This is a genomic window from Tsukamurella sp. NPDC003166, from assembly GCF_040611135.1.
Lineage (GTDB): Bacteria > Actinomycetota > Actinomycetes > Mycobacteriales > Mycobacteriaceae > Tsukamurella.
Window position 1 is genome coordinate 55,356 of record NZ_JBEXNL010000009.1, and the last position, 56,268, is coordinate 111,623.

At 70.4% G+C, this 56,268-nt stretch carries 53 protein-coding genes (2 of these 53 running past the window's edge); 15 read left to right on the forward strand and 38 right to left on the reverse strand.

Going from position 1 to position 56,268, the window contains the following annotated elements:
• Positions 1-1,136 carry the 3' portion of an aldehyde dehydrogenase family protein gene (locus tag ABZX10_RS12320; protein WP_355539505.1) on the forward strand. It extends 337 nt beyond the left edge of the window, so only the last 1,136 of its 1,473 coding nucleotides appear in the window; its start codon lies off the left edge, out of view; its stop codon occupies positions 1,134-1,136.
• A gap of 118 nt (positions 1,137-1,254) precedes the next feature.
• Positions 1,255-1,782: a cupin domain-containing protein gene (locus ABZX10_RS12325; RefSeq protein ID WP_355539508.1), complete on the forward strand. Its 528-nt coding sequence runs from the start codon at positions 1,255-1,257 to the stop codon at positions 1,780-1,782.
• A 47-nt stretch (positions 1,783-1,829) separates the two neighbouring features.
• Here the strand turns inward: ABZX10_RS12325 and ABZX10_RS12330 are convergent, their stop codons facing one another.
• Entirely contained in the window at positions 1,830-2,552 is a 723-nt protein-coding gene (locus ABZX10_RS12330) for an SDR family NAD(P)-dependent oxidoreductase (RefSeq protein WP_355539511.1), read from the reverse strand.
• Positions 2,553-2,555: 3 nt separating this feature from the next.
• Positions 2,556-3,962 (reverse strand): MmgE/PrpD family protein, encoded by a 1,407-nt coding sequence (locus tag ABZX10_RS12335; protein ID WP_355539514.1) that lies wholly within the window; start codon positions 3,960-3,962, stop codon positions 2,556-2,558.
• 164 nt (positions 3,963-4,126) lie between these two features.
• Between ABZX10_RS12335 and ABZX10_RS12340 the strand changes: the two genes are divergently transcribed.
• Positions 4,127-5,470 carry an aromatic acid/H+ symport family MFS transporter gene (locus tag ABZX10_RS12340; protein WP_355539517.1) on the forward strand — a complete coding sequence of 448 codons (1,344 nt, stop codon included), beginning with the start codon at positions 4,127-4,129 and terminating at the stop codon, positions 5,468-5,470.
• Positions 5,471-5,534: 64 nt separating this feature from the next.
• Here the strand turns inward: ABZX10_RS12340 and ABZX10_RS12345 are convergent, their stop codons facing one another.
• The 11 genes from ABZX10_RS12345 to ABZX10_RS12395 form a co-directional block, all read right to left on the reverse strand.
• Positions 5,535-5,861, reverse strand: coding sequence for a carboxymuconolactone decarboxylase family protein (locus tag ABZX10_RS12345; protein ID WP_355539520.1), 327 nt, complete (start codon positions 5,859-5,861; stop codon positions 5,535-5,537).
• Positions 5,858-7,213, reverse strand: a complete 1,356-nt coding sequence (locus tag ABZX10_RS12350) for a phenylacetate--CoA ligase family protein (RefSeq protein ID WP_355539523.1) — start codon at positions 7,211-7,213, stop codon at positions 5,858-5,860. Before ABZX10_RS12350 ends, ABZX10_RS12345 begins: the two co-directional genes overlap by 4 nt.
• Before the next feature lie 54 nt (positions 7,214-7,267).
• Positions 7,268-8,497 (reverse strand): acetyl-CoA C-acetyltransferase, encoded by a 1,230-nt coding sequence (locus tag ABZX10_RS12355; protein WP_355539526.1) that lies wholly within the window; start codon positions 8,495-8,497, stop codon positions 7,268-7,270.
• Positions 8,497-9,654, reverse strand: a complete 1,158-nt coding sequence (locus ABZX10_RS12360) for an acyl-CoA dehydrogenase family protein (protein WP_355539529.1) — start codon at positions 9,652-9,654, stop codon at positions 8,497-8,499. Before ABZX10_RS12360 ends, ABZX10_RS12355 begins: the two co-directional genes overlap by 1 nt.
• A 77-nt stretch (positions 9,655-9,731) precedes the next feature.
• Positions 9,732-10,400, reverse strand: a complete 669-nt coding sequence (locus ABZX10_RS12365) for a GntR family transcriptional regulator (protein WP_355539532.1) — start codon at positions 10,398-10,400, stop codon at positions 9,732-9,734.
• Positions 10,397-11,566 carry a CaiB/BaiF CoA-transferase family protein gene (locus ABZX10_RS12370; RefSeq protein ID WP_355539536.1) on the reverse strand — a complete coding sequence of 390 codons (1,170 nt, stop codon included), beginning with the start codon at positions 11,564-11,566 and terminating at the stop codon, positions 10,397-10,399. Before ABZX10_RS12370 ends, ABZX10_RS12365 begins: the two co-directional genes overlap by 4 nt.
• Positions 11,563-12,354, reverse strand: coding sequence for an enoyl-CoA hydratase/isomerase family protein (locus ABZX10_RS12375; RefSeq protein ID WP_355539539.1), 792 nt, complete (start codon positions 12,352-12,354; stop codon positions 11,563-11,565). Before ABZX10_RS12375 ends, ABZX10_RS12370 begins: the two co-directional genes overlap by 4 nt.
• A 29-nt stretch (positions 12,355-12,383) precedes the next feature.
• Positions 12,384-13,496, reverse strand: a complete 1,113-nt coding sequence (locus ABZX10_RS12380; protein ID WP_355539542.1) for a CaiB/BaiF CoA-transferase family protein — start codon at positions 13,494-13,496, stop codon at positions 12,384-12,386.
• A gap of 43 nt (positions 13,497-13,539) precedes the next feature.
• Positions 13,540-14,703, reverse strand: coding sequence for an acyl-CoA dehydrogenase family protein (locus ABZX10_RS12385; RefSeq protein ID WP_355539545.1), 1,164 nt, complete (start codon positions 14,701-14,703; stop codon positions 13,540-13,542).
• A 1-nt stretch (position 14,704) separates the two neighbouring features.
• Complete coding sequence (locus ABZX10_RS12390) at positions 14,705-16,648, reverse strand: AMP-binding protein (protein ID WP_355539548.1); 1,944 nt, start codon at positions 16,646-16,648, stop codon at positions 14,705-14,707.
• A 58-nt stretch (positions 16,649-16,706) separates the two neighbouring features.
• The gene (locus tag ABZX10_RS12395) at positions 16,707-17,174 is read right to left on the reverse strand and encodes a MaoC family dehydratase (RefSeq protein ID WP_355539819.1); all 468 of its coding nucleotides are present in this window, start codon (positions 17,172-17,174) and stop codon (positions 16,707-16,709) included.
• 175 nt (positions 17,175-17,349) lie between these two features.
• Here ABZX10_RS12395 and ABZX10_RS12400 point away from each other — a divergent pair, with 175 nt between their 5' ends.
• The 9 genes from ABZX10_RS12400 to ABZX10_RS12440 all read left to right on the forward strand — a co-directional run bounded on the left by ABZX10_RS12400 (position 17,350) and on the right by ABZX10_RS12440 (position 25,066).
• Complete coding sequence (locus tag ABZX10_RS12400; RefSeq protein WP_355539551.1) at positions 17,350-18,516, forward strand: acyl-CoA dehydrogenase family protein; 1,167 nt, start codon at positions 17,350-17,352, stop codon at positions 18,514-18,516.
• Positions 18,513-19,349, forward strand: a complete 837-nt coding sequence (locus ABZX10_RS12405; protein ID WP_355539554.1) for a CoA ester lyase — start codon at positions 18,513-18,515, stop codon at positions 19,347-19,349. The genes ABZX10_RS12400 and ABZX10_RS12405 overlap by 4 nt, the downstream gene beginning before the upstream one ends.
• A gap of 11 nt (positions 19,350-19,360) precedes the next feature.
• Positions 19,361-20,107 carry a 3-oxoacyl-ACP reductase FabG gene (gene fabG / locus ABZX10_RS12410; RefSeq protein WP_355539557.1) on the forward strand — a complete coding sequence of 249 codons (747 nt, stop codon included), beginning with the start codon at positions 19,361-19,363 and terminating at the stop codon, positions 20,105-20,107.
• Entirely contained in the window at positions 20,104-20,976 is an 873-nt protein-coding gene (locus ABZX10_RS12415; RefSeq protein WP_355539560.1) for a MaoC family dehydratase N-terminal domain-containing protein, read from the forward strand. Before fabG ends, ABZX10_RS12415 begins: the two co-directional genes overlap by 4 nt.
• An 8-nt stretch (positions 20,977-20,984) precedes the next feature.
• Positions 20,985-21,437 (forward strand): MaoC family dehydratase, encoded by a 453-nt coding sequence (locus ABZX10_RS12420; RefSeq protein ID WP_355539563.1) that lies wholly within the window; start codon positions 20,985-20,987, stop codon positions 21,435-21,437.
• A gap of 32 nt (positions 21,438-21,469) precedes the next feature.
• Positions 21,470-22,147: a nitroreductase gene (locus ABZX10_RS12425; protein ID WP_355539566.1), complete on the forward strand. Its 678-nt coding sequence runs from the start codon at positions 21,470-21,472 to the stop codon at positions 22,145-22,147.
• 110 nt (positions 22,148-22,257) lie between these two features.
• On the forward strand, positions 22,258-23,121 hold the full coding sequence (locus tag ABZX10_RS12430; RefSeq protein ID WP_355539569.1) for a helix-turn-helix transcriptional regulator: 864 nt from the start codon (positions 22,258-22,260) through the stop codon (positions 23,119-23,121).
• Positions 23,122-23,130: 9 nt separating this feature from the next.
• Positions 23,131-23,505, forward strand: a complete 375-nt coding sequence (locus tag ABZX10_RS12435; protein WP_355539572.1) for a DUF2255 family protein — start codon at positions 23,131-23,133, stop codon at positions 23,503-23,505.
• A 181-nt stretch (positions 23,506-23,686) separates the two neighbouring features.
• Positions 23,687-25,066 carry an MFS transporter gene (locus ABZX10_RS12440; RefSeq protein WP_355539575.1) on the forward strand — a complete coding sequence of 460 codons (1,380 nt, stop codon included), beginning with the start codon at positions 23,687-23,689 and terminating at the stop codon, positions 25,064-25,066.
• Between the two features lie 50 nt (positions 25,067-25,116).
• Here the strand turns inward: ABZX10_RS12440 and ABZX10_RS12445 are convergent, their stop codons facing one another.
• From ABZX10_RS12445 to ABZX10_RS12485, 9 genes are all read right to left on the reverse strand, one after another.
• Positions 25,117-25,743, reverse strand: a complete 627-nt coding sequence (locus ABZX10_RS12445) for a TetR/AcrR family transcriptional regulator (protein WP_355539578.1) — start codon at positions 25,741-25,743, stop codon at positions 25,117-25,119.
• A 41-nt stretch (positions 25,744-25,784) separates the two neighbouring features.
• Positions 25,785-26,573, reverse strand: a complete 789-nt coding sequence (locus tag ABZX10_RS12450) for an N-acyl homoserine lactonase family protein (RefSeq protein ID WP_355539581.1) — start codon at positions 26,571-26,573, stop codon at positions 25,785-25,787.
• Positions 26,574-26,604: 31 nt separating this feature from the next.
• Positions 26,605-27,441: an alpha/beta fold hydrolase gene (locus ABZX10_RS12455; RefSeq protein WP_355539584.1), complete on the reverse strand. Its 837-nt coding sequence runs from the start codon at positions 27,439-27,441 to the stop codon at positions 26,605-26,607.
• Between the two features lie 13 nt (positions 27,442-27,454).
• Positions 27,455-28,552 (reverse strand): Zn-dependent alcohol dehydrogenase, encoded by a 1,098-nt coding sequence (locus tag ABZX10_RS12460; protein ID WP_355539587.1) that lies wholly within the window; start codon positions 28,550-28,552, stop codon positions 27,455-27,457.
• 32 nt (positions 28,553-28,584) lie between these two features.
• Positions 28,585-31,509 (reverse strand): AMP-binding protein, encoded by a 2,925-nt coding sequence (locus tag ABZX10_RS12465; protein ID WP_355539590.1) that lies wholly within the window; start codon positions 31,507-31,509, stop codon positions 28,585-28,587.
• A gap of 2 nt (positions 31,510-31,511) precedes the next feature.
• Entirely contained in the window at positions 31,512-33,077 is a 1,566-nt protein-coding gene (locus ABZX10_RS12470) for an AMP-binding protein (RefSeq protein WP_355539593.1), read from the reverse strand.
• A gap of 97 nt (positions 33,078-33,174) precedes the next feature.
• A complete protein-coding gene (locus tag ABZX10_RS12475; RefSeq protein ID WP_355539596.1) occupies positions 33,175-34,341 on the reverse strand; it encodes a CaiB/BaiF CoA-transferase family protein in 1,167 nt (388 codons plus the stop codon).
• A complete protein-coding gene (locus ABZX10_RS12480) occupies positions 34,334-35,212 on the reverse strand; it encodes an alpha/beta hydrolase (RefSeq protein WP_355539599.1) in 879 nt (292 codons plus the stop codon). Before ABZX10_RS12480 ends, ABZX10_RS12475 begins: the two co-directional genes overlap by 8 nt.
• On the reverse strand, positions 35,209-36,669 hold the full coding sequence (locus ABZX10_RS12485; protein WP_355539602.1) for an aldehyde dehydrogenase family protein: 1,461 nt from the start codon (positions 36,667-36,669) through the stop codon (positions 35,209-35,211). The genes ABZX10_RS12480 and ABZX10_RS12485 overlap by 4 nt, the downstream gene beginning before the upstream one ends.
• A gap of 174 nt (positions 36,670-36,843) precedes the next feature.
• Between ABZX10_RS12485 and ABZX10_RS12490 the strand changes: the two genes are divergently transcribed.
• Positions 36,844-37,770, forward strand: a complete 927-nt coding sequence (locus ABZX10_RS12490) for an alpha/beta hydrolase (RefSeq protein WP_355539605.1) — start codon at positions 36,844-36,846, stop codon at positions 37,768-37,770.
• Positions 37,771-37,773: 3 nt separating this feature from the next.
• Here the strand turns inward: ABZX10_RS12490 and mftG are convergent, their stop codons facing one another.
• From mftG to mftA, 7 genes are read right to left on the reverse strand one after another with little or no spacing between them, the layout of a single operon-like run.
• Positions 37,774-39,039 carry a mycofactocin system GMC family oxidoreductase MftG gene (gene mftG / locus ABZX10_RS12495; RefSeq protein WP_355539608.1) on the reverse strand — a complete coding sequence of 422 codons (1,266 nt, stop codon included), beginning with the start codon at positions 39,037-39,039 and terminating at the stop codon, positions 37,774-37,776.
• Positions 39,036-40,448 (reverse strand): mycofactocin biosynthesis glycosyltransferase MftF, encoded by a 1,413-nt coding sequence (mftF, locus tag ABZX10_RS12500; RefSeq protein WP_355539611.1) that lies wholly within the window; start codon positions 40,446-40,448, stop codon positions 39,036-39,038. The genes mftG and mftF overlap by 4 nt, the downstream gene beginning before the upstream one ends.
• A complete protein-coding gene (gene mftE, locus ABZX10_RS12505) occupies positions 40,445-41,164 on the reverse strand; it encodes a mycofactocin biosynthesis peptidyl-dipeptidase MftE (protein WP_355539613.1) in 720 nt (239 codons plus the stop codon). The genes mftF and mftE overlap by 4 nt, the downstream gene beginning before the upstream one ends.
• A gap of 5 nt (positions 41,165-41,169) precedes the next feature.
• Positions 41,170-42,387, reverse strand: a complete 1,218-nt coding sequence (mftD, locus tag ABZX10_RS12510; RefSeq protein ID WP_355539616.1) for a pre-mycofactocin synthase MftD — start codon at positions 42,385-42,387, stop codon at positions 41,170-41,172.
• A gap of 20 nt (positions 42,388-42,407) precedes the next feature.
• Positions 42,408-43,706: a mycofactocin radical SAM maturase gene (gene mftC, locus ABZX10_RS12515; RefSeq protein WP_355539619.1), complete on the reverse strand. Its 1,299-nt coding sequence runs from the start codon at positions 43,704-43,706 to the stop codon at positions 42,408-42,410.
• On the reverse strand, positions 43,703-44,062 hold the full coding sequence (gene mftB, locus ABZX10_RS12520) for a mycofactocin biosynthesis chaperone MftB (RefSeq protein WP_355539622.1): 360 nt from the start codon (positions 44,060-44,062) through the stop codon (positions 43,703-43,705). Before mftB ends, mftC begins: the two co-directional genes overlap by 4 nt.
• Complete coding sequence (gene mftA, locus ABZX10_RS12525; RefSeq protein WP_355539625.1) at positions 44,062-44,154, reverse strand: mycofactocin precursor MftA; 93 nt, start codon at positions 44,152-44,154, stop codon at positions 44,062-44,064. Before mftA ends, mftB begins: the two co-directional genes overlap by 1 nt.
• Before the next feature lie 153 nt (positions 44,155-44,307).
• Here mftA and mftR point away from each other — a divergent pair, with 153 nt between their 5' ends.
• Positions 44,308-44,907: a mycofactocin system transcriptional regulator gene (mftR, locus tag ABZX10_RS12530; RefSeq protein WP_355539628.1), complete on the forward strand. Its 600-nt coding sequence runs from the start codon at positions 44,308-44,310 to the stop codon at positions 44,905-44,907.
• Positions 44,908-44,960: 53 nt separating this feature from the next.
• Here mftR and ABZX10_RS12535 read toward each other — a convergent pair whose 3' ends face one another.
• The 8 genes from ABZX10_RS12535 to ABZX10_RS12570 all read right to left on the reverse strand — a co-directional run bounded on the left by ABZX10_RS12535 (position 44,961) and on the right by ABZX10_RS12570 (position 54,021).
• Positions 44,961-45,896 (reverse strand): LysR family transcriptional regulator, encoded by a 936-nt coding sequence (locus ABZX10_RS12535; RefSeq protein ID WP_355539631.1) that lies wholly within the window; start codon positions 45,894-45,896, stop codon positions 44,961-44,963.
• A 131-nt stretch (positions 45,897-46,027) separates the two neighbouring features.
• The gene (locus tag ABZX10_RS12540) at positions 46,028-47,593 is read right to left on the reverse strand and encodes a class I adenylate-forming enzyme family protein (protein ID WP_355539634.1); all 1,566 of its coding nucleotides are present in this window, start codon (positions 47,591-47,593) and stop codon (positions 46,028-46,030) included.
• A gap of 237 nt (positions 47,594-47,830) precedes the next feature.
• On the reverse strand, positions 47,831-49,024 hold the full coding sequence (locus ABZX10_RS12545; RefSeq protein WP_355539637.1) for a CoA transferase: 1,194 nt from the start codon (positions 49,022-49,024) through the stop codon (positions 47,831-47,833).
• A gap of 19 nt (positions 49,025-49,043) precedes the next feature.
• A complete protein-coding gene (locus tag ABZX10_RS12550) occupies positions 49,044-49,859 on the reverse strand; it encodes an SDR family oxidoreductase (protein ID WP_355539640.1) in 816 nt (271 codons plus the stop codon).
• On the reverse strand, positions 49,856-51,073 hold the full coding sequence (locus tag ABZX10_RS12555) for a CoA transferase (protein ID WP_355539643.1): 1,218 nt from the start codon (positions 51,071-51,073) through the stop codon (positions 49,856-49,858). The genes ABZX10_RS12550 and ABZX10_RS12555 overlap by 4 nt, the downstream gene beginning before the upstream one ends.
• A gap of 3 nt (positions 51,074-51,076) precedes the next feature.
• Positions 51,077-51,586: a MaoC/PaaZ C-terminal domain-containing protein gene (locus tag ABZX10_RS12560; RefSeq protein WP_355539646.1), complete on the reverse strand. Its 510-nt coding sequence runs from the start codon at positions 51,584-51,586 to the stop codon at positions 51,077-51,079.
• Between the two features lie 40 nt (positions 51,587-51,626).
• Positions 51,627-52,781, reverse strand: a complete 1,155-nt coding sequence (locus tag ABZX10_RS12565; protein ID WP_355539649.1) for an acyl-CoA dehydrogenase family protein — start codon at positions 52,779-52,781, stop codon at positions 51,627-51,629.
• 85 nt (positions 52,782-52,866) lie between these two features.
• Positions 52,867-54,021 (reverse strand): CaiB/BaiF CoA-transferase family protein, encoded by a 1,155-nt coding sequence (locus ABZX10_RS12570; RefSeq protein ID WP_355539652.1) that lies wholly within the window; start codon positions 54,019-54,021, stop codon positions 52,867-52,869.
• A 232-nt stretch (positions 54,022-54,253) separates the two neighbouring features.
• On the opposite strand from ABZX10_RS12570, the gene ABZX10_RS12575 reads away from it, so the two are divergent.
• Positions 54,254-55,372 carry an NDMA-dependent alcohol dehydrogenase gene (locus ABZX10_RS12575; protein WP_355539655.1) on the forward strand — a complete coding sequence of 373 codons (1,119 nt, stop codon included), beginning with the start codon at positions 54,254-54,256 and terminating at the stop codon, positions 55,370-55,372.
• Between the two features lie 72 nt (positions 55,373-55,444).
• Here the strand turns inward: ABZX10_RS12575 and ABZX10_RS12580 are convergent, their stop codons facing one another.
• Positions 55,445-56,268, reverse strand: the 3' portion of a protein-coding gene (locus ABZX10_RS12580) for a lipid-transfer protein (RefSeq protein ID WP_355539658.1). The gene runs 358 nt beyond the window's last position; only the last 824 of its 1,182 coding nucleotides appear in the window; its start codon lies off the right edge, out of view; its stop codon occupies positions 55,445-55,447.

The following is a 56,268-nucleotide window of genomic DNA, read 5'->3' on the forward strand; positions in this document are numbered from 1 at the left end:
AGGAGTGGACCTCGCAGGTGCTGCAGTTCTACGCCTCGCAGACCGGTGCCGCCGGCGTGGCCGCGCAGCCGAACTCGCTGCCGGGCGACTTCCTCACGCTGAAGTACCAGCGCCCCGTCGGCGTGGTGGGCGGCATCATCCCGTGGAACGGGCCGCTGATCGGCCTGTGGTGGATCTTCGGCCCCGCGCTGGCCACCGGCTGTACGGCGGTGCTCAAGCCGGCGGAGGACGCCTCGCTCTCCGTTCTGCGCGTCAGCGAGCTCCTGCAGGAGGCCGGCGTCCCCGACGGCGTCATCAATGTGGTCACCGGCTACGGGCGCGACGCGGGCAGCGCGCTCGCCGAGCACCACGGCGTCGACCGGATCGCCTTCACCGGCTCGGTCGGCACCGCGCAGACGATCGTCCGCGCCTCGGCCGGCAACCTCAAGCGGCTGCAGATGGAGCTGGGCGGCAAGTCCCCCGACATCGTCTTCGCCGACGCCGACCTGGACAAGGCCGTGCCCGGCGCCGCGATGGGCGTCTTCACCAACAGCGGCCAGGTCTGCGTCGCCGGCACCCGGATCTTCGTGCAGCGCCCGATCCACGACGAGTTCGTCGCGCGGATCGGCGAGTTCACCACGTCGGTCCGCGTGGGCGACGGCCTCGACCCCGCGACACAGCTGGGCCCGCTGATCTCGCTGCGGCAGCTCGAGCGGGTGCAGAAGTACATCGAGATCGGTTCCGGCGAGGCCGAACTCGTCGCGGGCGGCGGCCGCCTCGGCGGTGACTACGCGAACGGCTTCTACGTGGAGCCGACGGTCTTCGCGGGCGCGCACAACGAGATGACCATCGCCCAGGAGGAGATCTTCGGCCCCGTGGCCACCGTCATCCCGTTCGACACGATGGAGGAGGCGATCACCCTCGCCAACGCCACCCCGTACGGGCTGGCGGGCGGGCTGTGGACCGAGAACCTCGGTACGGCGCACAAGGTTTCGCAGGCGATCGACGCCGGCACGGTGTGGGTGAACTGCTACGGCGTGCTCGATCCCGCGATCGGCTTCGGCGGCACCAAGATGAGCGGCTACGGCTGGAAGGGCGCGAAGGAACACGTGGAGAGCTACCTCTACCCCAAGGCCGTGTACATGAACCTGGGCTGAGTCCTACAGACCGACCGGAAGGGGCGCGATCCGCACGCGGATCGCGCCCCCTGTCGGATTCCCGCCCGGACCGCGAACCTGCTCGCTATATTATATTTAATAGACCGAGGAGATCGTCATGCCTGAAGCCCTACACCCGATCGTGCGCCGCGTGGTCACCGGAACCGACGGCGAGGGGCGGTCCGTCGTCGCCCACGACGGGCCCTGCGATGCGGTCGCGCCCCGGCCCGACGGCTCCCAAGTGATGGACGTCTGGCGGATGCCGGCCGTTCCGCCCCGTCTGCTCGACGGTGACGGGCTCGTCGGCGGCGTCGCCGGCCCCGACCTCGGAGGCCTCGTCTACCGGCTGTGCTGGGTCGCCCCCAACGACGACATGGACGCCGCCGCGTACGCACGGGCGTTGGCCGACACCTACGGCGACGGTGCCGTCGCCGGTGCCGCCTCCGGCATGGTCGGCGGGCACGCCACCGAATCGGTCGACGTGGTCACCGTCGTCCGCGGCCGGCTCACGGCCGTCCTCGAGGCCGAGGAGGTCGAGCTCGGCCCCGGCGACAGCCTGGTGCAGCGCGGCACGGTGCACGCCTGGCGCAACCGCACCGACGAACCGGTCCTCATGGTCGCGCTCATGGTCGGTGCCGCCCGGTAGAACGCCCGACAGTTGGTCGGGGCCCGGTCACGCGGGCCCCGACCCGGCTACAGGATGAGATCGCCGCCGTTGATGTCGACGGTAGCGCCGGTGATGAAGTCGGACTTCGAGGACAGCAGGAACAGGACGAGATCGGCGATGTCCGACGGTGTTCCCACCTTCCGCAGCGGCGTCGCGAGGCGGAACTCCTCCACGCGCTCGTCTGCGACGGAGCCGCTGAGCATCGGCGTGCGCACGAGGCCGGGCGCGATCGCGTTGACGTACACGCCGTGCGGCGCGGCCTCGAGCGCTACCTGCCGGGTGAGCCCGAGGATCGCGGCCTTCGACGCCGCGTAGTGCGCGCCGGCGAAGTTGCCGAGCGTGCGCCCCGCGCGGGACGAGACGTTGACGATCTTGCCGAAGCCCTGCTCCTTCATCGTGGGCATCACCGCGCGCGTCCAGTAGAAGGCGCCGTCGAGATTGACGCCGAGCATCCGGGACCACTCGTCGTCCCCGATGGTCTCGACCGGGCGCGTGGTGCTGACGATCCCCGCCGCATTGACCAGGAAGTCGACCCGGCCCGCGTCCTGCAGGATCCGCTCCCCCGCCGCCCGCACAGCGCCGGGGTCGGTGATGTCGCACGCGACGCCGCTCACTCCGTCGGCGTCGTCGGCCCGCAGGTCGACGGCATACGCGCGGGCCCCTTCGGCCGCGAGGCGTGCCGCGACCTCCGACCCCATGCCGCCGGCACCGCCCGTGATCACGGCCACCCGGCCCTCGAAGTCGCTCATGCTTCAGGCCTCCACGGGCAGCAGCGGACGCAGGAGCGTCTCGACGACATCGGAAGACTTCTCGAGTGCGAGCACGTCCGCGATCATCGCGTCGATGGTCTCCTCGCCCAGAGGAAGGATCGAGTACGGCACGCACTGGCGGAACTTGGCCACGAAGTCCGCCTCGTCGAACGGGTTCTTCGGGTGTCCCTTGACATACACGTACTCATCGGTGAACTCGCGGCCATCCCGCAGAGTCGTCGTCATGCGGCAACCCCAGTCGGAAACCCGCGGATCCCGCTCGGACGAGATGCGGGTCATCAGCTCGCGCACCTCGGGCCGGCTCGACGCCGCGGGCTCGTAGGTCTGCAGGAAGACGGTGCGGTCGTACGCCGCGCTCGCGACGGCGAACGGCAGGCTGAACTGCAGCTCGGGCACCGTCACCGGGGCCCACTTCTTCTCGACGGGCTCGCACACGGCGTCCCACCCGGACGGCGAGACGGCGATGTGGATCGTCGCGATGTCCTCCGGCCCGAAGTCGCCCTTCGTCATCTGGTCGATGATGCCGTCGATGGAGCTGTGCGAGAAGTAGCAGGCGCTGTAGCCCTTGGTGGTGATGTTCTCCATCACCCACTGCGTGCCGAGGCCCTCGACCACGCCCGACGGGTCGATGTCCCAGCGGACGCTGGAGAAGAAGCCCTTGGGGCCGGTCAGCACCTGCTCCCGCGGTCCGGTGATCCCCTTGAGCGCCAGCTGAACACAGGTGATCGCGGCCTGCGAGACGAGTCCGTGGTGCACTCGCACCATGAGCGTCGCGGGCGCGTAGATGCCCATCGTGTGTGGCTGGGTCATGGTGCGCGCGATGCCCATCGCGTTCTCGAGCTGCTCGTGCGTCAGGCCTAGGAGCCGCCCGATGGACGCGACGGCGCCGAAGATGTAGTGCCCGCCGCAGTCCCCGTTCGGGATCGCGGTGCTGATCACCTTGTACGCGGAGCCCAGCCGGATCAGCACCTCCTGCCCGACGACGGTGGCCGCCAGGAACTCCTCGCCGGTCACCGGGGTATCGCGCAGGCCGGTGGCGGCGAGCAGGCTGGACACGATGTACTCGCTCACGTGCCCGGCCTCCTCGTGCAAGTCGCCGCAGTCCATGGCCCGCGGCATGGGGCCGAGCGCGAGTGCCACCTCCGACGCCGGGTAGGCGCCGCCGTAGAAGGGCAGCGGCGTCTGCGGGGCGCCGCCCTTCTCCTGCACGAGCTCCACGATCTCCGGGATACCGTCCATCCCGGAGCCGCCGATCATCACGCCCATGCCGTCGAGCAGGGTGTACCTGGCGTGCCGCAGAACGGATTCCGGCAGGTCCTCGTACCGCGTGTCGAGGATCATCCGCACCAGTGCGGGCATGGGTTCGGGGAAGGTGCGTGCGTCCGGCATTCACCCGTCCTTTCGATAGTGCGACGGTGCAGCCGGCCTCGGAATCGTGACCCGCACCACTTTCATATGTAATATATGATCCATCTCGCTCGACGGTCAACTCCGCTCCAGTGGGATTCCCCTCCCCCGGCTCGTCTGTCCGGGGACGACTCCAGGAGTACGACATGACCGATTCGAACACTTCGGGCGCGCCGCGCAACGGCCTCTGGGTAGTGGGGTTGTGCCTGTTGGCGATCGTCGCCGACGGCTACGACCTCATCGTCTACGGCGCCACCGTGCCCAGCCTGCTCAAGGAACCGGGGTGGGAGCTCTCGAAGACCACCGCGGGTGCCATCGGCAGCTGGACCCTGGTCGGCCTGATGGTCGGCTTCCTGACCGTCGGCCGCCTCGCCGACCTGGTCGGCCGCCGTCGGCTCATGCTGATCGGCGTCACATGGTTCTCGCTCGCCTCGGTGGCCTGCGGCTTCGCCACCTCTCCGCTGTTCATGGGCGTGGGCCGTTTCCTCGCGGGCATCGGCCTCGGCGGCGTGCTCCCGCTCGCACTGATGCTCGCCATGGAGTTCGCCCCGCGCGACCGCCGGCAGCTGTACAACGGCCTCACCATGTCGGGGTACGCGGTCGGCACGGTGATCTGCTCCCTCCTCGCGCTGCAGGTCATTCCCGCGCACGGCTGGCGTCCGATGTACTACGCGGCGGGCGCCTTCCTCCTGATCGTGCCGCTGATGTGGTTCCACCTCCCCGAGTCGGTCAGCTGGCTGGTCTCGAAGAACCGGATGGACGAGGCTCGCGTGGTCTCGCAGCGCTACGCCGTCGACCTCGACGCGATCGTGAGCGAGCTGCAGGCGCAGCGCGACCTCGCGCAGGGCGCCGAATCCGCGGGCGGGTACCGGGCGGTCTTCTCCCAGCGGTACTGGCTGGCGACCGTCATGTTCATCGTCGCCAGCATGCTGATCAACATCGTGATCTACGGGCTGAACACGTGGCTGCCCGAGATCATGCGCAGCGCGGGGTACTCGCTGGGCTCGGCGCTGCAGTTCATGCTGGTGATGCAGGTCGGCACGCTCATCGGCCTGGTCGGGTGGTCCGCGCTCGCGGATCGCTTCACCCCGCGCCGGGTGATCGCGCCCGCGTACTTCCTCGGCTTCCTCGCACTGGTCGTGATGAGCTTCAACCTCCCGGCCGGCCTCCTGATGCTGACGATCGGAATCGCAGGCATCGGCACCGTCGGCGCGAACGTGATGACCTACGGCTTCATCGGCGCGTTCTACCCGGTCGCGCTGCGCGGCACCGCCCTGGGCGTCGCCATCGGCCTCGGCCGGTTCGGCTCGATCCTCGGGCCGATGCTGGGCGCGTGGGTCTTGAACGCCGATCTCGGCACCGGATGGAGCTTCGCGAGCTTCGCGATTCCCACGCTCGTTCTCGTGGTGGTGACCCTGCTGATCCCCAAGTCCCCGGCGGAGAAGGCGAGTCGGGCCGCGGCGCCCGTCGCGGAGAAGGCCGCCGCGTAGTATTCGCGCACGACGACGAAGGGGGTGTCCGGATAACCGGACACCCCCTTCGTCACACCGGAGGTCAGGCCCTCGACCGCTCCTCGAGCACGGCCCTGAGGGTTCCCACGGCGGAGACCGCGGCGGGCCAGCCGGCGTAGAAGGCCACATGGGTGATCGCCTCGACGAGCTCGTCCTCCGTGACGCCGTTGTCGAGCGCGCGCCCCAGGTGCCCGTGGAGCTGTTCGGGCCGGCTCTGGGTGACAAGGGAGGTGACGGTGATCAGGCTCCGGTCCCGCGGCGACAGCCCCGGCCGCGCCCACACATCGCCGAAGAGCACGTCGTCGGTGAGCTGGGCGAGCTTCGGCGCAAGGTCGCCGATCAGCCGCTGTGCGCGGCTCTTCTCCGTCATCGGACCCGCTCGATCAGGTTGACCTTCACGTGATCCGGGCGCTTCAGCGTGAGCTCCGGCACCAGGTTCACGACGACCTTGACGTTCAGTGCGGACCGCACCCGCGATTCGATGTCCGCCGCGAGCTGCGCCCGTGCGGCCTCGCCCACGCCGTCGGCGTACTCGACGACCAGCTGCAAGGGCTTCTGGGTCGAGTGCCCCTCGAAGTCGGCGCGGATGCGCATCTCCCCGGTGGCGACGGGCTCGAACTCGGCAACGAGCTGCTTGACCGCCGACGGGAACAGGTTGATCCCACGGACGATCAACATGTCGTCGGTGCGGCCGACGCACCGCACCTTGTACCCCGTTCGGCCGCAGGAGCAGTCCGTGCCGGTGACGACGACGTGGTCGCGGGTGCGGAAGCGAACGAGCGGGGAGGCCTGCCGGCGCAGCGCCGTGTACACCAGTTCGCCGTGGGCGCCCTCCACCGCGGGCTTGACCTCGCCGGTATCGGGGTCGATCAGCTCGACCACGAGCAGGTCCGGAGAGTGGTAGTGCATGCCGTCCTGGGCCTCGCATTCGCCCCAGTAGACGCAGCCGAGGTCGGTGCCGCCCAGCATCTCCCGCGACGAGGCGCCCCACAGACCCTCGATCTTGTCGCGGGTGGCGGGCAGGCCGCCGCCGGGTTCGCCGCCGACGGAGATCGCCCGCACGCCCAGATCCCGAGCGTCCTGCCCCACGATCGACGGTGCCTGCTCCGCCAGGTAGGCGAGGAAGTTCGGCGTGCCGATCAGCAGGTTCGGCCGCTGGTCGGCCTGCACGCGCAACAGCCGATCGGCGCCCGCCTCGGCCCCGATCGGGATGTCGACGATGCCCATGTACTGGGCCATCTGCAGGATCGGGATGCCGCCGACGAAGCCCTTGCTCATGCCGAAGCCGTGCAGCAGCCGATCACCCGGGCGGAAGCCGTTCGCGTACAGGGCGCGGGCGCCGAGCTCGGACCACAGCGCCACGTCGGGGCGGGTCAGGCCCACGTACGACGGGCTGCCGGTGGTGCCCGACGAAGCCTGGATCTGCACGATATCGGCATCTGCCGCAGCTTGGTGCAGCCCGAGCGGCCGGCGCTCGGCGAGCGAGTCGCGCAGCTCCTGCTTCTCGGTGAAGGGCAGTGCGGCCAGATCTGCGGTGGTGCGCACGGCCAGCGGGTCGACGCCCGCCTCGGCGAACTTTCGCCGGTAGAACTCGCTGTGCGCGGCGACGTACGCGAGTTGCTCGCGCAGGGCCTCGTTCTGCACCTCCGCGGTCCGCGCGGGCGGTAGGGTCTCGATCTCGCTCCACACGTTCTCGGAGTGGGGCTGCACGGTCGGCGCCACAGCGTCGATCTCCTTCCGCCCGCGCGGTGCGGGCCTCATCTGTTCTGTTGTGCCCTAAGCGCTCTCGAAGGTCGCCGCCAGGCCCTGTCCGCCGCCGATGCACATCGTGGCGAGGCCGGAGCCGCCGCCGCGGCGCTTCAGCTCGTGCAGCATCGTCGTCACCATCCGGGCGCCGGTGGCGCCGATCGGGTGGCCGAGAGAGATGCCGGAGCCGTTGACGTTGATCCTGTCCGCGTCACGGAAGTCCCAACCCTCGAGCACGGCGAGGACCTGCGTCGCGAAGGCCTCGTTGAGCTCGACCAGGTCCTGCTTCTCCAGCAGGGCCTTCGCCGACTCGTAACCGCTGCGCGCGGCGAGCCGCTCCACGGCGGGCACGGGCCCGATGCCCATGCGCGACGGATCGCAGCCCGCAGCCGCCCAGCCGGTCAGATAGCCGATCGGCTCCAGGCCCAGCGCGTCGAGCTGGTCCTCGGCCACGATCAGCATGCCGGCGGCGGCGTCGTTCTGCTGGCTGGAATTGCCGGCGGTCACGGTGCCCGACGCGCCGATCGAGCGGAGCTTGCCCAGGGTCTCGACGGTGGATTCGCCGCGCACGCCCTGGTCGCGGTCGAAGACGATCGGATCGCCCTTGCGCTGCGGGACCTCGACCGGGATCACCTCGTCGGCGAACCGGCCCTCGTTCCACGCGGCGGCGGCGCGCTGCTGGCTCTGCGCGGCCCAGGCGTCGGCGGCCTCGCGGGTGATCGAGTAGTCCACGGCCAGGTTGTCGGCCGTCTCGATCATGCCGCTGATCTCGCCGAACCGCCAGACCGGCTGGCTGCGCTCGCGGCCGCGGTCGAGGCGGTCGTAGAGCTGGACGGTCCCAGCGCGGGCGCCCCAGCGGTTGGTGGTCGTGTAGTACTCGATCCGGCTCATCGACTCGACGCCGCCGGCGAGCACCGCGTCGGCGCCCCCGGTCTGGACCATCATGGCGCCGGTGATGAGGGCTTGGAGCCCGCCACCGCACCGTCGATCCAGCTGCATGCCGGGGACCTCGATGGGCAGGCCCGAGTTGAGCGCGAGCCAGCGGCCCACGCACGGGACCTCGGAGTTGGCGTAGGACTGGGCGAAGACGACGTCGTCGATGCGGGACGGGTCGATGCCGGAGCGCTCGACCACCGCCTTGATCACCGCGCCGCCCAGGTCCTCGACCGGCAGGTCCTTGAGCGCCCCGCCGAAGGTACCGACTGCCGTGCGGGTGGGCGCGACGATCGCGGCGCGACGCAGCCCGTTCCCGGCCGCCATCAGAGCGCAACCTTGTTGCGCGAGATCAGCTGCGCGGCGATCACGTTGCGCTGGATCTCGTTGGTGCCCTCGCCGACGATCATCAGCGGGGCGTCGCGGAAGTACCGCTCCACGTCGTACTCCTTGGAGTAGCCGTAGCCGCCGTGCACGCGGATGGCGTCGAGCGCGATCTGCATCGCGGCCTCGGAGGCGAACAGCTTCGCCATGCCCGCCTCCATGTCCGCCCGCTCGCCCCGGTCGAGCTTCTGTGCCGCATCGGCGGTGAGCAGGCGCGCGGCCTGCTGCTTGGTCGCCATGTCGGCGAGCAGGTTGCCCACGGACTGGTGCTTCCAGATCGGCTTGCCGAAGGACTCGCGCTCCTGCGCGTACTTCACGGCGGCGTTCAGCGACGCCTGGCCGACGCCGAGGGCGCGGGAGGCGACCTGGATTCGGCCGACCTCGAGGCCGCGCATCATGTGGCCCCAGCCCTGGTTCGGCACGCCGCCCAGGATCGCGTCGTCGCCCACCTTGCGGCCGGAGAAGACCAACTCGCACGCCTCGACGCCGCGGTAGCCCAGCTTGGGCAGCTTCTTGGAGATCAGGAAGCCCTCGCCCGGCTCGACCAGGATCACGCTCATGCCCTTGTGGGAGGGCTTCGCCTCGCGATCGGTGATGCACAGCAGGCCGAACAGCCCGGAGTGCGCGGCGTTCGAGATCCAGGTCTTGCTGCCGTTGATCGACCACTGGCCGTCCTCGCCCTTGGTGGCGTAGGTGCGCATGCCCTGCAGGTCGGAGCCGCCACTGGGCTCGGTCAGCGCCATCGTGGCGCGGATCTCGCCGGTCGCCATCTTCGGCAGATACTTCGCCTTCTGCTCGTCCGTGCCGAAGGTACGGATCAGGTAGGTGATCACCGAGTGACCCCCGACCGCGCCGGCCAGACTCATCCAGCCGCGCGCGAGCTCCTCGGTGACACGCGAGAAGCACTCGGTGCTCACGTCGACCCCGCCGAACTCGGCCGGGGCGAGGAGCCCGAAGAAGCCCAGCTCCTTCATCTCCTCGATGAACTCCTCGGGATAGATGTCGTCCTGCTCGAACTCGCGGACGCGCGGGGCCACCCGCTGGTCCACGAAATCAGCTACCAGGTCGACCATCTGCTGCTCATCGGCGGTGAGACTCACGGCTATACCTCCTCAGGTTGTATAAAATATATAGCATCAAGTGATCGGCGACACAACTGGTCGTCCGGTCAGGATGTTCAGCGCCAGAATCCACGGTCGGTGAGCATGGCGACGGCGCGGTCGCCGGCACGGACGAAATGCTCCTCGGTCGCCGCACGCGCGGCCTCCCCGTCGCCGCGCGAGATCGCGACGGCCATGGCGCCGTGGTCACGATTGGCGGTGTCGTGCCAGTGATCGTGCGACTCGTAGAAGCCGATCGGGGCGAACGCACCCAGCGACTTGATCTCCGACATCAGGCGTTTCGAGCCCGACGCCAGGTTGATCACCCGGTGGAACCGGAAGTTCAGCCGCTCGCGGGCGTCCGCATCCTCGGCCCACTCCATGCGGCCGACCGCGTCCGCCATCTGCCCCCGCTCGACGTCGGTCATCCGCGCCGCGGCGCGCGCGGCCGCCAGCCCGGACACGGAGCCGAGGATGCCGTAGTGATCGCGCACATCGTCCTGCGACAGGGCGGCCACGAACGCCCCCCGGCGCGGGGCGAGCTCGACGACGCCCTCCACGTCGAGCGCGATCACCGCCTCCCGCACCGGAAGCCGACTCACGCCCAGGCGTTCGGCGATACCGTCCTGATCGATCTTGTCACCCGGGCGGAGCTCCCCCGAGAAGATCATCTGCCGGATCTCCAGCATGGCGGCCGTCTTGAGCGAGGTCGGGAGCTTCACCGCGGACGCGGGTGCCGCGGTCATGGGGCGCCGAACTCGGCGCGGATCGCGGCCGTGTGCTCGCCGAGCGCCGGCACATCGCCGCTGCGTACCGACCAGGTGGTGGCCACCCCGGGCGGGAGCAGCGCCGGAACCGGGCCCGACGGGGTGCCGACCTCGCGCCACCGGCCGCGCTCACGCAACTGCGGGTGGTCGACCAGGTCGCGCACCGTGTTCAAGCGCGCATTGCCGATGCCCGTGACATCCGCGAGGTCCTGGATCTCGGCGAGGGTGCGCTGCGCGCACCAGGCCGCCAGCACCGCGTCGACCTCGGCGCGCGAGGCGACCCGGTCCACGTTGCGGGCGTATCGCGGATCGTCGGCCAGCTCGGGACGGCCGATCATCGCCGCGAGCTTGGCCCACTCGCGGTCGTTGGTGGTGCCGAGGACCGCGGTCTGCCCGTCGGAGGTCGCGTAGCCGCTGTAGGGCGCGACGATCGGCGCGCCCAGGCCCACGGGCTCGGGCTCGACACCCGCGTGGATCACGCCGTTGATGGCGAAGCCCATCATCTCGGCGACGGTGTCCAGCATGGCGATCGGGATCACGGCGCCGCGCCCGGTCCGCTCGCGGTCGTAGAGCGCGGCGAGCACCGTCGAATAGGTGTACAGAGCGGTGCCCACGTCGGCGACGGGGACGCCGGGCTTCGCCGGATGCCCCGGGGTGCCGGTCGACGCGCAGACGCCGCCCTCGGACTGGATCAACAGGTCGTACGCCCGCTTGTGGTCGTACGATCCGCCCGCGCCGTAGCCCGAGATGTCCACGATGATCAGCCGCGGATACCGTTCTGCGAGGTCCGCGGGACCGAGGCCGAGGCGGCCCAGGGCGCCGGGCGCCAGGTTGGAGACGAAGACGTCCGCGGTGGCCAGAATCCCGTGCAGGAGACTCAGATCCGCGTCGGATTTCAGGTCCAGCGCGGCGGATTCCTTGCCGTGGTTGAGCCACGTGAAGTGGGCCGAGAGTTGCCCCCCGACCACCGAATCGTAGTGGCGGGTCGAGTCGCCGGAACCGGGCGTCTCGACCTTGATGACGCGAGCACCCAGGTCGGCGAGGTGCCGGGTGGCGAGCGGAGCCGAGATCGCCTGCTCGATGGTCACAACGGTCACGCCCGCGAGCGGCGCGTGCTTGTCGGTGCGCTGCGCATCGGTACTCATGAGAACTTCGGCTCCCGCTTCTCCTTGTGACTGGTCACACCCTCGACGACGTCGGGGCCGCCGAAGTGGTAGAACTCCAGGCCGAGCGAGGCGTCGAAGATCGGCATCGCCTGGCGGTACCAGCCGTTGAGCGCCATCTTGGTCCCCTGGATCCCCGCGCGGGAACCGGCGGCGAGCTTCCGCGCGATCTCCATCGCGCGCTCCTGCACCTGGTCGTCGTCCACACACAGCGAGACCATGCCGATCCGCTCGGCCTCCTCGCCCGTGAGGATCTCGTTGGTGAGGAGGTGGTACTTCGCCTTGGCCATCGAGGTCAGCAGCGGCCAGCAGATCGCGGCGTGATCGCCGGCCGCGACACCGAGCCGCACGTGCCCGTCGACGATCTTCGCCCGCCGCCCGGCGACCGAGATGTCCGCGAGCAGCGCCGCGACCAGTCCCGCCCCGGCGGCCGGGCCGTTGATCGCGGAGATGATCGGCTGCGGCACCTCGATGATGTTGCGCACCAGGTCCCGCGCCTCCCGCATCACCCGGGTCCGCGAGGAGTAGTCCCCGATCATGTCCTCGACGAGGTCGAAGCTGCCGCCGGCGGAGAAGGCCCGCTCCCCCGCGCCCCGGATGAGGACCGCGCGGACGGACTCGTCCAGCCCGATCACCGGCCACACGTCCGCCAACTCGCGATGGGCCTGCGGGCCCACCGCGTTCAGGTTCGGTGCGTCCAGGGTGATCCGGAGGATGCCCTCCTCAGGGGTGTCGATCTTGAGCTCGGTGAACTCGGCGTAGCGGCTCACGGCGCCGTCCTCTCGGTCGAAGGGTGATGTCAGTTCCAGCGCGCCGCAACGGCCGCGGTGTCCAGAAGGTCGCCGGTGGGAGCCTGCGGATCGCGCGCCGGCGTGCCCGAGAAGCGGGGCGCGGGGAAGGGGTGCAGGACACCGGAGACGGTGCGGTACAGGCCGCGCTCCGCGTTGTGCGGGTCGAGCGCCGCCTCGTCGAAGGTGAGGACCGGTGTGACGCAGGCGTCGGTACCGTTGAAGACCGCCGCCCACTCGTCCCGGGTCCGCCTGCTCACGGCGTCACCGATGAGCTTGCGCAGGTTCGCCCATTCCGAGCGGTCCTCCTGGTCCGGCCACTGGTCGGTGTCCACGCCCAGGCGGGAGATGAACTCGCGGTAGAAGTCCGGCTCGAGCGCACCGACCGCGAGGTAGCGGCCGTCCGCGCACCGGTAGGTGTCGTAGAACGGGGCGCCGGAGTCCAGGAAGTTCGTCCCCGGATCGTCGGAGTACAACCCCGCCGCGCGCAGTCCCTGGAGCTTGGCGGTCAGCGCCGCGACCCCGTCGACCATCGCGGCGTCGATGACCTGCCCCCTGCCGGTACGGGCGGCGGAGACGAGGGCGCAGGCGATGCCGTACGCGCCCATCGCCCCGCCGGCGGCGTAGTCGCCGAGCAGGTTGATCGGCGGCCGCGGTCCCTCGCCCTCACGCGCCATCGCGTGGAGCGCGCCGGACTGGGCGACGTAGTTGATGTCGTGCCCGGCGTCGCGGGACCGCGGCCCGTCCTGGCCGTAGCCGGTCAGGCGCACGTACACCAGCTTCTCGTTGTGCGGGCGCAGGTCGTCCGGGCCCAGCCCGAGCCGCTCCGCGACGCCGGGGCGGTAACCCTCGATGAAGACATCGGCGTCGGCGGCCAAGCGGACCACCGCTGCCTTGCCCTCGGGATCCTTCAGGTCGACGGCCACCGCGGACACGGCGCGGTTGACCACGTCCTTCTCGTCCGTCAGACCCACCGTGGCCCCGAGAGCGCGCGCCGCGCGGTTGGGTGGGCGCACCACCCGCACCACGTCGGCGCCCATGTCCGCCAGCAGCATCGAGACATAGGGCACGGGGCCCATGCCGGCCAGCACCAGTACCTTCACACCGTCGAGCGGTCCGGTCATGTTCCCCGTCTCCCTTGTGTCCTTGGTCTCTGCGTGCGGGCGCTCAGTACGACCGCGGCAGGCCGAGGACCTGCTGCGAGACGAAGTTGCGCACCATCTCCTGGCTGAACGGCGCGTTCGGGAGCAGCCGCACCTCGCGCAGCAGCCGCTCGATGTGGTACTCCTTCGCGTACGCGTAGCCGCCCAGGGTGGAGAAGCCGCGGTTCGCGGTCTCGTAGCCCGCCTCGGCGCCGAGGTACTTCGCCGCCGCCGCCTCCGGGCCGCAGGGCTTGCCCTCGTCGAACAGCTTGGCCGCGCTCATGGCCACCTGACGCGCCGCGTGGATGCGGATCCAGGAGTCCGCGAGCGGGTGCGCCACGGCCTGGTTCTTGCCGATCGGGCGGTCGAAGACGACGCGCGTCTTGGCGTACTCGGTGGCGATCTCCAGTGCGGCACGGGCGATGCCGATGCCCTCGAGGCCCACCACGATGCGCTCGGGGTTGAGCCCGTCGATGATGTAGTTGAAGCCGCGGCCCACCTCGCCGACCACGTCCTCGTCGGCGACGAAGAGATTGTCGATGAACAGCTGGTTGGTGTCGATCGCGGCGCGGCCCATCTTGTCGATCTCGTGGGCCGTGACGTGGTTACGGTCCATCTCCGCGCAGAAGATGGTCATGCCGCGCAGCGGGTGCTCGTCGTCGCGCGGGCTGGTGCGGGCCAGCAGCAGGATGCGGTGGGCGTTCTGGGCATTGGTGATGAACACCTTCTCGCCGTTGATGACCCAGCCGCCGTCGACCTTCTCGGCCTTCGTCTTGATGCGGGAGGTGTCCACGCCGGCCGAGGGCTCGGTGATGCCGAACGCCAGCAGCATCTCACCGGAGGCGATTTGCGGCAGGTACTTCTTCTTCATCTCCTCCGAGCCGTACTTGACGATCGGCGCGGGCGGGAAGACGTAGAAGTGAATGGCGGAGCCACCGGACATGCCGGCACCGGAGGCCGCGATCTCCTCCATCATCGCGCCGGCCTCCTGCAGGCCCAGGCCGAGCCCGCCGTACTCCTCCGGGATCATCGCGCCGAGCCAGCCGCCCGCGGCGAAGGCCTTGACGAACTCCCACGGGTACTCGTGGTTGCGGTCCTTCTCCAGCCAGTAGTCGTTGTCGTACTTGCGGGCCAGGGCACGGGTCGCCTCGCGGACGACCTCGATGTTGGTACCGGTCTCTTCAGACATATCAGTTCTCCTTGTTGTCGTCCGCGTAGACGGGAATCGCTTCGAGAGGGGTGGCGGGATCGAGCGAGGACATGTCCCCCGCGTCCGCGCCGAGGAAGCGCGCGCGGATCGCGCGGCGCATGATCTTGCCGTTCTTCGTCTTCGGCAGGGAGTCCACGGCGTACACCGTGGGCGCGAAGGACCGACCGGCGTTCGTGGTCGCAGCGTCCTGGAGGTCCGACGGTGCCGCGCCCGCCTCGCGCAGGACGGCGAAGGCGACGGCGCGCTGGCCGCGCGCCTCGTCGGGCACGCCGATCACCGCGACCTCCGAGATGCGCGCATCGCGCAGGAGCGAGGTCTCGATCTCGGCCGGACCCACCCGCCGGCCCGACAGCTTGAGCGTGTCGTCCGAGCGGCCGTGGATCAGCCACATGCCCCGCTCGTCGACGGAGGCGAGATCGCCGTGCACCCAGATGTCGTCGAACCGGCTCCAGTAGGTGTCCAGATACCGTTCGCGGTCCTGCCAGAAGGCGTGCGTCTGGCCCGGGAAGGTGTTCAGGACGGCGAGCTCGCCGATCTGCCCGACGACCGGTCGGCCGTCGTCATCGACGACCGCGGCGTGCACGCCGGGTAGTGCGCCGTTGAAGGCCGCCGCGTCCGCGGGCAGGAACGGGTAGCCGACGATGATGCCGCCGCCGACCTCGGTGCCACCGCTGTAGTTGATGATCGGAACGCGCCCCTTGCCGATCTCCTCGAACAGCCACCACCAGGTGGGGATGTCCCAGGCCTCGCCGGTGGAGACGAAGGACCGCAGGGTGGGAACGTCCGCGAGCGCCTCGTCGCCGGCGGCGCGGAGGGCGCGGGCCGCCGTGGGGGCGATGCCCTGCACGGTGACGCCGTTGCGGTTGATGACGTCCCACATGCGTCCGGCGTTCGGGTACGTGGGCAGGCCCTCGATCATCACGATCGTGGCGCCGAGCTGCAGCGGCCCGGTCATCAGCATCGGGCCGACCAGCCAGCCGAGATCGGTGATCCAGCAGACCACGTCGTCGTCGTGGACGTCGAAGGCGTAGCCGAAGTCGACGGCCGTCTTGACGGCGAACCCGCCGTGGCTGTGCACGATCCCCTTCGGACGGCCCGTCGTGCCCGAGGTGTAGACGATCGCGAGCGCGTCGTTCGACTCGGTCGCCGCGACGGGGACCGGCGCGGAATCGGCGGGAAGCTCGTCGAAGTAGACGTCGCGCCCCGCCTGCATCGGCACGTCGGAGCCCAGGTGGCGCACGACCACGACGTGCTGCACCGATGGCGCCATCGCGACCGCGGCGTCGGCGACGGCCTTCATCTCGACGGGCTTGCCCCGACGGGTGGTGCCGTCGGCGGTGACGAGGACCTTGGCCTCGGAGTCCTGCAACCGGGTCGCGAGGGCCTCCGGCGCGTAGCCGCTGAACGTGGGGACCACGACGGCACCGAGGTGTGCCGCGGCCAGGTAGGCGACGACGGCCTCGGGCACGACGGGCATGAACAGCACGATGCGGTCACCGCGCTCGACGCCGAGTCCGGCGAGGTTCGCCGCGAAGGCGTTCACCTGCACCGAGAGCTCGGCGAAGGTGAGGGTGCGTCGCCCGCCCGCGTCTCCCTCGTAGACGACGGCGGTCTTGTCTGCGAACGGGCCGTTCGCGTGCCGGTGCGCGGCGAGCTGCGCCACGTTGATCACGCCACCGGTGAACCACTTCGGGAAGGGCTTCCCCTCCGAGTCGTCGAGCACCGCCTCGAACGGAGTACTGAACTCGATGCCGAGGTCGGCGACCGCGGCGCGCCAGAACCAGTCGGGGTCCGCGACGGCGCGTTCGTTCAGGGCGGCGACGGAGTCGACGTTCCAGCCGCGCATCGCGGCGAGTAGCCGGCTACGGCCGCGCACCTCGTCGGTGGGGACCCAGGCGAGTGTGTCGGATCTGTTCTCCGCCATCTCGTTTCCTTCCTGCGCGGCCCGCGGCCGCATCGTCGGATATCGGTTGCGCGAGCGATCAGGCGCTCTGGCCCGAGGCCTTCGTGAGCATGAGTCCCACGCGAGTGGCCTCGCAGACCACCTCGTCGCGCTGGTTGATGCCGCGGTGCTTGAAGGTGACGATGCCGGAGTCGTCGCGCTTCTTGGACAGTCGCTTGTCCACGATCTCGGTCTCGACCCGGATGGTGTCGCCGTGGAAACAGGGCTTGGCGAACTTGATGTCCGAGAAGCCGAGGTTGCCGAGCGTGGTGCCGTACGTGGTCTCATGCATCGAGATGCCGCAGACCAGGCCGAGCAGGAAGAGGCTGTTGACCAGGCGCTGCCCGTGGATGGAGTTCTTGCTGTACTCGGCGTCCAAGTGCAGCGGCGCCATGTTCAGGGTCATGGTGGAGAAGAGCACGTTGTCGGCCTCCGTGACGGTGCGCCGCACCGTGTGCTCGATGACCGAACCGACCTCGAACTCCTCGTAGTACAAACCCTGCATGATGTGGTCCTCTCTCGTTCGCCGGCGACGTCCGCTCGGGTGTGACCCAGAGCATATCCATAAATATATTATATGCGCAAGACCTGATCGGGCGGCCGGTTCCGTGAATCGAGGCCTTGTGTCCGGCGTCTCAATATATTATATCTAGTAGAGCCGTCCACGAAGGGAATCGAACGACATGTCCGAGGTCAGCCAGGAAGATTTCGAGCAGATCCAGGCGCAGGTGCGTCAGTGGATCCGGACCCGGGTCGTCCCCCGGGAGCGGGAGATCGCCGACACCGACGCGATTCCCGAGGACATCCGGCAGCAGGCCAAGGACATGGGCCTGTTCGGGTACGCCATCCCGCAGGAGTGGGGTGGCCTCGGCCTCGACCTCGCCCAGGACGTGGAACTCGCGATGGAGTTCGGCTACACGTCGCTCGCGGTGCGGTCGATGTTCGGCACCAACAACGGCATCGCCGGCCAGGTGCTGGTCAACTTCGGTACGGACGAGCAGAAGTCCACGTGGCTGGAGAAGATCGCCTCCGGCGAGGTGGTCGCCTCCTTCGCCCTCACCGAGCCCGGCGCCGGCTCCAACCCCGCGGGCCTGCGCACCAAGGCGGTGCGCGACGGTGACGAGTGGGTGATCGACGGCGAGAAGTGCTTCATCACCAATGCCCAGCTCGCGGACCTCTTCGTGACCTTCGCCCGCACCCGCCCGGCGGACGGGAACGGACCCGGCATCGCGGTCTTCCTGGTGCCCGCGGGCACGCCCGGGCTGGAGGTGGCGCACCACGACGAGAAGATGGGCCAGCAGGGGGCGTGGACCTCGAACGTCTCGTTCAGCGGTGTGCGGGTACCCGCGGCGGCGCTCGTCGGCGGCGACGAGGACACCGGCTACCGCGCCGCGATGACCTCGCTGGCCCGCGGTCGCGTGCACATCTCGGGCCTCGCGGTCGGTTCCGCACAGCGCGCCCTCGACGAGTCCGTGCGGCACGCCGCGGTGACCACCCAGGGCGGCACTCCGATCGGCGACTTCCAGCTGGTCCAGGCCCACCTCGCCGACATGCAGACCGGCATCATGGCCGGCCGGGCACTCGCCCGCGACGCTGCGGCCAAGTACGTCTCCGGCGAGGACCGGCGCATCTCGCCGTCCGTCGCGAAGGTCTTCTGCACCGAGATGGTCGGCCAGGTCGCCGACAAGGCGGTCCAGATCCACGGCGGCTCCGGATACATGCGCGAGATGACCGTCGAGCGGATCTACCGCGATGTCCGCCTGCTGCGCCTGTACGAGGGCACCAGCGAGATCCAGCGCCTGATCATCGGCGGCGCCCTGGTTCGCGAGGCCAAGAAGGCGCTGAAGTGACGAGCGCCGCCCTCGCCGGCGCGATCCGCACCGCGGGCACACTGCTGTTCGTGCCCGCGGACCGGCCGGAACGATTCGCGAAGGCCGCCGCCGCGGGCGCCGACCTGGTGATCCTCGACCTCGAGGACGCGGTCGCACCCGAGAACAAGGAGGCCGCCCGGGCGAACGCGGCGGCCTGGGCGGCGGAGCATGCCTGTGCGGTGCGCGTCAACGCCGCCGACACCCCCTGGTACGCCGCGGATGTCGCGGCCCTGGCCCCGACCGGCTGCGCGATCGTGCAGCCGAAGGCACAGGATCCGGTGCTGCTCGCCACGCTGGCCACCGCGCTCGGGCCCGACGCCGCGATCGTCGCACTCGTCGAGACCGCCCGGGGCGTGCTCGAGGCGCCGCGGCTGGCCGCCGTCACCGGCGTCGTCCGTCTCGCCCTCGGCAGCTTCGACTTGGGCGCGGAGCTCGACGTGGACCCCGTCGACCGCGAGGCGCTGCTGCCCACGCGGGGCGCGCTCGTCCTCGCCTCCGCGGCAGCGGGCCTGCCCGGCCCCGTCGACGGAGTGACCGCCGCGCTCGACGACCCGGCCCTGCTCACCGACGAGACCGCGTACGCGCGGCGGCTCGGCTTCGCCGGGAAGCTGTGCATCCACCCGAAGCAGCTCGGCCCCGTCGCCGCCGCGCTGCGTCCCTCCGACGCGGACGTCGCCTGGGCCGAGAGCGTCGTCGCCGCCGTCGCGGCCGCCGGGGACGGCGTCGCCAATGTCGACGGGAAGATGGTCGACAAGCCCGTCGTGGACCGCGCCCGCCGTATCCTCGCCCGCACCGCGAACCACCAGAACTGAAGGAGCACACCATGACCAAGCCCCTGCTCGAGGGCAAGACCGCCGTCATCACCGGAGCCGCTCAGGGCATCGGCTACTCCATCGCGGAGCAGTTCGTCGCCGAGGGCGCGCGCGTCGTGATCGCCGACGTGAATCTGGAGGCCGCGCAGGCAGCCGCCGAGAAGCTCGGCGGGTCCACCGTCGCCATCGGCAGCCAGTGCGATGTGACCTCCGCCGACGCCGTGCAGGCCACCCTCGACGCCGCCGCCGAGGCCTTCGGCCCGGTGAACGTGATGGTCAACAACGCCGGCATCACCCGCGACGCGACCATGCGCAAGATGACCGAGGAGATGTTCGACCAGGTCATCAACGTGCACCTCAAGGGCACCTGGAACGGCACCCGGCTCGCGGGCGCGGTCATGCGCGAGAACGGCGGCGGCACCATCGTCAACATGAGCTCGCTGTCCGGCAAGATCGGCCTCGCCGGCCAGACCAACTACTCCGCCGCCAAGGCCGGCATCGTCGGCCTCTCCAAGGCCGCGGCCAAGGAGCTCGCGCACCTCGGCGTGCGCGTCAACGCGATCCAGCCCGGCCTGATCCGCACCGCCATGACCGAGGCCATGCCGCAAAAGGTCTGGGACGCCAAGATGTCCGAGATCCCCATGGGCCGCGCCGGCGAGGTCTCCGAGATCGCCTCGGTCGCACTGTTCCTCGCCTCCGACCTCTCCTCCTACATGACCGGCACCGTGCTCGAGGTGACCGGCGGGCGGTTCATGTGAGCGCGCCCGTGTTCGACGGCTGGGAGCCGCACCTCGAGGTCACCGAGGAGCTCATCGACCCGAATCCCGTCGCCGCGCTGGCCGCACTGTTCGACGACGGGCTGCCGACGCCCGCCGACGGCGACGTCCTCCCCCCGCTGTGGCACTGGGTCGCGCTCCCCCGCTGGAACGCTTCCGGACTGCTGGGCGCCGACGGCCACCCGCGCAAGGGCGGCTTCCTGCCCCCGGTGGACCTACCGCGGCGGATGTTCGCCGGCGGACGCGCCACCTTCCACCGGCCGCTCACGGTGGGCGCGCTGGCCCGTCGCGAGGCGGAGGTCACGAACGTCGCCGACAAGACGGGCCGCTCGGGGCGCCTCGTGATCGTCGACGTCACGTACCGGCTGTTCGACGGTGCGGGTGACCTCGCCGTCGAGGAGGTGCAGAATCTCGTCTACCGTGAGGCGGCGGCACTGTCGGGCGAGCCTGCCGAGGTGCCCGCGGCACAGCCGGTCCCGGGGCTTCCGTTGCACCGGAACTCGGACACGGAGTGGGACTTCCGCACGGATCCGTCGCTGCTGGCGCGGTTCTCCGCCGCGACCGCCAACGCGCACCGGATCCACTACGACTGGCCCTACGCCACCCGCGAGGAGGGCTACCCGGGCCTCGTGGTGCACGGGCCGCTGCAGGCGCTCGCGCTGCTCGAGACGCACAGGCTCGCCGGCGGCGCACCCGTGGCATCGCTCGCGCACCGCGGCCGCGCACCGCTGTTCTGCGGCCAGGCCGCCACGCTCGTCACCACCCCGGCCGACGACGGTGCCGCGCTGGCCCTGTACGGCCCCGGCGGCGTGGACGCCGGTCCGAACGCCACCGTCGACCTGACCTTCTAGGAGAAGCCATGCCCCGCACCATCTCCAGTCTCGAGGAACTGCGCTCGCTGCTCGGCGAGACCATCGGCCCCAGCGAGCCGATCACCGTCGACCAGGCCCGCATCGACCTGTTCGCCGACGCGACCGGCGATCGCCAGTGGATCCACGTCGATCCCGAACGCGCGAAGGGCGGCCCGTACGGCGCCACCATCGCGCACGGCTACCTCACGCTCTCGCTGATCCCCGTGTTCAACGCGGATCTGGTGCAGCTCGCCTTCGGCACGGCACGGGTCAACTACGGCGTCAACAAGGTCCGGTTCCCGGCGCCCGTGCCGGTGGGCTCGCAGCTGCGGGCGTCGGTCACCTTCACCGACATCACCGAGGGCCCGGCAGGCGCGACGGTGACCGCCAAGTACGTCCTCGACGCGGGCTCGGGCAAGCCCGCGTGCGTGGCCGAGACCCTGGTCCTCGTCACCCCGTAGCCCGACCTCGACACCGTTCACAGGAGTTCACCATGACCGATTCCACCGAGGTCCTCGAAGACCTTCTCCGCTCCCGCTGGAGCTGCCGGGCCTACCAGGACCGGCAGGTCCCGCACGAGACCATCGAACGCCTGCTCACGCTCGCGCAGCGCTCCGCGTCGTGGTGCAACACCCAGCCCTGGCAGGTCATCGTCACCAGCGGCGAGGGCACCGAGAAGTTCCGGACCGCGCTCTCCGAGTGGGCCGCCACCCACGAGTCGAAGTTCGACTTCGACCCGCCCGCCGAATACCGCGGCGTGTACCGCGAGCGTCGCCGCGCTTCGGGCTGGCAGCTCTACGAGGCCGTCGGCGTCGCCAAGGGCGACCGGGCGGCATCGGCCAAGCAGGCCGCGCAGAACTTCCGGCTCTTCGGCGCCCCCCACGCCGTGATCGTGACCACCGACTCGGTGCACGACCTGTACGGCGCGGTCGACACCGGCCTGTACGTCGGCACGTTCCTGTTGGCCGCGCGGAGCCTCGGGCTCGGAGCGATCCCGCAAGCCGCGATCGCCGGGCATTCGCAGCTGGTCCGTGAGCACTTCGGCATCCCCGAGGATCGCAAGGTGCTGCTCGGCATCTCCTTCGGGTACCCCGACGAGGGTGCCCCGGCCAACAGCTACCGCACCGCGCGCGCGGAGCTCGACGAGGTCGTCACCTGGATCGATCGGTAGCGATCGCGCCCGGACGCGACGAGGGCCCCGCCGTCGGCGGGGCCCTCGTCGTATCCGGGGGGTACCGACGGCACCTGTCTCACCGTCCGAGTGATGCGTAACCTGCAGATATGGAGATCGCGCAGGAGATCAAGGACTTCCTCACCACGCGGCGCGCACGGATCACGCCGGACATGGTGGGCCTACCGTCGACCGGACGCCGACGGGTACCGGGCCTGCGTCGCGAGGAGGTCGCGATGCTCGCGGGCCTGTCCGCCGAGTACTACATCCAGATCGAGCGCGGCAGGGTGGCAGGAGTTTCCGAGGAGATCCTGCACGCGATCATCCGCGCGCTGCGCCTCGACGACGTGGAGTCCGAGCACTTCCTCACCCTCACTCGGGCCGCGGCTTCGAAGCCCTCACGCCGGGCGGCGCGCACCCGCGCCGTGGTCAGCCCAACGCTCCAGGCCGTGCTCGACTCGATGGTCACGGTCCCCGCGGTGGTCCTGGCCCCGAACCTGGACCTGGTGGCCGGCAATACGCTCGGTCTCGCGTTGTACGCGCCGGTGGCCGGCACCGTCGGGCAGGCGAACGTAGCGCGGTTCCTGTTCCTGGACCCGGATTCGGATCGGACCTTCCCGGACTGGAACACGGCGGCCGACGACGCCGTCGCCATGCTGCGTGCGGCCGCCGCCGCGGATCCGCAGGCGCGGGCGCTCACGGCGCTCGTGGGCGAGCTCTCGACCGCCAGCGCCGAGTTCCGCACGAAGTGGGCGGCGCACCGCGTGGTGGCGCATCGGCGGGGCGGCAAGCAGTTCCGGCACGAGGCGGTGGGCGAGATGGCACTGTCGTTCGAGGCCCTCGAGATCGCCGGGTCCGGCGGCCTGATCCTCTACGCGTTCGCACCCGAGCCCGCCTCGCCCGCGGCCGACGCCCTCCGACTGTTGTCCTCGCTGGTCGCCGATCGGCCCGCCGTCGTCCTCGAAAACCGATAGGAGATCACCATGCCCCTCGAGTCAGCCCTCACCGATGCCCTCGGCCACGCCCAGGAGATCGAGATCAGCAGCTACCGCAAGGACGGCACGCTTCGTCGCTGGGTGCCGATCTGGACCGTTCCCGTCGGCGATGCCGTGTACCTCCGCTCCGCGTTCGGAGTCGACGGTGGCTGGTACAAGTGGGCCAAGATCAAGGGAGTCGCCCGGGTCCGGGCCGGCGGCGTCGAAGCGGACGTGGCCCTGGTCCCCGACACCACCGACGACGTCCAGCAGCAGGTGGACGCCGGCTTCGAGAGCAAGTACCCGCGCGGCGGCGCGGCGACCCGCACCATGGTGACCGAGCCCGCGCGGTCGGCGACCGTGCGACTCGAGCCCGTCGCGTAAGCACCCAGCATCTGCCCCGGCGACGCCGGCACGATCGCCCTCACACGGGGACGTTCCGCCGGCATCGCCGGGGCCTTCGTCGTTCCGGACGATGTACGCATACCGCTTCCGCCGTGCGACCTGTCGAGCTATTCTCATCGCAGTTAGAAACATAATATATGTCACACTGCGAAGGATCGCCATGCCCACCTCACAGACCGCCGTACCGAACGGCGCCGCGACCGGCAAGCGAGGACTGGGTGTCGCCGTCCTCTGCATGTTCCTCAACCTCGTCGACGGATTCGACCTCCTGATCATTTCGTTCGTCCTGCCGAACCTGCCGACCCACTCCAAGAATCCGAACGATCCCCTCAACTTCGCGACGACCTCCGAAAAGGGCCTGATCGTGAGTTTCGGGCTGGTCGGCATGGCGGTCGGCGCCATCGGGTTGGCGCGCTTGGCCGACCGCTACGGACGTCGGCTGATCGCGCTGGTGGGCATCGTCGTCAACCTGATCGGCCTGGTGCTGTCGGCGCTCTCGCCGAACGCCGAGCTCATGATGGGCGCCCGATTCATCACGGGTGCCGGCATCGGCATGGTGAGCGTCGTGATCGTCGTCGCCGCGCAGGAGAGCGCAGCGCCGAAGTACCGCAACCTCGCCACCGGGCTGGTGATGATCGGCTACCCCCTCGGCAGCGTCCTCGCCGCGCTCAGCACCAACGTCATCACGTCCACCTTCGGTTCCAATTGGAAGGCTCTGTTCCTCACCGGTGCGGGCCTCGCCGCCGCGGCCTTCGTCCTGGCGTTCGTCGGTCTCCCGGAGTCCGTCAAAGCTGAGGAGCAGACGTTCGAGGCCACGGAACATCCGTCGGCGGAGGAGAAGAACCCCGCGCTGCTGGGCAAGAGTCTCATCGCCGCCACCCTGCTCCTGTGCGTCGGCTACATGACGGTTTCGGGTGTGTTCAACTTCGCCGCCGGGCTGACACCCGACTTCGTCAAGACGGCCATCGTCAACGGGATCGACCCCGCAGCGACCAAGGAGGCCGTCGCCGCGGCGACCTCGGCCGCACGCCAGACCGGTCAGGACGTCGGGTTGTGGCTGAGCCTCGGCTGCCTCGTCGGTGCGGTATCCCTCTCCTTGATCGGGCTCGTCGTCAGCGCGGTCCGCCTGACCTGGGTCTACTGCGTCATCGCCGTGGTCGCGATGGTCGGCTTCGCGAACGCCTTCCCCGGACCCGGACACAGCCCGTCGCTCGCGTTGTACTTCTTCGCGGTCGCCCTCGGCGTGGGCATCTTCGGCGGCATCTCGTCCTACAGCGCCCTGGTTCCGCTGGCCTATCCGCCGCTCGCCCGGGCGAAGGGCTACGGGGCCATGCTGGGGTTCGGCCGTGCCGGTGCTATCGCCGCGCCGTTGATCAGCGGGTTCATCGTGCGGGAGATCGGGCCCCAGAGCCTCTACAACTACATCAACATCCTGCTCGTCGTGGCGCTCGGCTGCGCGATCGGCGTCGTCGTGGTGATGCGTCGCCGGCCGCCTCTGTCGTCGAGCGCGCCGACGAAGGTCGGGGTGGAGGCCGGCTGATAGCCGCACGACGAAGCGCCGCGCCCTGAAACGGCGCGGCGCTTCGTCGTTCAGCGGGGAGCGCGGACCCCGTCGAAGATGAGTGTGCGCATCATGTCGACGGCCGACCGGCCGTCGCGCTCGCGAAGCGACTCCGGCCAATCGATCACACGCTCGAGCGAGTTGATGATGAACAGGCGCAGCACCGGGATTTCGATGTCGGAGCGCACGTCGCCCGACTCGACCGCCGCGGAGATCAAGCCGTCGAGATAGTGTCCGAAGTCGCGCCGACCGGGTCGCAATCGCTCCTGCATGTCCGGCGGCGCCTGATGGAAGGTACGCAGGTGCGCCGGCGAGAGGTCGCCGGTCGCGAGCAGCGCGTCGAGGAACGCCGCGACTGCTTCGTACAGCCGCTCCCCCGCGGTGAGACCGTCCGGCAGGTCCTCGACCGCCGCGCGCACGTACTCGTGTACGTACCGCACGCCGAACCCCAGGACCTCCTCGACCAGATCGTCCTTGGAGTCGAAATGGTAGTAGAGGCTGCCGGCCTGCATGCCGACCGTGGCGGCGATGTCCGACAGCCGCGTGGCCGCGTAGCCCTTTTCGACGAGCACCGCCGCCGCACCCAACACGATGCGGCGGCGGGTGTCCTCCGACTTGGACAGTCGCTGCCCGGACGGCAGATCGAACGTGGTCATGGACAGGTATTTTGTCACAGCCCCGAACAGACGTTAGAAAACTAGACGACCTGCCGGCCGGTCGGACGGTTCTTCGCCCAGTCCTCCGGGTCGTGGTTGACCCACACGGTCGTGTTCGGCTGGCTGCGCAGGAGCTTGAGCGACTTGAGCGACTCGATCGCACCGACGGTGTCCGCATCGGCGGGCATACCCGCGCAGAAGGTCACATTGTCGTGGTCGTGGGCCACGTCTCCGGTCAGCACGAGGTTGGTGTCATCCGGCATCCGGACCTTGAGCGCGAGCGAGCCCGGGGTGTGGCCCGGGAGCGAGAGCACGACGACGCTGCCGTCACCGTAGACATCGTGCTCGCCGTGCGTCGGGATCTCCAGCCAATCGATCTGCTTGGCCGCCTCCAGATCACGCGGATCGAAATGCATCGCCACGTGCTGGTCGGGGGTGTGCGCATAGCGGAGTTCGCCCGAACCGATGTAACCGGTGGCCCCGGCGAAGTGGTGCAGCCCACCGGTGTGGTCGAAGTGCGCGTGGGACAGGACCACCCGCGTGACATCCGCCGTCGTGAAGCCGAGGTCCGCGAGCTGGCGGTCCAGCGCGTACTCCGCAGGGAAGTCGATCTTGTACAGCTCCGCGGCGGGGCCGTAGACCGAGGCCGGGTCCCCCGCGCCGCCGATCCCCGTGTCGAAGATCAGCAGGCCGTGCTCGGGATGCTCGATGAGGAAGGCCGGCAACGGGAAGGTGATCTGTTCACCCCCCTTGAGAAGGCCCATGATCCCGTTGTCCATGGTGACGGTGGGTGCGTCGAGCGCCCAGAGGTGCTTGATGGTGGCGGACATGACGGGCTCCTTCAAGGGTGGTGGTGAACTGCTAGGGGGCGGTGAGGAAGTCGGAGATCAGGTGGCCGAGGCGTTCCGGCTCGTCGAAGAGCATCATGTGACCGGCACCGTCGAGCACCTCGAGGCGGGCGCCGCGGATCCGGCCGGCCAGGACGCGACCGTTGAGGGTGCGCACGACGGGGTCGTCGGAGCCCTGCAGCACCAGGGTGCGACAGCGCAGCGTGTGCAGCCACGGGTGGCTGGACCAACCCAGAATTGCGGCCTGCAGGTAGCGGTAGCCCGTCTTGCTGGGCGGATTCGCCTCGCGGTCGGCGAGGACGCTCGCCAGCACCTCGGGGTCGCGGGCCGTGCGACCGCCGGCCAGCAGCGGGATGTCGTGCGCCGCAGCGGCCTTGTCCCGGTACCGGCGGGTACCCGCGAGAGCGAGCGCGGACCGCGGGCGCGGAGGCAGCCACGGCACCCCGGCGACGGTGGCCGTCAGGACCAGGCGCCGTACCCGCCGGCCGTGCCGGTGCACGAACTCCTGGGCGACGGCGCCGCCGTGGGAGTAGCCGAGCACGTCGACCCGGTCGACGCCGAGTTCGGTGAGCGCGGCGGCGAGTACGTCGGCGAGGCCGTGCATCGGCAGCGGGCGCCCGGGCAACTCCGAGCGGCCCATGCCCGGCGTGTCGATCATGATGACCTCCCGGTCCGGGAGGTGCTCGAGCAGCGGCTGCCACGAGTCCATCGACCCGCCCAGTCCGTGGATGAGCAGCAGCGGCGGCTCGGCGCTGCCGGGGCGGCGCCGGGTGTACAGGGTCAGGCCGCGCGCCGTCACCGTCTTGTCGACGGGCGCGCCCGCCTCGTGCTGAGTACCGGTCTCGGTCATCGGTTGTCTCCTTCTAGGATTCGACCACCGCGCGGGCGCCCTGCTCGCCCGAGCAGTAGTCCACGGCAGCGTTGATCTCGGTGAACGGGAAGGTCTCGGTCACCAGCTGGTCGATCAGCAGCGATCCGCTGCGGTAGAGGTCCACCAGCATCGGGATGTCGTCCTTCACCCGCGCGGAACCGTAGAGGCAGCCGTGGATGTTCTTGCCCGCCATCACCACGTTGTTGAGCACGTCGTCGACGCCCACGCCGGGGCCCGCACCGACCAGGACGGCGTCGCCGCCGCGCCGGATCATGGCGACCGCCTGGTTCACGGTCTCCTGCCGGCCGACCACCTCGACCGCGACGTCCACGCCGCGCTTGCTGGTGAGCGCCCGGACCTGCTTGACCACGTCCGGGCCCGCCTTGACGGTGTCGGTGGCGCCGAGCTTGCGCGCCAGTTCGAGCCGCTCGTCGTGCATGTCGATCGCGACGATCGTGGTGGCGCCGGCCACGCGCGCGCCCTGCACGGCGTTGAGGCCGACGCCGCCGCAACCGATGACCGCGACCGAGTCGCCCACGCGCACACCGCCCGTCTTCACGGAGGCGCCGAATCCGGTGAGCACGCCGCAGCCGAGCAGCGCCGCCGAGGTCAGTGGCACCTCGTCGGGGATCTTCACCGCAGCGCCCTCGGGAACGACGGTGTGCTGGGCGAACGTGCCGAGCCCGCAGAACTGCCGGAGCGGCTCGCCGTCGATGCTCATCCGCGTCGAGCCGTCGGGCATGGTGTGCGCGCCGAGCATGGTGCGCGGACGGCCGCACAGGTGGTGGTCGCCGCGGCGGCAGAAGAAGCACGAGCCACAGCTCGCGAGCCAGGTGAGGACGACGTGATCGCCGACCGACAGGGACTCGACCCCCGGACCGACGGCGCTGACGATGCCGGCTCCTTCGTGCCCGAGCACGAGCGGCGTCGGGGCGGGGAGCTTGCCGGTGAAGACGCCGACGTCCGAATGGCAGACGCCCGTGGCCTTCACCTCCACCAGAACCTCGCCCGGGCCGGGCTCGGCCAGGTCGATCTCGGCGAGCCGCAGGGGCTTTCCGGGGCCGTCGAACAATGCTGCCTGGGTCTTCACGTCGATCTCCGAATCTTCATCATATCTAGCGGTTAAACCTCTGCGGCGGTATACGTCTCGCCGTCCTCGCCGCGAGCGAAGAGCGGACCGTCAGCGGCGCTTCCCAGCCCCCGCGCGATCACGTCGTCCCACACGGGCCGGGACCACTGCGCCACCGGGACGTCCGCGACGACGCGGACGAAGTCGGGGCGCTGGTCGGCGGGCAGCCGCCGCAGCGCGGACGACAGTGCCCACCCGCTGAGGTCCGACCCGGGCTGGACGGTGACCGCGGCGACGACCGCAGTCGATCCCGTGGGCCCCTCCGTCAGGAAGACGGTGGCCAGATCCACGTTCGAGATCCGCTGCAGCGTCTGCGCGATCCGGCGCGGCGCGATGTACCCGCGGGGGGCGGCCAGCAGCCGGTCGACGGACTCGACGTACCAGTAGTCACCGTCGGCGCTCTTGACGAAGACGTCGCCGGTGGACTGCCACGCGTCCTCCGCTGCGAACACCGAGCGCAGCACGTTCGGCGTGCCCGGCGAGGCCTCGCAGCGCGCCAGGAGCAGGCCCGGCTCGCCGGGATCGCACTCCCGCGCGAATCCGTCCTGCTCGAACGCGAGCCGGCCCGTCGCCGGATCGAACGCCGCCACCTTCACCCGCGCGGTACCCGGCACGGGGCGCCCGACCGAGCCGACGCGCTCGCCCGAGACGTTCGCCAGGATCGCCTCGGCCTGTGCGCTGCCGTAGAACTCGAGAACGCGTGCCGGCGCGAACCGCTCGGCGACGCGGCGCCACAGGTTCGGCGGCATGCCGGAGCCCATGAACATGCGGATCGAGCTGTGCGCCTCCTCCGGGCGCGTCGGCGCCACCGCGATCTCGCGCAGCGAGGACCAGTTGTAGCTGACGTGCGTCGCACCGTAGCGGCGCACCTCCTGCCAGAAGACGTCGACGTCCGGCGCGGCGGCCAGCGCGAGCCGCGCGCCCGACGCGACCGCGCTCGCGACCGCCATCAGCAGCGCCGACGAGTGGTGCAGCGGCGTCACCGAGTACACCGTGTCGCCGGGCCCCAGGCCCGCCGCGCTGGCCGTGCCGAGGGCGGACAGGGCCCACCGCCGGTTGGTGATCTCCAGGACGCGCACGCCGGCACCGCGGCCGGTGAAGAGCACGAAGGCCAGGTCGGTGGCCCGGGTCGGATTCGCGTGGTACCAGGCGGGGTCGGCGACCCTGGCCGGGTCCACCCGCTCGAGGTCCGTGGCGTACGCGGGAACGACGCGCCCGCCCTCGCCCTCGGATCCGAGGACGGCCCAGACGACCTCGTCCGCCGGGCGGACCTGCGGGATGCGCTGCGGGTCGGCGATGACCACGGAGGCCTCGCTCAGCTGCAGCTCCTGGTGCAGGTCACCGTCCGGCCGCAGCAGGACGGCTGCGGCGCCGAGGCGGCTGATGGCTGCGACGGTGCACAACGCGGTGGGCCGGGTGTCCATCAGCACGCCGACCCGGTCGCCGGGGCGGACGCCGAGGGTGATCAGGCCCTTGACGATGCTGTCGATGCGGTGCTTGACCTCCTCGCGGCGCAGCACCCGGTCCTCGAACAGGAGCGCGGGTGCGCTCGGCGCGCGGTTCGCCGCCTCGTCGAGCAGCAGGCCCAGCGACACCGCGGTGTCGGGCCGGAGCGCCTCGATCCGGTTGATGAGCGGCACGCCGGAGACCCGGTCGCGGAGCAGGGAGAAGGCGAGGTCACCCGCCTCCGTGGCGGCGCCCCACACCGTCTTCACCACTTCCACACCGATATCGGTGGTGGCGGTGACCCGGCTGGCGATCTCGCCCGGGCGCCACCCCGCGATGGTGGTCTGTTCGCGAGCGGGCACGATCTGCTCGGGCAGCTCGGCCCGCCCCGCGCGCCAGGCGATCCAGTCCGCCACGCGCGGCCACGTGTTCCGCCGTGCACCGCCGCCGGCGACGATCCCGAAGTGCCCGGTGTGCAGGTCCAACTGATGGATGTCGGCGCGCGGCGCCGCCTGGAGGATCGGCCGGACGGACCGGGGGTGCCCCTCCTTGTCGATGTCGCCGATGACGATCAGCAGCGGCATCTCGAGGTCGGCCAGCGAGACCGGCCGGTCGCCGATCACCAGGCCGCCCTCGAGCATCCGGTTGGTGACGATGACGTTCTCCAGCAGGTCGCGCAGCGCGGGGCCGGAGTACGAGGTCCACCCGTCGTGAGCGAGGAACTTGCGCTGCTGCTCACCGGGTTCGAGCTTATCGCGATCATGCAGTTGCTTGATGTAGGCCAGCTCGAACTGGACGCTGCGGATCGGCTCCAGCATCCGCGTGGCCGAGCGGTTGAACCAGCTGGGCAGCGCGACCTTGTCGACGAGGCCGGTGTCGAGCAGCCCCCGGGCGATCGAGGTGAAGGTCTCGACGGACATCGGAATCGGCATGGACGCGAACTCCACCGGCGAACCGAAGGCGATCACCGAGTCGATCCCGTCGCCGCGCCGGTAGGCGGCGGCCTGGTAGCAGAACATGCCGCCCTGCGAGTAGCCGCCGAGCACGACGTCCCGGCCCGTGGCGGCCCGGATCTGCTCGACGGCATCGCTCACCGCGAGCACGTGGTCGGCGATCCCGCGATCGAGGCCGCCCTCCACCTCCTCGGGCCGGCCGAAGTCGGCGACCCAGACGTCGACGCCGAGGTCGTGAACGGCCTTGACGGAGCTGGACTTCGGCGCGACGTCGTACACGTCGGACATCATCATCAGCGGCGGCACCAGCAGGAGCGATGGCTGATCGGTGCCGGGCAACTCGTCCGGGAAGTACCGGCGCAGCGACAGCGCGGGCCCGGTGTACTCGACCGAGAACGGAGACCGCTTCTCGTCGACCTCGAGCCCGCCGAACCGGGCGTACTCGGAGGCGTTCTTGGCGAAGGCCTCCACCCTGCCCACCGCGGCGAAGGCGTCGCCGATCGCGTCCCTGATGCCCATCGTCAGCCCCGCACCGTGCCGTAGATCTCGCGGAGTTCGTTCTTGAGCACCTTGCCGCCGACGTTGCGCGGCAGCGCCTCGACGACGTGGTAGTGCACCGGGACCTTGTACTTGGCGAGCTGCCCGATCAACCAGCCCCGCAGCGCGTCGACGTCGACGACCCGCCCCTCGGCGGCCACGATCACCGCCGCGCCCACCTCGACGTACTTGTCGTCGGGCACGCCGATGACCGCGGCATCGGCGATGTCGTCGTGACTGGTGATCACCATCTCGACCTCCGCGGGGTAGACGTTCTCGCCGCCGCTGCGGTACATGTCCTTAGCACGCCCCGCGATGGTGAGGAAGCCGTCGGCATCGATGCGGCCCAGGTCGCCGGAGTGGCACCAACCGTCCTGGAAGGTGGCCTCGGAGGCCTCGGGCCGGTTCCAATAGCCGATCGAGACGCCCCCCGAACGCACGCAGATCTCGCCGACCTCGTCGACGTCGGTGAGCTGGCCGTCGGCGCGGATGACCTTGATCTCGGTCATCGCCTGCGGCCGGCCGATGCTGCTCTCGTGCCCGCGGGCCACGTCGAACTCGAGGCTGCTGGACACGGCCCCGCCCTCGGTGAGGCTGTAGGACTGCGTGAGCTGCACGCCGGGCAGGTTCGCCTCGAGCGCGTCGTACACCCAGGGCATCACGATGTCGCCGCCCGTGACGATGCGCTGCAGCGACTGCGGCACCAGGCCGCGGACGTCGTCCATGCGCAGGAGGTCGAACAGCATGAACGGGTAGAGGAGCATGACGGTCGTGTTCCGGTCGCGCGCCACCTGCAGGAAGTTCTCGAGCGTGAACCCGCCGGACGGGAAGGTGACGACGGTGCCGTGCGCGAGCAGGGTCGGCAGCAGCAGAACCTCGAAGCCGCCTGCGTGGAACAGCGGGCCGGAGGTCTGCGCCACGGTCCTGTCGTTGATGCCCCACCGCATGGCCTGGATCGCGCCGATCCACATCGCGTTGCCGTGCGAGAACAGCGCGCCCTTGGGGCGGCCGGTGGTGCCCGACGAGTACATGAGGGACAGGGGATCGTCGAAGCTCATCACGGGGTACCCGGAGGCGTCCGCGGCCGCGGCGCCGAGGTCGGCGGTGAAGGCGGTCAGGGTCTGCGCCCACTCCGGCGCCGCGGCACCGGACTCGCGCGCCACGAAGGTGCGGACGTCGATCTCGTCGCGGATCGGCTCGATCGCGCCGCCGAACTCCGCGTCGAAAACGAGCACGGTGGCACCGGAATCGCTCAGCGCGAACTGCAGCTCCGGCGCCGTGAGTCGCCAGTTCAGGCGCACGCTGATCCCTCCCGCGCGCCCGATCGCGAGGTACAGCGCGATGTACTCGATCGAGTTGCGGAGCAGGACGCCGACGCGGTCACCCTTCTGCACCCCTGCACGCTGCAACGCCCGGGCGTACCGCAGTTCGAGTGCACGCAGCTCGGCCCACGTGATCGATTCGTCGGCGCCCAGCGCGATCGCCGTGGAGTCCGGATCCACCACCGGCATCTGGCCGGCCACCGCGTCGGTGACGTAGGTGATGCTCATCCCCATTGTTTCAGCCCTCTCGATCAGGTTCTAACTCTCATTAGATTTCTCTAATGGAAGTTAGATTACACGCGAATCGGCCATCGTGTGACACACCTCACACAATCGCTCCGACACGTCGCAGCCGATCGAGCTCAACGCTGTCGAAACCCCAGCTCAGCAGGGCCTCGTCGGTGTTCGCGCCGGCGGGAACCGCGGGCCCCTGGACACTCCCCGGCGTGCGACTGAACCGCGGCGCCGGTGCCGGCTGGAGCACGCCGTCGACCTCGACGAAGGCGGCGCGGGCCGCGGCGTGCGGGGCGGCGATCGCCTCCTCGATGCCGAGGACCGGGCTCACGCAGGCCTCACGACCGGCGAAGCGTCGCTCCCACTCAGCCCGCGGGAACCGGGCGAAGGCGTCGTCGAGGAGCTTGCGCAGCCCCGGCCACTCGTCCCGATCCCACTGCCGGGCCGCCAGCTCGGGATCGAGCTCGAGCACCGCGAGCAGTTCGGCGAAGAAGGCCGCCTCCAGCGCCCCGACGGCCATGTAGCCGCCGTCGGAGGTCTCGTACACCGCGTAGAAGGGCGCACCGCCGTCGAGCATGTTCGTCCCCCGCTCCGGCCGGTGCATGCCCGCCTGCACCTGGCCGAAGAAGACACCACCGAGGAGCGAGATCCCGTCCAGCATGGCCGAATCGACTACCTGGCCACGACCACTGCCCCGGGCCTCGAAGAGCGCTGCGGCCACACCGAAGGCGAGGAGCGCGCCGCCGCCCGCGTAGTCGCCGAGGATGTTGAGCGGGATCGTCGGAGGCTCGCCCGGACGGCCGATCGCGGACAGCAGGCCCGACGCGGCGAGGTAGTTCAGGTCGTGACCCGCCTGCTGCGCCAGCGGTCCGTCCTGCCCCCATCCTGTCGCGCGGCCGTACACCAGCCGCGGATTGCGGGCGAGGCACACGTCCGGCCCCACGCCGAGCCGCTCGGCGACGCCGGGCCGGTTGCCCTCGATCAGCACGTCCGCGCGTGCAACCAGGTCGAGCACCGCGGCCGCACCCTCCGGGCGCTTGAGATCGATGGCGACGCTGCGCCTACCCCGGTCGTTGACGAACGCCGGCTGCCGGCCGCCCGCGGCGCCGAGATCGGTGCGCAGCACGCCCACCGACGACGGCCGATCGACGCGGAGCACCTCGGCGCCCATGTCGGACAGGACCATGCACGCCCACGGTCCCGGTCCGAGCCCCGCCAGCTCGACGACCTTCACCCCGCGCAGCGGACCGCTAGCCACGCTCGGCCCCCGCCCGGTCCGCCGCGTCCCCGAGGACGGCGAGGAAGCGTTCGGCCGCCTCGAAGGGAAGCAGGTGCCCGACCCCGTCGAGCACCTCGACCCGGGCACCCTCGATGAGCTCGCCGAGCCGGACGGCGTTGACCGCCGGGATGATCGGGTCGTCCGCGCCGTGCAGGATCGTGGTGGGTACGGTGATCCGCGCGAGCCGCTCGGGACCGCGCCACGAGCCGCCGGCGAAGGCCTGCAGCGTGGGCGCCCACCAGGCGAGACGACTGCCGCGCAGGGCCACGGCGAGCTCGCGCATCCGCTCCGGGCGCTCGTGGCGCGCACCGGGGCCGCCGAGATCCGCCAGCGCGGCCCCGAAGCCGCCGGTGAGGATCCCCGTGAACAGTCCGCCGAGCTTGTACAGGGTCGGCAGCACGGGCAGATCCATGGCGGGAGCCGGCGGGACGGTGCCGATCAGCACCAGGGCGTCGACCGCCTCGGGATGCCGCAGCGCGAGTTCCTGGGCCACCATGCCGCCCATCGACCAGCCGACGACGGTCGCGCTGGTGATGCCCCGCTCGAGCAGCACGGCGCGGGCATCGTCCGCGAGGTCGGCGATCGTGAACGCCGAGGTGAGGCCACGGAATCCGCCCGTGCCCCGCGCGTCCACCCGCACGACGGTGCGCCCGCCCTCGGCCACGTCGTGGGGCCAGACCGCACCGCTCGCGCCGAAGCCGTTGAGGAGCAGCACCGCCGGTCCTTCGCCGACGGACTCGCTGCGCACGGACGGAGTGCCGAGCAACGGCCCGTAGAGCGCCGCGTTGGCGCGCACCATGGTCTCCACCCACGCCGCGAGGCCCGCGCGCGCCAGGCCGTGGGCGTTCATCCGCCCACCAGGATCTGCTTGCCCTCGGTGAATCCGAGGATCCCCTCGGGTCCCGCCTCGCGGCCCCAGCCGGAGGCCTTGCGCCCGCCGAAAGGGGCGCTCATCGCGGGGCCGAAGGCGTTGACGCCCACCGATCCCGACCGGATGCGCCGGGCCACGGCGATGCCCGTCTCGGTGTCGGCGGCGAAGACGGAGCCGGACAGGCCGAGGTCGGTGCCGTTGGCGATGCGCACGGCGTCATCGACGTCGGCGTACCGGATCACCGCGGTGACCGGCCCGAAGACCTCGTGCTGCGCGAGGTCCGAGTCCGGCGCGACGTCCGCGAAGAGGGTCGGCTCGTGGAAGGACCCGCCGCGCAGCTCCTCCGGCAGATTCTGCGGGACGCCACCGCCGGCGACGAGCCGCGCACCGTCGGCGAGTGCGCGCTGCACGAAGCCCCGTGTCCTGTCGACGGCTGCGGCGTTGATGAGAGGGCCGACGTGCGTCGCCGTGTCGAGGGGGTCGCCGATGCGGAGGCGCTCCCAGGCGGGCTTGAGCGCCTCGACCACCTCGTCGTACCTCGCGTCCGAGACGAGGACGCGGGAGAGGAGGGCGCATACCTGGCCGGCGCCGCCCGTCGCACCGGGGACGAGCTGCCGGAGCACCTTGTCCAGCGGCGCGTCGTCGAGGATGATCGCCGCGGATTTGCCGCCCAGCTCGAGTTGGGTGCGGGCGTACCGGCCGTGCGTGGCGGCGAGGACGTCCTGCGCGGCGACGTGGCCGCCGGTCAGCGACACCATGTCGACCCGCGGATCGCGGGTGAGCGCGCGGCCCACGTCGACGCCGCCGGCGAGGACGCTCACGACGCCGGCGGGGAAGCCCGCGGTGCGCGCCGCCTCGGCGGCGATCGCCATGGTGAGGTGCGACTCGGGTGCGGCCTTGATCACCACCGGACAGCCCGCGATCAGGGCGGGGACGATCTTCGACGCGACGGTGACGATCGGCCCGTTGTACGGCAGGATGCCGACGACGACGCCCACGGGTTCCCGCGTGAGGACGACCTCGCCGAGCTCCGAGCCGCGCCGGACCTCCGCGAGGACGGCCGGCGCACCGTCGAGCACGGACTTCCACGCCGGTACGGTGGCGAACCGGTACAGGCCCTTCCCGTGGCGCACGGGCATGCCCGCCTCGATCGCCCAGACGACGTCGAGATCCCCGGCACGCGCATCGAGGTCGTCCAGCCACCGACCGCAGACCGCGATCCGCTCGGCGAGCGGCGTATCCGCCCAGGCGCCGCGCGCCGCGTCCGCCGCCGCCACGGCCTCCGCCGCGTCAGCGGGCGACGGGTCCGTCACCTCTCCCACAACCGCGCCGGTCGCCGGGGCGAGGACGGTGCGCCGCTCCCCCGTCGCGGGGCGCCAGGCGCCGCCGATGAACACGTCGTCGACGTGTTGGACGCCGATTCCTTCGATGACCACTGGGTTCACCCTTCCGCCGGACGATCTCTCCCGAAGTTAACATATATTTTCTATCGGTAGTTAGAATTTGATCGCGGCAGGGAGGTTCCCGGGGTCCCCTCCCTCAGGGGACTCTGGCACCGCCGTCGGACCGGGACGAATGTCGAAGACACACCGAATCGAAGGAGTTCAACCATGACCGCACCGAACATCGAGACGGTCGCCGTCAAGACCCCGTACTGGGACATCGCGGCGAACATCCAGTTCCCGCCGGACTTCGACGCGTCGAAGAAGTACCCCGCGATCATCGCCGCGCACCCGATCGGCTCCTGCAAGGAGCAGACCGCGGGCAACATCTACGGCAAGGCGCTCGCCGAGGCCGGCTACGTCGTGATCGCCTTCGACGCGAGCTACCAGGGCGAGTCCGGCGGCGAGCCGCGGTTCACCGAGGACCCGTGGCAGCGCGTGGCGGACTTCAGCCACGTGGTCGACTTCCTCCTCACCGTTCCCTATGTGGACGCCGACCGCATCGGCGTCATCGGCGTGTGCGGTGGCGGTGGCTACTCCATCGCCGCGGCGAAGACCGAGCGCCGGATCAAGGCCGTCGCGTCGATCACGGGCGTCAACTTCGGCAACCTGCTGAACGAGGCCTTCTCGGCGTACGACCCGGTAGCCACTCTGGAGGCGATCTCCGCCCAGCGGTCCGCCGAGGTGCTGGGCGCGGAGGCCGAGGTGCAGAACCTGCTGCCGCCCACCGTCGAGGACGCCAAGGGGGCGAACATCGACGTCGAGGAGGCCACCGAGTACTACAAGACCGACCGCGGCCAGGCCCCCGGCGGCACCACCTGCTCGCTCGTCTCGCGGCGCGCCTCCGGCTACGGCTGGGACGCCTTCCTGAACGTCGAGAAGCTGCTCACGCAGCCGCTCATCGTCGTGATCGGCGACAAGCCGGGCGCCTTCGGTGCGTACCGCGACGGGCTCGAGGTGTACCGCCGCGCGGCGTCCACGAAGAAGGAACTCGTGGTGGCCGAGGGCTTCTCGCACTACGACCTGTACGACCAGCCGGAGCCGGTCAAGATCGCCCTCGACCGCGTCATCCCGTTCTTCGCCGCGAACCTGTAGGAGTCAGTCGCGGAGCATCGTCTCCGCGATGAGGGCCGCCGCGACGAGCACGCTCGCGTGCGGCCCGCTCCGCAGCCCAGCGGGGAGCACCGAGCCGTCGACGACGCGCACCCCGTCGAGGCCGTCGATGCGGCCGCCGGCGTCGGTGCGCTCCCCGAGGGGCAGCGTGCCCCAGGCGTGCGAGGACATACCCGTCACCGGGTCGACGGCGATCGAGCCGGGCACCACGACGTCCGCGAACTCCGGCGAGCCGAGCATGGCGACGACCTCGTCCACAGCGCGCGCGAGCCGTGCAGTGGAGTCCTTGTCGGGCTCGCCGAGATCGATGACTGCCGACCCGCGGCGCAAGCTGATCGTGCCGCGGGTCGGCCGCGTCATGTCGGCGATCCCGACGGGTACCCCGCTCCGCGGCAGGCCCGGGATGTAGGAGGCGAAATCGTCGCCGTAGCACCGCAGTTCCAGGCCGGCGTCGGTGTGCACCACGCTCTGCAGCAACGGCACCGCCGGGACCGGGACGCATGGGGCGAAGCGCACGATCCGCTCCGGGTGCTCGTGGGTGACGAGCGGCCCGAGCACCGGCGCCAGGAGCAGCCCGGTTCCGAGCGTGCCGGCCGCGAGGACCGTTTCAGGTGCGTCGACCCGGCCGACGTTCGTCTGCACACCGATGACCGACCCTCGTTCCTCGATCAAACCGGTCACGGTGGCACGGAGCAGCCGGGGCCCGCCGTCGGACGCGGACGCGTCGGCCGCTGTCCAGCGCGCCTCGCCGACCCGATTGGAGCGGACGCGGTTGAGCCCGACCGCCGGCCAGGCGCTGCCGCGAGGAGCGACGGGTCCCCGCGCGCGCCAGTACGCCTCGAACCGGCGCGCGACGTCGCCCAGTTCCCCGTCGGCGAACGCGGTGACCCGCATCGTGCCACCGCCGGCGGCCCCGCCGTCGAGGGTCTCGAAGGCCGCTGCGATCCGATCGGTGGGCCATGGCCACCCGGCGTAGTCCTCCTGGTGCCCGCGCAGGAAGTAACCGCCGTTGACGGCAGCCGATCCGCCCAGTCCGTTGCCGCGCACGACATCCCGGCCCCGGGCCTCCGCGTACCGCCGGACGCGGTCGGCGCCGGCACCGATGGGCAGGCCGGTGAGGCTCCGCGTCGCGCGGGACGGCGCCGTGAGCGGACCGGTCTCGATCAGCAGGACGTCGCTGTCGCGGCAGAGCGCGTGCGCGACGGTCAGCCCGGCGCTTCCCGCCCCGACGACCACGACATCCGGGGTCACCGGGTGACCTTCGGGCGGAGCGCGCCGCGCCCGCCGCGCGCCGCGGCCCCCTGCCAGACGCCGAATCCGTAGGCGAGATCGTCGAGGCGGTGCAGCACGGCCCACGTGACGGGGTCCGGGTGGGGGGCCGACGGTTCGCGGTGCACCGCGGCCGCCCACGTCAGGGCCGGTTCCACCGCGGCGATGATCAGAACGCGCCGCCGGACCCGGCGCGACACGAGCGCCCCCGCGACGGTCGCGGGCCAGTAGTGCCGGAGCATGGCCGCGAACCCCTGCTGGAGGCCGAACCAGGCGGCGCGCACGGTGATCCGGGCCGCGACCGCGTCGGTGCGGGGGACCTCGCGCAGGCGGTCGCGCCGCCGCAGGAAGGTCCAGCCGTGGATCGCGGCCGCCCCGGCGAGTCCCACCCGAGTGCCGGACAGGAGCCCTCCCGCCGCGAGGGCCGTGGGGACCGAGGTGACCACCGGCGCGGCGTGCGGGCCGTGCCGGCGGGCCAGTTCCGCGGCGCCGGTGCCGTAGAAGCGGCGACGGCGCAGCAGCGCAGCCACCGTGGTCCGATGGTCGTGCGCGACGCGGGCCGCGGGCTCGTACCGCACCGTCCATCCCGCGTCGGCGAGGCGCCAGCAGAGGTCGACGTCCTCGGCGACCCGGAGGGCCTCGTCGAAGCCGCCGACGGCCTCGAAAGCCTTGCGCCGGACCAGCATCGCCGCCGACGGCACATAGGCGACGGGGCTCCCCGGCCGCGCCGCGGCCGGCCGCGGCCCCATGTCGAGGCTCGAGTGCAGGCCCGCGTAGCGCGCGACGGGCCGTGTCCACGGCGCGTCCACGAGGCCGACGATGCGCGGCGCTGCGACGGCCACCGTCGGGTCCGCGAACCGCGCCGTGAGTATGCCGGCCCACCCCGGCAGGGGCACGGTGTCGGCATCCAGGAAGGCGACCAGCTCGGTGGCCGCGAGCGCGGCGCCGCGGTTGCGGGCGTGCGCGGGTCCGCGATTCTCCGGCAGACGCAGCAGCCGCACCGCGGGGTCGTCGGGCACGCGGATCGGCTCCGCGGAGCCGTCGTCGACGACCACGACCGGCAGAGCGGGTAGTGCCCGGAGCAGGCGATCGACGCCGGCCTGGTCGTCGCGGACGGGGACCACGACGGTGATCTCGCGGGTCTCCTTCGCGGCCAGGGCGACCGGCGTCGCGAGCCCCGTATCGAGCAGGCGCCGAGCGAGACCCGCTGTCGCGGCGTCACGGACGGTCACCGTCCCGGCCTCGTCGACCAGGGCAACGGCGGCGGGAGACAGGGTCAGCAGCCGCATCGGCGAGCCGCCGAGCAGGTGCCGCGGGCCGGGGCGCAGACAGCCCGGGTCGAGCCGAACAGCGAAACCATCCGGCAGGCGCGAGGATTCGGGGCCGGTCACCGCAGCCGCCCGTCGTCGCCGACGGTCCACCGCCCGAGTGCGCCGACGAGGCGGTCGACCGCACCGTCGAGCAGCGCCGCGCCGCGGGCGGCGGTGGCCGCGGTCGGGTCGCCCAGGATGCCGTTGGGCGCGACCCCGGCGACGCCTTCGGCGCGCAGCCGGTCGATGAGCGCGGCGATCGGCGCGGTCTCCCCCGGCTCGATCCGGTCCGCGTGCACCGTCTCCGGGGCGTGGGCGAGCAGGACGGAGGTCTCGGTCTCCCCCGCGTGGGCGTCGCCGCCGGGGAAGACGCACGGGAACCAGGCGGCGTCGCGGTCCTCGTGATGCAGGAGCGTGACCGCGCTGCGGAGCGCGTCGAGGTTCCCACCGTGCCCGTTGACGAAGACGATGCGGGCCGCCCACCGGGATGCGCTGCGCCCCAGCTCCACCAGCACGAGTTCCAGTGCCGCCGTGCCGATCGAGACGGTGCCCGGGAACGCCTCGTGCTCGCCGGAGGCGCCGTACGCGAGCGCGGGCGCGAGGACCACGGCACCGTCGGGCCCGGCGCCGGTGGCCAACTGCTCGACGGCGCGCCGCGCGATGACCGCGGCGACCCGGGTGTCGGTGTCGAGCGGCAGGTGCGGCCCGTGCTGTTCAACGGAGCCGATCGGGACCACGAGCACCGACCCGGCCGGGGGGACGTCCGGCCAGGTCAGCGCGGCGAGCTCGGGCGTCACCGGGCTCAGCCGCCGAAGGAGCGCTCGAAGCCCTCGGGGATGATCAGGTCGTCCCGGCTGAGCTCGGCGACGTCGCCGCGGCCCAGGCCCATCATCGTCGAGTCGACGCCCATGCGGAGCAGGTCGAGCACGTTCTCGACGCCTGCCTGGCCGTTGGCGGCCAGACCCCAGAGGTAGGCGCGGCCGATCATGACGGCCTTGGCGCCCAGGGCGAGCGCCTTGACCACGTCGGAGCCGCGCCGGATGCCGCCGTCGAGCAGCACGTCGAGGTCGCCGCCCACGGCGTCGGCGATGGGGCCGAGCACGCGGATCGAGGCGGGCGTGCCGTCGAGGTTGTTGCCGCCGTGGTTGGAGACGGAGATCGCGGTGGCGCCGATGTCGACGGCGCGCTTGGCGTCGTCGAGGCGAGTGATGCCCTTGACCATGAACTCGCCGCCCCACTGCTCACGCAGCCACTCGAGGTCCTCCCACGTGGGCGGCGGGGTGTTCATCCACTGGTAGTAGGCGCCGAAGAAGGTGGGCCCGGTCTCGCCGCGGTGCACCAGGTTCGGCGCCGTGAGGTCGGGGATGATGATCTTGCCGCCGCGGATCCAGTCCAGGGCGTAGCGGGGCCGCACCGCGAGTTCCGGGGCCATCCGGGCGAGAGCCTTGACATCGACCTTCTCCGGGATCTCGGGGCTGCCCCAGTCCCGGCCCACGTTGAAGACCCAGTCCGTGGTCACGATCAGGCCCTCGCAGCCCGCCTCCCGGGCTCGCTGGGCGCGGGCGAGGATGTCCTCGCGGCTGCCGAGCCAGTAGATCTGGAAGAAGATCTTGTCGTTGACCGCCGTGACCTCCTCGACCGGCTTGGATCCGAAGCTGGACAGGCCCATCGCGGTTCCCCGCGCGGCGGCGGCGCGGGCCACCGCGACCTCACCGTCGGGGTCGACGGCCTGGACGCCCGTCGGGGAGATCATCACCGGGAAGGGCAGTTCCTGCCCCATCACCTTGGTCGCCAGGTTGCGTTCGGCCTTCGCCCCGACGACGTGCGGCGCGAACCCCAGTTCGGAGAACGCCGCGGTGTTGTCGCTCACGGTGATCCCGGCCTGCGAGCCGGCGATAAGCGACGAGTAGACGGTGCGCGGCAGGCGCTTGCGCGCGCGGCGCTGCGCCTCTTCGACCGTCTCGAACCAGGGGTTCCGGCGGAACGAGGCGCGCTCGATCAGGGTGGCGATTTTCGGCATGGTGATGTTTCCTCGGTCGTTCAGGAGCAGCCGGCGGACGACCGGCCGGTGGCAGTGGGTAGGGCGGGACGCGGGGCGCCCGACGCCGCGAGCGACGACGGTGGCCGCGGAGAGCTCTGCGGGGCGAACCCGGCGAGCGGGTTCTCGTCGCAGTCGCGCGACGGTGGGCGGGTCATCAGAGTGAGCGGTACGCCGCGGGAGTGATCCTTGTTGGCAGTGGGTTTCGTGCGCTCCCCCGCCAACAGTGATTCGCCGTAGCCCTGCACGCATTCCGGATCCGGCCCGTCCATGGGCAGGCCCGTGAAGAACTTGGCGGCCATGCAGCCGCCGCGGCAGGAGTCGAAGAAGCTGCACTGCGTGCACGCGCCGGCGGCCTGCGGCTCGCGCAGGGAGCGGAACAGCTCGGAGCGCTGCCAGACCTCCTGGAAGCCGCCGTCGGCGGTCACGTTGCCCGCCAGGAAGTTCTCGTGGATGGCGAAGGGGCACGCGTAGACATCGCCGACGGGGTCGATGAGGCAGACGACGCGACCCGCGCCGCAGAGGTTGAGGCCGGGCAGGGCGCCTGCACCGTCGTTCCCGCCGAACGCGGAGAGATGGAAGAAGGAGTCCCCGGTGAGGACGCCGTCGCCGTGCGCGACGAGCCAGTCGTAGAGCTCGCGCTGCTGCTCGGGCAGGGGGTGCAGGTCGTCCCAGACGTCGGCGCCGCGGCCGGACGGACGCATCCGGGTGATCCGCAGCGTGGCACCGTACTTGTCCGCGAGGGCCTTGAACTCGTCGAGCTGCGCGACGTTGTGCCGCGTCATGACGACGCTGATCTTCGCATCGCGGAAGCCGGCGGCCGAAAGGTTCTCGAGCGCCTTGACCGCCATGGCGAAGGAGCCGGGCCCGCGGACCGCGTCGTTGACCTCCGCCGTCGCGCCGTCGAGGGAGATCTGCACGTCGACGTAGTCGGAGGCGGCGAGGCGCTGGGCGACCGCTTCGTTGATGCGCAGGCCGTTGGTGGAGAACTTCACGCCCACCTGGTGCGCCGTCGCGTAGTCCACGAGCTCCCAGAAGTCGGGGCGGACCGTGGGCTCGCCGCCGCCGATGTTGACGTAGAAGACCTGCATGCGCTGCAGTTCGTCGATGATCGCCTTGCACTGCTCGGTGCTGAGCTCGCGCGGATCGCGCTTGCCGGAGCTGGACAGGCAGTGCACGCACGCGAGGTTGCAGGCGTAGGTGAGCTCCCAGGTCAGGCAGATCGGGGCGTCGAGGCCGCGTTCGAACTGGTCGACGAGGCGCCCGACGGGAGCCGGGCGGGGCCTTTCGAGAGTGGTCATGACTCTGACTCCTGGTCGGTGGCCGGGACGATCATCCCGGACCGGGCGAGCGCGCCGAGCGCGTGGAGGTACAGGGGGCGGTCGTCGGCGGCGACGCCCGCGGCGTCGAGCGCGGCTGCGGCGCTCGGGTGCTCGCGCAGGGACCGCACCACGTCGACGACGACGAGGTTCTTGAGGAAGGACAGCTTCCGGGTGCCGAAGTGGTACAGCAGCGCGCCGAAGGGCTCGGGGCGGATCGCGACCCGCGGGTTGACCGCCCAGGCGCGCCGAGGATCGAAGGGAGCTTCGGAACCAGTGGGGGCGTCGGCCCCGGCGGCCGCAGGGCCGCCGGGAGCCGGCGCGTGCGCGACGGTCATCAGTAGACGCCGCACATGCCGTCGATGGACACTTCCTCCACCAACGATTCCGTCACGAGCTCGTCCTGCGTCGCAGTCACCTTGTCGGACATGTGAACCAACCTCCTCATGCTTGGTGTTGTGGTTCTCGTCACACAGTAATGGCACTCGGTGCAAAATCATAGGCGTTCGCCGGAATCCGTCCTGACGTACGATCGCGAACACCCCCCGACCGGCGGGAACACGGAGAAAGAAGGCGGACGACGATGCCCCCTCGCGGACGCAGCGGACCGCTCGGCGGGCGCCCCTCCGCGACCACGCGCGGTCACCTCAGCGGCATCGCCATCGACCTGTTCACCGAGAAGGGCTTCGACGAGACCAGCGTCGACGACATCGCCGCTGCGGCCGGCATCGCCCGGCGCACGCTCTTCCGCTACTACCCGTCGAAGAACTCCCTCGCCTGGGGCGAGTTCGACGATCACCTCGCAGGGCTGCGCGAACTGCTCGACCGGGCGGCGGGCACCGGCACGCTCGGCACCGAGCTCCGCGACGCCATCGTCGCGTTCAACCAGGTGCCGGAGCCTGAACGCGAGCACCACCGCCGCCGGATGCACCTGCTCCTGACAGTGCCGGCGCTACAGGCACATTCGATGATCATGTACGCGGACTGGCGGCAGGTGATCGAGGAACACGCCGCGCGCCGACGCGGGCTCGCGACATCCGATCACGCGCCGCAGACGATCGCGTGGATGGCGCTCGGCGTCGCGCTCGCCGCGTACGACCAGTGGCTACAGCAGCCCGACGGCGATCTCGAGGCGCTCCTGCGCACCGGCTGCGAGCTGCTCATCGCCGCCGTCGACGGGTAGGCCCACCTACCGGGCAGCCGCCGTCCAGCGACAGCCTGTGCCGGCACCGTCGGCTACGAGGCCGACGCGTGAGCGCGCGGTTGGTCGAGCACGTAGTCGACCAGAGCGGACACGGCCGGACCGCGCTTCTGCCCGTGCCGCGTCGCGAGGAACAGCCGCCGGACGGCCCAGTGCTCGTCCAGATCGAGCACCGCGACCCGATCGAGGTGATCTGCGCGCAGGAAGCACTCGGGTACCGCCGTCACGCCGATGCCGGACGCGACGAGACTCAGCGCCGTGCTTCCCGTCACGAGCCGGTACCGGGACCGGAACTCGCCCCCGGTCTTGGCCGCCGCGAGCTTGAACGCTCCCGCCATGGCGCCGGCCGCGATCAGGTTGAACTCCGCGAGGTCGGCGTAGGTGACGGAATCGCGTTTCGCCAGAGGATGATCGATCGGGACGACAGCGACCACACGGTCGTTGCGGTACGGAATGGTCGCCACGCCGGACAGATCCAGGTCGGGCGCTTCCGCGTAGACCCCCAGATCGGCGTCGCCGCGCTCGACCTCGCGGATGATCTCCGGATTGAACACCTCGTGGACGGCGAGATCCACCTGCGGATAATCACTGACGAATTCGCCGAGCCGCCGGGCGAGCAGCGGACCGATGATGGACCTGGCCGAGACCAGCGTCAGTTCGCCGGCGACCCCCTCGGTCAGGGCGGTCACCTCGCTGCGCATGACGTTCAGGCTGCCCAGGATCTCCCTGGCGTGCCGCAGGAAGATCTCTCCCGCGGGGGTGGTCTGGACGCCGCGGGGCGTGCGGTCGAGGAACTTGGTGCCCGCGGCGTCCTCGAGCATCTGGATCCGTTTGGTCGCGGTCGACGCCGCGATGTTCTCCCGGATCGCCGCCAGGCCGATCTGCTTCTCCTCCACGGCCGCGATGTAGAGCTGCAGCGTGAACAGATCGACGTGCCGCACCAGATGATTGACATTCAGATTGCGCGCCATCAGGACTCCGCCACCGTGCCGACGACCAACGCACACGCCACTCTCATCACGCAGACGAATCTACCCCTCGCCCGTTCCGGCGAGGGGCAGATCCGGCACCGCCACCGGCGGCATCGATGTGGCGCCCCAGATCACCGCTCGGTCGGCGACGATCCTAGGCTGGCGTACTCGGTCCGCAGGACGTGCTTGAGGACCTTCCCCGACGCGTTGCGCGGCAACTCGCTGACCACCACGAAATACTTCGGAATCTTGAACTTCGCCAGGTTGCCCGCGAGGAATTCCCGGATCGCGTCCAGGTCGATGCTCACTCCGACGCTCGCCACGAGAATCGCGGCGCCGACCTCGAAATACTTCTCGTCCGGAACGCCGACGACCGCGCTGTCGGCCACACCCTCGAACGAGGTCAGCAGCTTCTCGATCTCCGCCGGGTAGATGTTCTCGCTACCGCTGCGCACCATGTCCTTCTGGCGGCCCGCCAGGGTGAGGAAGCCTTCCTCGTCGAACCGGCCGAGGTCGCCGGTGCGGCACCATCCGTCGTGGAAGGTCTCCGCGGTCGCCTCCGTCCGGTTCCAGTATCCGACGCTGACACCGGGGTTCCGGGTGTAGATCTCTCCCACCTCTCCGGTGGGTACCGGCTCGCCGTCCGCGCCGCGGATCACGATCTCGCTGAGCGGTGTCGGCCGGCCGACGCTCGACTCGTGGCCCTTCGCGTCCTGATGGCGGAGCCTGGTGCACACCATGCCGCCCTCCGTGAGGCCGAAGGTCTGATCCATGCGCGCGTTGGGGAGCCGCCGCTCGAACTCCTCGTACACCCAGGGCATCACGGTGTCGCCGGCGGCGATGATCTGCGTGAGGCTGGGGGCCACGAGCTCCTCGACGTCGTCGCGGCGCATCAGGTCGTACATGAGATGCGAGTACACGAACGCGATCGTCGCGCGCTGCTTCCGGCCGATCTCCAGCATCCGCTCCAGCGAGAAGCCACCCGAACCGAGGAAGACGCCCATTCCGTGCCGCAACATCGCCGGCAGCACGATGATCTCCATGGCCGCGGCGTGGAACATCGGACCCGAGGTCTGGGCGACAGTGTTCTCGTCGAGCTGCCACATCATGCACTGGATCGTCGCCAGGGCCAAGAGGTTCCGATGCGTGAGCACCGCCCCCTTGGGCAGCCCGGTGGTTCCCGAGGTGTACATGATGGTCGCGGGATCGGCGGGGTCGAGCTCGGGGAAGACGCCGGTCTCGCCCGAGTCCACGAAGTCGGTGAGCGAAACGGCCCAGTCGGGCACGTTCTCGCCGCGGATCACGTAGGTCCGGACCGGAAGCTCATGGCGCACCGGCTCGATCCTGCTGACGAACTCCTCGTCCAGGATGAGCACCGTCGACCCCGAGTCCTGGAGGAGGAACCGCAGCTCCGGACCGGTGAGTCGCCAGTTGAGGCGCACCGAGACGGCGCCCACTCGCGAAATGCCGAAGAAGATCTGCGGGTACTCGATGCAGTTGCGCATCAGGACCGCGACGCGGTCGCCCTTCTCGGTACCGGAGTTCTGCAAAGCGGTCGCGTAGGCGAACTCGGACTCGCGAAGCTGGCGGTAGGTGATCGGCGTCTCGTCCTCGAACGCCAGCGCGGGGCGATCGGGGTCCGCTTCGGGCACCTGCCCGGAAACGGAATCGGTGATCCAGTTGAGGGTGACACCCATGTCGACTCCTGAGGTAGAAGGACGGCGCTCGAGCCGAAAGATTCTGTGCAAGGGGCTATTTCCCACCCCCATAGTGATGCTACTCACACTTCGGCGTCCGGTTGCGTCCGCAAGGCGATCCCAGCGAAATCCTGATCCAACGGACAGGGTCGATGCCCCGGCGCACGACGAAGGGCCCGATCCGCGGACGGCGGATCGGGCCCTTCCTCATGCTGGCGGGCCGGCGGCGCTGCGCTACTACTTCTCGAAGGCGGCGCCCTCCGACACCAGAGACTGCACCTCGTCGTCACTGAACCCGTACTCCCGCAGGAGCTCCCGGGTGTTTCCACCGAGCTGCGGGGCGGGGAACCGCTGCTCCGGTGCCGACTCGCTCCACGTCTGCGGAATGCCCATGGTCCGGATCAGCCCCTCGGTCGGGTGCTCCTCGACGCGGAAGAAGTCGACGTCCTTCATGTGCGGGTCGTCGAGCAGGCTCTCCGGGGTGTTCATCGCGATCACGGGGATGTCGGCCTCGCCGAGCAGCTGCAGCCACTCCGCCGTGGACCGGGTCGCGAAGATCTCCGCGACCAGCGGCAGCAGCACACCGAAGTTCTCGGTCCGCGCGGAGATCGTCGCGAAGCGCGGGTCCGCGAGCAGATCCGGACGTTCGACCAGAGCGAAGAATCGCTGCCAGTGCGCGTCGGTGTAGACGTTCACTCCCACGTAACCGTCCGTGGTCTGGTAGGGCCTGCGGTCGGGGTTCATCATCCGCGCGTACCCCCAGTCGCCGATCGGCGGCTCGAAGGTGTGCCCGTAGAGGTGATCCCCCATCACGAACTGCGCGAAGGTCTCGAACATCGGGATCTGGACCTCCTGACCGCGGCCGGTGCGCTCGCGCCGGTACAGCGCCATCGCGATGGCATTGCTCATCGCCATCCCGACGACGCGGTCGGCGATCGCCGTCGCCACGTACTCGGGGGCACCGACCTTGCGCGACTGGAGCACCGGCATGCCCACGGACGCCTGGATCAGGTCGTCGTAGGCCGGCTTGTCCGCGTACTGACCGCCCTGGCCGAAGCCGAACGCGCCGGCGTAGATCAGGCGGGGATTCACCTCGGCCACCTCGGCATAGCTCAGTCCCAGCCGCGCCATCGACGCCGGGCGGAGGCTGTACATCAGCACGTCGGCCTCGGGGAGCATCCGCCGCAGGGCCGCCTTCGCGTCGGCGTGCTTGAGATCCAGTCCCAGGCTGCGCTTGTTGCGGTTCAGGTGCAGGAAGATCGGTCCCATGCCCGGGTTGCGCCCGGTGCCAACACCACGGGAGGTGTCGCCCGCCCGGGACTCGATCTTGCACACGTCCGCGCCCATGTCCGCGAGCAGCAGCGCCGCGAACGGTCCCATGAAGTTCGACGTCAGGTCGAGGACCCGCACGCCTTCCAATGGTCCGCTCATGTCGGTGACCTCCTTGAAGTCAGTGAATCGTCAGGCCGCCGGTGGGGCTCACCGTGGTCCCGGTCAGGTATGCCGCGCCGGGGCCCGCGAGGAACGCCACCACGTCACCGATGTCGGTGGGTGCGGCCACGCCGAACGGACTGCGCTCGGCGATCTTGGTGTACTGCTTACGATGCTGCTCGGACACCGTCGAATCCGGCCCGAACACCGCGTCCCAGGAAGGGGTGTCGCGGACCACGGTCACGCACACGGTGTTCACCCGGATCTTCTCGCGGGCCAGTTCCTTCGACAGGACCTTGGCGGCCATGACCAGGCCGCCGGAGAACGAGGCGATCGCGGTCTGGCCCGGCGTCGCCTCCCGCCCGCCCTCGGAGGTCACGAAGACCACCGAGCCTCCGCCGCGCGCCCGCAGGTGCGGCACGGCGGCCTGCACCACGAGGTACTTCGCGGCGAGCGCCTGTTGCACGAAGGCCGTGGCGCGATCGAGGTCGATGTTCGCGAACGGGCCTCGGACCTGGGGCGACCGGGCCTCCTCGTCGCCGCCGCCGGCGTTCGCCACCACGATGTCGAGCCCGCCGAAGCGCTCGACGACCGAGGCGCACGCGGCCTCCATGTCGTCGCGGGAGCGCACGTCGCCCAGCACGAAGCCGGCGTCCCCGTACTCGCGCAGCTCCTCGACGACGGCGTTGGCGCGGTCCTCGGACCGTCCGCCGACGACCACCGTCGCCCCCTGCTGCGCGAGCCGGAGGGCGATACCGCGCCCGATACCACCCGACCCGCCGGTGACGAGAGCGACCTTGCCGCGCAGCGGCCCGGGAACCGTCGGGGCGGTCACGACGGCACCCCCGCGCCGTCCGCGGCCACCGCGGCACCGGAGGCGAGCAGCGCAATGATCTCGGCCTGCTCGAACCCCGCGGCCTCCAGGAGTTCGACGGTGTGCTCCCCCAGCCGTGGCGTGGGGATGCGGAGTTCCGGCTCCGTGCGGCTCCACGTCTGCGGAATGCCGATCGACCGGACCGTCCCCTCGGTGGGGTGCTCGCCGACGTCGAAGAAGCCGACCGCGTCGAGGTGCGGGTCGCGGACCAGCGTGTCGGGAGTGGCCACCTCGATCGCCGGGATGTCCGCGGTCACCAGCATCGTCATCCACTCCTCCGTGGTCTTCGTCGGGAACTCGCGCTCCAGGAACGCGTACAACTCGCCCTGGCGCTCGATCCGAGCGTGCACGTCGGCGTAACGCGCGTCGGTGATCATCTCCGCGTGCCCGGTGGCGGCGAAGAACGCGTGCCAGTGCTTGTCGTTGTACATGTTCACCGCGATGTACCCGTCGTCCGCGGTCCGGTAGGGGTGCCGACCGGGGTCCAGGCTACGAGCGTAGCCCCAGTCCCCCTGCTGAGGAACGAAACTGAGGCCGCCGAGATGATCGCTCATGACGAGCTGGACGAAGGTCTCGTACATCGGGACCTGGACCTCCTGCCCGAGGCCGCTGCGCTCGCGCTCGAACAGCGCGGTGGTCACCGCCATCGCCGCCGCGATGCCGACCGCACGGTCCGCGATCGGCGTCGCCACGTTCTCCGGCGGCCCGGTACGGCGTGCCTGCAGCACCGTCATCCCCGAGGCCGCCTGGATCAGGTCGTCGTACGCCGGGCGATCGGCGTACGGCCCGTTCTGGCCGAAACCGTACGCGCCCACGTAGATGATGCGCGGGTTGATGGCGGCGACGTCCTCGTAGGACAGCCCGAGGCGGGCCATCGCCGCCGGCCGGGAGCTGTGCATGAGCACGTCGGCGTCCGCCACCATCCGCCGCAGGGCGGCGATCCCCTCCGGGTTCTTCAGGTCCAGCACCATCGATCGCTTGTTGCGATTGAGGTGCAGGAAGTTCGCCGCCATCCCTCGGTTCCGGACGGGTCCGACGGTGCGGATCGCGTCACCTCCGGGGGCCTCCACCTTCCACACATCCGCGCCGAGGTCGGCGAGCTGCAGGGAGGCGAAGGGCCCCATCACGTTCACGGTGAGGTCGAGGATCCGCACACCGTCGAGTGGTCCGGGCATGGGCTACTTCGCCGCCCGCGGCTTCTCGGTGGGGATCGAGGCGTTGACGAGCTCCTCGAGCGCCTCGCGCTTGCGCAGCATGAGCAGGCGCCACTCGGAGATCTGGCAGAGGTCGCCGTCCTGGTTGAGCGCCTTCATCTGCAGCTTGATCACGCCGAAGTCGTCGTCCTTGATCTCCAGGTCGATGATCTCGGCCTTGACGTAGATCGTGTCGCCGATGTGCACGGGGTGCAGGTAGCGCAGGCGGTCGATGCCGTAGTTCGCCTGGATCGGCGGGCCGAAGATCAGCAGGCCGGTCATGATCGAGTAGGTGAGCGAGCCCTGCACCAGGCGCTCCTTGAAGCGCGTCTGCTCGGCGTAGTGCTTGTTCGAGTGGATCTCGATCCAGTTACCGGTGAGGGCGCAGAAGTTCACCACGTCGGTCTCGGTGATGGTGCGGCCGCCGGTGCGGAAGACGGTGCCGACCGACAGCTCGTCGAGAGGCATGTCGATGGTGTTGTTGATGAGAGCCATGGGATCTCGTCCTTTCAGGGTGAGGGGTGCGGGCGCCGGATCAGACGTTCGCCAGGCGCATGGACTTGGCGATGATGGTGCGCTGGATCTGCGACGTGCCGCCGCCGATGGTCGACTGGATGCTCTCGCGCAGGTACCGCTCCATGTCGGACTCGGGCAGGTTCGCGTAGCCGCCGAGGATCTGCATGCCGTCGAGCGCGCACTGCTTGAGCGTCTCGGAGCCGTACAGCTTCGCCATCGACGTCTCGCGCGGCGCCTCGAGCCCCGCGGCCTTCATCTGCGCGGCGCGGTAGACGAGCAGGCGGGCCGCGTCGACGCGGGTCTGGTTGTCGGCGAGGGTGTGCTTGAGCACCTGGAAGTTGAAGATCGCCGTACCGAACTGCTTGCGGTGGTGCGCGTAGCGCAGGGCGTTGCTGACGGCCTCCTGGGCGTTGCCGACGTACGCGCCGGCCACGGCGCACCGCTCGAGCTCGAGGTGGTTGATGATGATCTCGTGGCCCTGGCCCTCGACGCCGAGGATCGCGTTCGCGGGAACCACGACGTCGTCGAGGAAGATCTCCGTGGTGCCGGTGGCGTGACGCGACAGGGTCGGCAGCTTGTTGATGACGAGGCCGGGGGTGTCGTTCGGGATCAGGAGCATGGTCAGGCCGCCGTGCTTGTCGTTCTGGTCCGTGCGGACCAGCATCGCGATCACGGTGTTATCGGCCTGCGCGCCCGAGCAGAACATCTTCGCACCGTTGATGACCCAGTCGCCGTTCTCGTTGCGCTTGGCGTGCGTCTTGGTGGCGAAGACATCGGAGCCGGCGTCGGGCTCGGTCATCGAGACCGAGAACCGGATGTCGCCGCTGATGAAGGGCTTGACATACTTGTCCTTCTGCTCCTGGGTGCCGAACTTGATGATGTTCATCGCGGTGAAGGTGGGCACCAGCACCGAGCAGGAGAAGTCGAAGCCGAACTTGCCCAGGCCCTCGGCCATCAGCGCGTAGTCGAAGATGTCGCCGCCGGACCCGCCCTCCTCCTCGGGGATCAGCACGCCCAGCCAGCCCTGCTTGGCGATCTTCGCGTACGCCTCGTAGGGGTACTCGCGGTTCTGGTCGCACGTGCGGACGTACTCGACGGTGATCTCGTTGTCCATGAAGTCGTTGACGACCTTGAGCCAGTCGGACTGCTCGTCGGTGAGGAAGTTCTCGGCCATTTTCGTTTCTCCTTGCGTGGGTCTTCCGGGGTCGGAAAGGTTCAGGTCGAAATTCGACCCGAGGAAATCGGTGTTTTCTTATCCGTCAATCAGTGCGACGAGACGGAAGCTCTGCCAGCCATTCTTCGAGGACCGCTGCGGTGTCCGAGCCGGGTTCCACCGGGCCGTTGCGCACCGCACCGGGGGTCCTGCTGAACCGCGGCGCCGGCGCCGGCTGGACGACCTCGTCGACCTCGATGTAGGTGCCGCGTGCCGCGAGGTGCGGGTGCGCGGGCGCCTCGCCCATCGTGAGCACCGGCGCCAGGCAGACCTCGCGGCCCGCCGCGCGGGCCGCCCACTCGTCCCGGCTCGCCGCGGCGATCGCGGCCGCGATCAACTCGCGCTGGCGCGGCCACGCGGCGCGGTCGTGCTGGTCGCCGGCGTCGGCCGGGTCGATGCCGAGAAGGTCCAGGAGGTTCGAGAAGAACCTGGCCTCGTTGGCACCGATCGCGACGTACTCGCCGTCCGCGGCGCGGTACACGGAGTACCACGGCGCCCCGGAGTCGAGGCGGTTCACGCCGCGCTCGTCGGTCCAGTAGCCGGCCTCGCGCAGCCCGTGGAACAGCGTCATGAGGGAGGCGGCACCGTCGACCATGGCGGCGTCGATGACCTGCCCGCTTCCGCTGGTCCGGGCCTCGATCACCGCGGCGAGCAGCCCCATCACCAGGTACAGCGAGCCGCCGCCGAAGTCGCCGGCGAGGTTCAGCGGGATCACCGGCGGTCCGCCCGCGACGCCCACCGAGTGCAGGACGCCCGTGAGGGCGATGTAGTCGATGTCGTGGCCCGGTTCGGCCGCGAGCGGCCCCGTCTGCCCGTACCCGGTCATCCGGCCGTACACCACGGACGGGTTGACGCTCAGGCACTGCTCGGGTCCGACGCCCAGGCGCTCGGCGACGCCGGGCCGGAAGCCCTCGATCACGATGTCCGCGTGGGCGGCGAGATCGAGGGCCGTCCGCACATCGGCCGGATCCTTGAGGTCGAGCGCGATGCTGCGCTTGCCCCGCTGGAGCAGGTGGAACCTCGCGGCCACCGGCGCGCCGCCGTCGTATCCGGCCGGGCGATCGATCCGGACCACGTCCGCGCCCAGGTCGGCGAGGAGCATCGAGGTGAACGGCGTCGGGCCGACGCCGCCGAGCTCGAGCACGCGCACCCCGACGAGCGGCCCGGAGGCCGGTCGGCGAATGTGGCTCGTATCACTCATAGCTCGACTATTACATACAAAATATTATCTGTAAAGCGAATCCGAACGATTCCGCGGAAATTTTCCGCTGTTTCGATGGAAGGAAATCGACGATTCAAAGAATGGCAACCGATCGAGCCTCTCCAGCTGCAGAATATTTTGTATTCTCGCAATAGCTCGTAGGTGAGATCCCTCTCACAGCGACCATGGTGAAGCGAGAGTACGCGCTTCCTTCTGAAACGGAGTGGTGAACATGTTGACACGCGCGGCGGTCCTCCGCAGCTCGCCCGGCGAACTCGAGATCCTCGACCTCGAGATGGCGCCGATCCAGGCCGGCGAGGTCCGGGTGAAGATGAAGGCCGCGGGCCTCTGCCACTCCGACGACCACTTCATCGTCGGCGACCAGGTTCCGGGGATCTTCCCGATCGTGGTCGGCCACGAGGGCGCCGGGATCATCGAGGAGGTGGGCCCCGGCGTCCGCGATCTCGCGGTCGGTGACCACGTCGTCTTCTCCTTCCTGCCCGTCTGCGGCCGCTGTAAGTGGTGCGCGCAGGGGATGCAGAACCTGTGCAACCTGGGTGCGCTCCTGGCCACCGGGTCGCGCTTCGAGGAGCCGGGCACCTACCGGCTGTCCCTCGACGGTGAGCCGGTCGGTGCGCTCGCGAGCCTGGGTACCTTCGCCGAGCGCGTGACCGTCTCGGCGCTCTCCGCGATCAAGATCGATCCGTCGATCCCGTTCGAGTCGGCGTGCCTCACCGGGTGCGGCGTCGGCACGGGCTGGGGCGCCGCGGTGAACTCCGGCGAGGTGCGGCCGGACGACGTGGTCATCGTGATGGGCGTCGGCGGCATCGGGATCAACGCCGTCCAGGGCGCCGCGCAGGCCGGCGCCCGCGCGGTCATTGCGGTGGAGCCCGTCGAGTGGAAGCGCGAGTTCGCACTCAAGCTGGGAGCCACGCACGCGTTCGACACCATCGAGGAGGCCGCGGACTTCGGCCGGTCGATCACCGACGGTCAGGGCGCGGATTCGGCCATCGTCACCATCGGCATCCCGACCGGGCGGGACATCGGTCAGGGCCTGGAGGCCGTCCGCAAGGGCGGTATCTGCGTGGCCGTCGGCATCGGCGACACCCATGTCAAGGACGGCGACATCGAGCTGCACCACCTGGTGCTCATGCAGAAGCGCCTGCAGGGCTCCCTGTTCGGGCAGAGCCACCCCACGTCCGACATCCCGGCGCAGCTGGCGATGTACCAGCGGGGCCAGCTCAACCTCGACGACCTCATCACCGCGCGGTACCGGCTCGACGACATCAATCAGGGCTTCGCCGACCTCAAGGCGGGCAAGAACATGCGCGGAGTCATCGTCTTCGACTGACATCCGCGCCGACGCCGAAAGGGGCGCCCCGCCGATCCGGCGGGGCGCCCCTTTCGGGTGTTCGTCCGGCCGTCAGGCCCGGCGGTACATGGTGACGACGCAGGCGCCACCCAGACCGATGTTGTGCTGCAGCCCGATCCGGGCGTTCTCGACCTGGCGGTCGCCCGCCGTGCCGCGCAGGTGCCACACCAGTTCGGTGCACTGCGCAAGGCCCGTCGCGCCGAGGGGGTGCCCCTTCGACATCAGGCCGCCGGACGGATTGACCACGTACTTCCCGCCGTAGGTGTTGTCGCCCGCGAGGATGAACTTCTCGGCCTCGCCCTCGCCGCACAGCCCCAGGCCCTCGTAGCTGATGACCTCGTTGGGCGTGAAGCAGTCGTGCAGCTCCACCACGTCGACGTCCTCCGGTCCGACGCCGGCGATCTCGTAGACCTCGGCCGCCGCCCGCTTCGTCATATCGGCACCGACCAGGTTGATCAGGTCGGTCTTGGTCACCTCGGTATCGGTGGTCATCGACTGCCCGATGATCTCCACGCCGTTCGTGATGCCGTGCTTCTCGGCGAACGCCTTGCTGACGACCACGGCCGCGGCCGCGCCGCAGGTGGGGGGACACGCCATGAACCTCGTCATGTAGGGATAGAGCGCCGGGGCCTCCATCACCTGCTCGAGGGTCAGCGGCTTGGTGAACAGCGCGTACGGGTTGTTCGCGGCGTGCGTGCGCGACTTCACCGCGACCCGGCCGAAGATGTCGGGGTTCGCGCCGTACCGCTCAATGTACTCCCAGCCCGCCGCGCCGAACGCCTGGATGGCGCGCGGGGCGTCGGTCGGGAGCTCGGGGTGCAGCTCGGCGCGGCGCGCGTGGATCCAGCCGACCGGGGAGGTCCGGTCGGTGAAGG

Excerpts from the sequence above, each read along its gene's own strand:
- mftR (WP_355539628.1), top strand. The coding sequence starts at position 44,308 with ATGCCCCCTCGCGGACGCAGCGGACCGCTCGGCGGGCGCCCCTCCGCG.
- ABZX10_RS12435 (WP_355539572.1), top strand. The coding sequence starts at position 23,131 with ATGCCCCTCGAGTCAGCCCTCACCGATGCCCTCGGCCACGCCCAGGAG.
- ABZX10_RS12380 (WP_355539542.1), bottom strand. The coding sequence starts at position 13,496 with ATGACCGGACCGCTCGACGGTGTGAAGGTACTGGTGCTGGCCGGCATG.
- ABZX10_RS12330 (WP_355539511.1), bottom strand. The coding sequence starts at position 2,552 with ATGAGCGACTTCGAGGGCCGGGTGGCCGTGATCACGGGCGGTGCCGGC.
- ABZX10_RS12340 (WP_355539517.1), top strand. The coding sequence starts at position 4,127 with ATGACCGATTCGAACACTTCGGGCGCGCCGCGCAACGGCCTCTGGGTA.
- fabG (WP_355539557.1), top strand. The coding sequence starts at position 19,361 with ATGACCAAGCCCCTGCTCGAGGGCAAGACCGCCGTCATCACCGGAGCC.
- ABZX10_RS12570 (WP_355539652.1), bottom strand. The coding sequence starts at position 54,021 with ATGAGTGATACGAGCCACATTCGCCGACCGGCCTCCGGGCCGCTCGTC.
- ABZX10_RS12450 (WP_355539581.1), bottom strand. The coding sequence starts at position 26,573 with ATGTCCGCCACCATCAAGCACCTCTGGGCGCTCGACGCACCCACCGTC.
- ABZX10_RS12465 (WP_355539590.1), bottom strand. The coding sequence starts at position 31,509 with ATGGGCATCAGGGACGCGATCGGCGACGCCTTCGCCGCGGTGGGCAGG.
- ABZX10_RS12345 (WP_355539520.1), bottom strand. The coding sequence starts at position 5,861 with ATGACGGAGAAGAGCCGCGCACAGCGGCTGATCGGCGACCTTGCGCCG.
- ABZX10_RS12400 (WP_355539551.1), top strand. The coding sequence starts at position 17,350 with ATGTCCGAGGTCAGCCAGGAAGATTTCGAGCAGATCCAGGCGCAGGTG.
- ABZX10_RS12385 (WP_355539545.1), bottom strand. The coding sequence starts at position 14,703 with ATGTCTGAAGAGACCGGTACCAACATCGAGGTCGTCCGCGAGGCGACC.
- mftC (WP_355539619.1), bottom strand. The coding sequence starts at position 43,706 with ATGACCACTCTCGAAAGGCCCCGCCCGGCTCCCGTCGGGCGCCTCGTC.
- ABZX10_RS12355 (WP_355539526.1), bottom strand. The coding sequence starts at position 8,497 with ATGGCGGCCGGGAACGGGCTGCGTCGCGCCGCGATCGTCGCGCCCACC.
- ABZX10_RS12440 (WP_355539575.1), top strand. The coding sequence starts at position 23,687 with ATGCCCACCTCACAGACCGCCGTACCGAACGGCGCCGCGACCGGCAAG.
- ABZX10_RS12575 (WP_355539655.1), top strand. The coding sequence starts at position 54,254 with ATGTTGACACGCGCGGCGGTCCTCCGCAGCTCGCCCGGCGAACTCGAG.
- ABZX10_RS12480 (WP_355539599.1), bottom strand. The coding sequence starts at position 35,212 with ATGAACGCCCACGGCCTGGCGCGCGCGGGCCTCGCGGCGTGGGTGGAG.
- ABZX10_RS12365 (WP_355539532.1), bottom strand. The coding sequence starts at position 10,400 with ATGACCGCGGCACCCGCGTCCGCGGTGAAGCTCCCGACCTCGCTCAAG.
- mftB (WP_355539622.1), bottom strand. The coding sequence starts at position 44,062 with ATGACCGTCGCGCACGCGCCGGCTCCCGGCGGCCCTGCGGCCGCCGGG.
- ABZX10_RS12430 (WP_355539569.1), top strand. The coding sequence starts at position 22,258 with ATGGAGATCGCGCAGGAGATCAAGGACTTCCTCACCACGCGGCGCGCA.
- ABZX10_RS12390 (WP_355539548.1), bottom strand. The coding sequence starts at position 16,648 with ATGGCGGAGAACAGATCCGACACACTCGCCTGGGTCCCCACCGACGAG.
- ABZX10_RS12565 (WP_355539649.1), bottom strand. The coding sequence starts at position 52,781 with ATGGCCGAGAACTTCCTCACCGACGAGCAGTCCGACTGGCTCAAGGTC.
- ABZX10_RS12420 (WP_355539563.1), top strand. The coding sequence starts at position 20,985 with ATGCCCCGCACCATCTCCAGTCTCGAGGAACTGCGCTCGCTGCTCGGC.
- ABZX10_RS12555 (WP_355539643.1), bottom strand. The coding sequence starts at position 51,073 with ATGCCCGGACCACTCGACGGTGTGCGGATCCTCGACCTCACCGTGAAC.
- ABZX10_RS12490 (WP_355539605.1), top strand. The coding sequence starts at position 36,844 with ATGACCGCACCGAACATCGAGACGGTCGCCGTCAAGACCCCGTACTGG.
- ABZX10_RS12335 (WP_355539514.1), bottom strand. The coding sequence starts at position 3,962 with ATGCCGGACGCACGCACCTTCCCCGAACCCATGCCCGCACTGGTGCGG.
- ABZX10_RS12535 (WP_355539631.1), bottom strand. The coding sequence starts at position 45,896 with ATGGCGCGCAATCTGAATGTCAATCATCTGGTGCGGCACGTCGATCTG.
- ABZX10_RS12470 (WP_355539593.1), bottom strand. The coding sequence starts at position 33,077 with ATGAGCATCACCTACGTCACCGACGCGGTGGCCGGCCAGATGCCGGTG.
- ABZX10_RS12445 (WP_355539578.1), bottom strand. The coding sequence starts at position 25,743 with ATGACCACGTTCGATCTGCCGTCCGGGCAGCGACTGTCCAAGTCGGAG.
- ABZX10_RS12540 (WP_355539634.1), bottom strand. The coding sequence starts at position 47,593 with ATGGGTGTCACCCTCAACTGGATCACCGATTCCGTTTCCGGGCAGGTG.
- ABZX10_RS12370 (WP_355539536.1), bottom strand. The coding sequence starts at position 11,566 with ATGAGTACCGATGCGCAGCGCACCGACAAGCACGCGCCGCTCGCGGGC.
- mftA (WP_355539625.1), bottom strand. The coding sequence starts at position 44,154 with ATGTCCGACAAGGTGACTGCGACGCAGGACGAGCTCGTGACGGAATCG.
- mftD (WP_355539616.1), bottom strand. The coding sequence starts at position 42,387 with ATGCCGAAAATCGCCACCCTGATCGAGCGCGCCTCGTTCCGCCGGAAC.
- ABZX10_RS12325 (WP_355539508.1), top strand. The coding sequence starts at position 1,255 with ATGCCTGAAGCCCTACACCCGATCGTGCGCCGCGTGGTCACCGGAACC.
- ABZX10_RS12425 (WP_355539566.1), top strand. The coding sequence starts at position 21,470 with ATGACCGATTCCACCGAGGTCCTCGAAGACCTTCTCCGCTCCCGCTGG.
- ABZX10_RS12545 (WP_355539637.1), bottom strand. The coding sequence starts at position 49,024 with ATGAGCGGACCATTGGAAGGCGTGCGGGTCCTCGACCTGACGTCGAAC.
- ABZX10_RS12455 (WP_355539584.1), bottom strand. The coding sequence starts at position 27,441 with ATGACCGAGACCGGTACTCAGCACGAGGCGGGCGCGCCCGTCGACAAG.
- ABZX10_RS12560 (WP_355539646.1), bottom strand. The coding sequence starts at position 51,586 with ATGGCTCTCATCAACAACACCATCGACATGCCTCTCGACGAGCTGTCG.